The sequence below is a fragment of the Curtobacterium sp. MCPF17_047 genome (genome assembly GCF_003234045.1).
Classification (GTDB): domain Bacteria; phylum Actinomycetota; class Actinomycetes; order Actinomycetales; family Microbacteriaceae; genus Curtobacterium.
The window spans coordinates 173,015-228,148 of the sequence record NZ_QKSF01000004.1 but is presented as its reverse complement, the minus strand read 5'-3'; the positions used below and the strand labels follow the sequence as shown (position 1 = coordinate 228,148).

The window sequence follows — 55,134 nt, the reverse complement described above, 5'->3', positions numbered from 1 at the left end:
CGCGGCCCTCGCGGCGCGGGTGCCCCGGATCGTCTTCGGCGCCTGGGACCCGAAGGCCGGCGCGAGCGGCAGCGTCTACGACATCGCGCGGGACCGTCGGCTGCCGCACCGGGCCGAGGTGGTCGCGGGCGTGCTCGAGGACGAGTGCGCCGCGGTGCTCGACGCGTTCTTCGCCGAGCGACGCTGAGCCCGGCCGTGTCGCGCCGTCAGTCGGCTGCGCGCAGGACGATCGCCTCGGTCGACGGGTGCGGGCCGTCTCGGCGGACGTCCGGCTCGATGTAGATCACCCGGGCGATCGGGACGGCTGCACGGACCCGCTGCTCCACCGTGTCGATGCCGGCGGCGACGTCACCGAGACGGCGGTCCCCGTCGACGGCGACCTTCACGCCGACCATCAGCTCCTCCGGCCCGAGGTAGAGGGTCTTGAGGTGGATGATCGAGTCGACCTCCGGGCCGTCGAGCACGGCCTGCTTGATGCGGGCGACGTCGCCGGGACCGGCACCCTCGCCGACCAGCAGGCTCTTCGTCTCGACGCCGAGCACGAGCGCCACGGCGATGAGCAGCACGGCGATGAGGACCGTGCCGATCGCGTCGAACACCCCGTTGCCGGTGATCGCCGTCAGACCGACGCCGAACAGCGCGAAGACCAGGCCGATCAGGGCCGCGGTGTCCTCGAGCATGACGACCGGCAGTTCCGGGGCCTTGGCGCGGCGGACGAACTGGATCCAGGACTGTCCGCCCTTGTGCGGTGCGGCTTCCTTGAGGGCGGTCCGGAGCGAGAAGCCCTCGAGCCCGATCGCGATGACGAGCACCACCATCGGCAGCCACCAGTTCTCGAGCGGGTGCGGGTGGGCGAACTTCTCGATGCCCTCGTAGAGCGAGAACACCCCGCCCACCGAGAACAGCACGATCGAGACGACGAAGGCGTACACGTAGCGCTCACGGCCGTGGCCGAACGGGTGCTCCTCGTCCGCGGCCTTCTTCGCCTTCCGGCCGCCGAGCAGCAGGAGCAGCTGGTTCGCGGAGTCCGCGAGGGAGTGCACCCCTTCCGCGAGCATCGACGCGGATCCACTGATCGCCGCGGCGATGAACTTCACGATCGCGATCCCGATGTTCGCACCGAGTGCGGCGAAGATCGCCTTCGTCCCTCCGGAAGCGCTCATGTGGCTGTCCGACCCCTTCTCTCACCCGACCTGGACCACGATCCTAGGCTGCCGGTCCTCGCTAGGTTGGGGACCATGACCATCGAACTGCCCCGCGTCGCCATGCTCGGCGTCGGTTCCATGTCCGGCGCGGTCCTGCAGGGCCTCCTGGCCGCCGGCGTGGCGCCCGACACCGTCGTGGTGACCACCCGCTCGGAGTCCTCGGCCGCCGCACACCGTGCCGCCGGGCTCGACGCCACCGCGACCGAGACCGAACCCGACGCCAACCGGGCGGCGGTCCGCGGCGCCGGACTCGTCGTGCTCGGGGTGAAGCCCTTCGGCATCGTGGACCTGCTCGACGAGGTCGCAGCGGACCTGGCGCCCGACGCGGTCGTCGTCAGCGTCGCCGTCGGCGTGACCACCACCACGATGGAGGCCCACGTGCCCGCCGGTGTCCGGGTGGTGCGCGCGCTGCCGAACACCCCGATCGGCGTCGGCCTCGGGGTGACCGGCATCAGCGCCGGAGCGTCGGCGGACGTGGCCGCGACGGCGCTGGCCGCGCACGTGTTCGCCGTCTCGGGCGAGGTCATCGAGGTCCCCGAGGCGCAGCTGGATGCGCTGTCCGCGGTGTCCGGCTCCGGACCCGCCTACGTCTTCCTGCTCGTCGAGCAGTGGCAGCAGGCCGCCGAGGCGCTCGGGTTCACCCACGAGCAGGCGCGCACCATGGTGCAGGGCACCGTCCGGGGAGCCGTCGAGCTCCTCGCCCGCTCCGGCAGCGAGCCGGCGGACCTGCGCCGGGCGGTGACGAGCCCGAAGGGCACCACGGAGCGGGCGATCGCCGTGCTGCAGGACGCAGACCTGGCCGGGACGCTCGAGCACGCTGCCCGCGCGGCCGTCGCCCGGGCAGAGGAACTGTCCCGGCTCTGACGGCGGGGCGGCCAGCCGAGGGGGCTACTCGAGCGCGGCGAACCGTTCGAGGTCGGTCTCGGTGCCGGAGACGATGATGAGGTCGTCCTCGCCGATGACGCTGTCCGGTGTCGCCGGCACGAAGGCCTGCCCGGGCGGCTTGATCCCGAGCACCGTCAGGCCGAAGCGTGTGCGGATCACCGTCGTCGCCAGGTCCCGGCCCCGGACGGCTCGCGGCGGGAACATCTTGACCACGGCGAAGTCGTCGTCGAACTCGATGAAGTCGAGCATCCGGCCGGACACCAGGTGCGCCGTCCGCTCGCCGGCCTCGCGCTCCGGGTAGACCACGTGGTTCGCGCCGATGCGGCTGAGGATCGTGCCGTGCGACCGGCTGATCGCCTTCGCCCAGATCTGCGGCACCCCGAGGTCCACGAGGTTCGCCGTGATGAGCACGCTCGATTCGAGGTCCGATCCGGTCCCGACGACGGCGATCGCGAAGTCCTGCGCGCCGATCTGCCGGAGCGCGTCCATGTCGGTCGCGTCCGCCTGCACCGCGTGGGTGACCCGGTCCGACCACTTCTGCACCAGGGCAGCGTCGGTGTCGACGACCAGGACGTCCCGGCCCTGGCGCTCGAGCTGCCCGGCGGTGGCGGCGCCGAAGCGGCCGAGGCCGATGACCAGCACGGGCGCGTCGTGGCTGACGGGACCCTGCTGGTGGTGCGTGCGGTTTCGGTCAGCCAACGATCGGCCTCTCCTCGGGACGACTGAACAGCTGCCGGCTCTGACTCGCTGCGAGCGCGGCGGCGATGGTCACTGTACCGACCCGCCCGAGGAACATCGTCGCGGCGAGCACGTACTTGCCGGAGTCCGGCAGGTCGCCGGACACCCCGGAGGACAGCCCGCACGTCGCGAACGCGGAGATCACCTCGAACAGGACCCGGTCGAGCGGCTCGTGCGTGATCTGCAGCAGCACGACGGTGGCGACCGCGACGATGGTGGCCCCCCACAGGACGATCGCCACGGCGACGCGGAGGACGTCACTGGGGATCCGGCGGCCGAACGCCTCCATGCTCTGCCGGCCACGGGCCTCCGCGACGGCCGCCAGGAAGAGCACCGCGAGCGTCGTGACCTTGATGCCGCCGGCGGTGGAGGCGGAGCCGCCGCCGATGAACATGAGCATGTCCGTGACCAGGAGGCTCGACCCGTGCAGCTCGTCGAAGTCGACGAGCGAGAACCCACCGGACCGGGTCATCGTCGACAGGAACAGCGCCTGGAAGGCCGTGCGCCCCGCACCCTCACGACCGAAGGTGGCGGGGTTCGAGGCCTCGAGTGCGATGTACGTGACGGCACCGCCGAGCAGCAGGATGCCGCTCGTCACCAGTGTCAGCTTCACGTGGATCGGCCAGCGTCTGGGGGAGCGCAGCTGCTTGGTCAGCGTGCGGATCACCGGGAAGCCGATCGAGCCGGCCACGACGCCGACCATGAGCAGGCTGAGGAACCAGTAGTCGTGCGCGAACGGGTCGAGGCCGTCGGCGTTCGGCGCGAAGCCGGTGTTCGTGAACGCCATCGCTGCGTAGTAGAACGAGTCGCCGACCGCCGACCAGAACGGGATGCCGGTCACCAGGACGCTCGGCAGGAGCAGGAGGCCCAGGACGATCTCGATCGACAGGGTGCTCACCGCGACGGTGAGCAGCAGCGTGCCGACGTCGCCGAGCCGCACCGCCTGTCCTTCCGGGACGGCGCCGTGGTGCGTCCGCAGCGGGTTCGAGTCACCGGCGGCGATGAGCTTCGCGCGGAGGCCCAGCCGACGTGTGACGACCAGGCCGAGGATCGACGCGAAGGTGAGCACCCCGAGCGCACCGATCTGGGTCCCGATGACGACCAGGACCTTGCCGAACACCGACCAGTGCGTCGCCATGTCGACCGTCGCGAGCCCGGTGACGCAGACGACGCTGGCCGCGGTGAACAGGGCGTCGGAGAAGTGCGTCGTCGTGCCGTCCGCCGCGGCCATCGGCGTCATGAAGAGCACCGTGAACAGGAAGATGAGCACGATGAAGACGAGGATCGCCAGGCGGGAGGGCGACGATCGGAGCGCGGTGGTGATCCGGCCGGGGCGTCGCCGGGCCGACGCGGTGCCCAGGGCGGGGACCGGCTCGGAGCGATCGAGCATCGTATGCCTCCGGGGACATGGGCGGGACAGAGCGTCATGGTACATCCGCACCGCGGCGGTTAGCCTCTCCCCATGGCCGACATCTTCAGCGTCGTCGCGGACCCGACCCGGCGTGCACTGCTGGGCGAACTGCTCACCGCGTACGGGGCGGACGCGACCGGCGGCGAGCTCAGTGTCGGACAGCTCGTGCTGCGGCTCGGCGTGACGCAGCCCACCGTGTCCAAGCACCTCCGGGTGCTCCGGGACATCGGGCTCGTCACCAGCCGCGAAGAGGGTCAGCACCGCTACTACCGACTGGACCCGGAACCGCTGCTCGGCATCGAGGAGTGGGTTGTCCCGTTCACGAACGCGGTGGACGCCGACGGCACACCGGCGACGACGTCGTGGACGCTCGACGGCCAGCCGGTGTCCTTCCGACGGAGCGGTCCGGCCGGCAAGGCGACCGTCGAGGTGGGCACCGAACTCGGCCGCGTGATGGCCGAGGCGTCGCACCGCGCCACCGTCGCGTTCACCGGCGCGCAGCAGGGCTGGGAGCGTGTCGTCGACCGCAGCCGGCGCCGGTTCACGAAGCGGCCCGAGGACGACTGAGCAGCTGCTGGACAGCGAGGCTCACGCGCCTCTACAGTGTCCAGAGACCACACAGGTCACAACAAGCAAGCCACCCGAAGGCGGATCATGACCGGCAGTTTCGACGACGTGCGATTCCTCACCGTCGCGGAGGTCGCCGAGATGATGCGGGTCTCCAAGATGACCGTCTACCGCATGGTGCACGCCGGTGAGCTCCCCGCGATCCGGTTCGGTCGGTCCTTCCGGGTCCCCGAGTCGGCGGTCGCGGAACTCCTCCGCGGCGGCATCGCCGACGTCGGCTGACCCCGACCCCTCCGCCCCGGGCGTCCATCGTCCGTCCCGGCGCCGTTCGACATCGCGACAGCCCTCCGGTAGACTCGGGCAGGTTGATTTTCCGCGGCTTCATCGGCCCGGTGTCCGTACATCACCATCAGTCCGAGCGAGGTCCACATGGGTTCTGTCATCAAGAAGCGTCGCAAGCGCATGGCGAAGAAGAAGCACCGCAAGCTCCTTCGCAAGACGCGTCACCAGCGTCGCAACAAGAAGTAAGTCGCAAGACTTGCCGCAGAAGCCCCGGTTCGCCGGGGCTTTCGCATTTCCCGGGCCCGGTCGTCGCCGGCCGGACCGGCCTCGATGCCTGCCGTTCCGCGGATGACGGGCTGCTCGGCAGCCGGAGGTCCCGCCGGACTACCCTGGTGCCATGCCCGCTGTGACGCTCCTGACCAAGCCCGGATGCCACCTCTGTGACGACGCGCGACCCGTCGTGGAACAGGTCGTGTCCGCCCACCCCGGCACGACCCTCCAGGAGCGGTCGATCCTCGATGACGACGCACTCCGGGAGGAGTACGCGGAGGACATCCCCGTCGTGCTCGTCGACGGCCGCGTGCACAGCAACTGGCACGTCGACGCCGAGCGACTCGCCCGGGCGATCGAACTCGCGGGGGCCCACGCATGATCCGTCACGTCGTCTCCTGGACCCTGCGTGAGGACCTGGACCGTGCGGTGGCCGTCGCACGCGTCCGTGAGCTGCTGACCGGTCTGGTCGGCGTCATCGGGTCGGTCCGGTCGCTCGAGGTCGTCGAGAACGTCGCCTACCCGGGGAAGAACCAGGACCTGGCGGTCGTCGCGACCTTCGACGACCTCGCCGGGCTCGACGAGTACCAGTTCCACCCCGAGCACCAGGCCGCCGCTGCCGAGATCCGGGCGATGGTGACGAGCCGCGCGGCCATCGACTGGCAGGACTGACTCCGGCCCTGACGGTTCGGCGCCGACGCCCCCGCGCAGACGCCCCCGCGCGGTGCGCCGTGGCACCGCACAACGGAAACCGGCTCGAACCACGGATGTCCGTGGTTCGAGCCGGTTCCTGTTGTGCGAAGGCGGTTCGCGCCGCCGAAGCGCCTAGGGCGTGAGACGGGTCGGGCCGCGGAACAGGTAGGTGACCTCGCGGATGGACGGCTCGCCGAGCATGAGCATCAGCACACGGGCCAGACCCATGCCGAAGCCACCGTGCGGCGGGACGCCGTAGCGGAAGAAGTCGAGGTACCAGCCGAGCTCGGCGGGGTCCAGGCCCTTCTCCTCCGCCTGGGCGGTGAGGACGTCGACCCGGTGCTCACGCTGGGCGCCTGTCGAGATCTCGGCGCCGTTGAAGAGCAGGTCGTAGCTGTTCGTGAGCGTCGGGTCGTCAGCGTGACGCATGTGGTAGTACGGGCGGATCGAGGCGTCGTAGTCGGTGACGAAGACGAACTCCGAGCCGTGGTGCTCCTTCGCCCAGGCCGACACGCGACGCTCGCCCTCGGGGTCCAGGTCGCCGTCGGCGCGGACGACCTCGTAGCCGCTGTCGGCGACGATCGTCCGGGCCTCGGCCAGGGTGACGCGGGGGAACGGCGTCGACGGGACCTGCAGCTCGAAGCCGAAGACCTCCTGGATGGCGTCGCCGTACTTCTCCTTGACGGCGGTGATGCCGGCCACCAGGACCTCTTCGTGCATCGCCATGACGTCCTCGTGGGACTCGATCCACGAGAACTCGGCGTCGACGCTGGTGAACTCGGTCGCGTGCCGGGAGGTGAAGGACGGGTCCGCGCGGAAGGCGTCCGCGATCTCGAACACGGCACCGAAGCCGGCGGGCTGTGCCATCTGCTTGAAGTTCTGCGGCGACTGCGCCAGGTACGCGGTGGTCTCGAAGTACTCGAGCTGGAAGAGCTCGGCACGGGACTCCGACGCCGACGCCATCAGCTTCGGCGTGTGGATCTCGATGTAGTCGCGCTCGACCCAGTACGTGCGGAACGCGTGCTCCAGCGTGGTCTGGATGCGGAAGATCAGGTTCTGCTTGCGGTTGCGCAGGTCGAGGAAGCGCCAGTCGAGGCGCTTGTCGAGCGAGGAGTCGTCGGCGATCGGCGTCTCCGGGATCGCGGCGCTCACCACGGTCAGGGTGCCGACCTTGACCTCGAGCCCGCCGAGCTTGACGCGCTCGTCGTGCTTGAGGGTGCCGGTCACGTAGATGAACGACCCGTGCGCCAGGCCCGAGACGGACTCGGTGGTGGCGAGGGCCGCGGCGGAGGTGTCGTCCCCCTCGACGGCTTCACGGGTGGCGGGGTTGACCAGCTGGACGGCGCCGCTCTCGTCGCGGAGGACGACGAACTGCACCTTCTTCTGATCGCGGACGGTCTCGACCCATCCGGCCACGGAGACGGGGCCGTCGGGGAGGCTTGCGAGGTCGGCGATGCGGGTGCGTTCGATCACGGTCGTCGAGTCTACCGGCCGGGCGCGCCCGTGGGGTGACGGGGAGTGCTGCGGTTCGTCGGTGCCCTCTCCTGCACGGCAGGACGGGTCGCAGCACTCATCCACAAGGACGGACGGGAGGCCCGTCCCGGCTCTGCCAGCCTCCTACCGTCGTCGTCGTGGCCAGGTCGCGGAACGACACGGGGAGGGACCCATGACGGAGGGTCCCGGGTGCTGCGGCCTGGCCACCTCGCACCGGCAGCGGTCGCCGACGGGACGGATCAGCCCGAGGAGCGCTGGCCAGCCCGAGGAGCGCAGGTCAGACCGAGGAGCGCAGGTCAGACCGAGGAGCGCAGTCGTCCGAGGGTGCCGATGAACTCCTCGGCCATCGCGGCCCGCTCCAGCAACCTGGCGTGCCGGGCTCGGGCGTCGGCCAGGAACTCGTCGAGCCGTGCTGCCAGTGCCGGTGCCTCGGTGGGGTCCGCCGTGGCCAGTCCGTCGACGACCCTGAGCAGTCCGGCCATCTCCTCGAGCGTGAACCCGAGGGGCTTCATGCGGCGGATGACGAGCAGGCGCTCGAGGTCCCCGGCGGTGTACACCCGGAACCCGCCGGACGTCCGACCGCTCGGCACCAGGAGCCCGACCTCGTCGTAGTGCCGGATCGACCGGAGCGACATCCCGGTGCGTTCGGCGAGTTCGCCGATGTGCATGGTGGCGGGGGCGTCGGGGGCGGTCATGTCGACATCGTGGCAGAGCCGGTGGAGTGCGTGCCCGGGTCGCGGCAACCCTCACGTGGCGGTAGAGTCGCCGCCGATGTCGATGACCAGCACCGTCCCCGGCGCGACGAGCGTCCTGTCCGCCCTGCGTTCGCCGCGCCTCCTGACCCGCGAGGTCCTGGCCGGGATCGTCACCGCGCTCGCCCTCATCCCCGAGGCGATCTCGTTCTCGGTCGTCGCGGGTGTCGATCCGGCCGTCGGGCTCTTCTCGAGCGTGGTCTTCGCGATCGTCATCTCGATCGTGGGTGGGCGTCCGGCGATGATCTCCGCCGCCGCGGGGTCCGTCGCGCTGGTCATCGCCCCGCTCGTGCGCGACCACGGCGTCGCCTACCTGGTCCCGACGATCGTGCTCGGCGGCGTCTTCCAGCTCGTGCTCGGGTTCCTCGGGGTCGCCCGGCTGATGCGCTTCATCCCGCGGAGCGTGAACGTCGCCTTCGTGAACGCGCTCGCGATCCTGATCTTCACCGCGCAGCTGCCCAACCTGTTCGGTGACGACGTCCCGTTCGTCGTCTGGCCGCTGACCGCGCTCGGCATCGGGCTCATCATCGGTGTCCCGTTCCTCACCAGGGCGGTCCCGGCACCGCTCATCGCCGTGATCGTGATCACCGGCATCACGATCCTGTTCGGTGTCGCGGTCCCGACCGTCGGTGACGAGGGCGCGCTGCCGACCGCGCTGCCCGGGTTCAACGGTGTGACGGTGCCGTTCACGCTCGACACCCTGCGGCTCATCGCGCCGTACGCGTTCGGCGTCGCGATCGTCGGGCTCATCGAGACCCTGCTCACCGCCCAGCTCGTCGACGCCGTCACCGAGACCCGGTCGAGCGCCTGGCGGGAGTCGTGGGGCCAGGGCATCGCGAACATCGCCTCGGCCTTCTTCGGCGGCACCGGCGGGTGCGCGATGATCGGCCAGACCGTCGTCAACGTGAAGACCGCCGGCGCCCGGACGCGGGTGTCGACCTTCACCGCGGGGGCCGCGATCCTGGTGCTCACGATCGTGCTGCACGACGTGGTCGCCGAGATCCCGATGGCCGCGCTGACCGCCGTCATGCTCATGGTCTGCGTCGCGACCTTCGACTGGCACAGCGTCCGCCCCCGCACGCTCCGCCGGATGCCCCTGGGGGAGACCGCCGTGATGGTCATCACCGTGCTGGTGGTCCTGGCGACGAACAACCTGGCGACCGGGGTCCTGGCCGGTGTGGTCGTCGCGGCGCTCGTCTTCGCACGCCGGGTCGCGTACGTGGTCGAGGTCGTCCGCGAGCCGGTCGACGAGCACACGGTCCGCTACCGGGTCCGCGGTGCCCTGTTCTTCGCGTCGTCGAACGACCTGGTCACGCGGTTCTCGTACGCCGAGGACCCGGAACACGTGGTCATCGACATGACCGACGCGCACGTCTTCGACGCCAGCACCGTGGCCGCCCTCGACGGGGTCGAGCAGCGGTTCGCCAAGCACGGTTCGAGCGTCGAGGTCGTCAACCTGGACACCGCGTCGATCGCCCTGCACGGACGGCTCTCCGGCCACCTCGGGTGACGGCCCGCTGAACGGTCGTGCAGCCGTGGATCTGCTGTGCGGCGGGTGGGTGAGCCGGACCGACCTACACTGGAACCCATGCCCGCGAACACGATCCACCTCGTGCGCCACGGCGAGGTCCACAACCCCGACCGTGTGCTCTACGGGCGGCTCCCGGGCTTCGGTCTGAGCGAGCTCGGCACCCGGATGGCCGGGGCGTCCGCCGCCGCCTGGAAGGACGCCGGGGTCGACGTCCGCGCGATCGTCGCCTCGCCGCTGCAGCGCACGCAGGAGTCCGCCGCTCCCTGGGCAGCCGCGTACGGACTGGACGTCCGTCTCGACGAACGCCTGATCGAGCCGACGAACCGGTACGAGGGTCAGCCCCCCGGGTTCACCAAGCGCTCCGTCCGCCGCCCGGCGGAGTGGCCGTGGATCGCGAACCCCTGGCGACCGAGCTGGGGGGAGGCGTACGAGTCGATCGCGAACCGCATGCTCGCCGCCGTCGCCACCGCGTGGGAGAGCGTCGACGGCGGGGACGTCGTCCTCGTCAGCCACCAACTGCCGATCTGGATGGTGCACCGACGCCTGGCGGGGGAGCCGCTCTGGCACGACCCGCGCAAGCGCCGCTGCGACCTGTCCAGCATCACGAGCCTCCAGCGGGTACCCGACACCGCCGCCGGTCGCTTCACCGAGGTCGGGTACGCGGACCCGGCGGCCGACCTCCGCGGGTCAGCCGTCGACGAAGGAGCAGTGTGACCCGCACAACCCGATCGAGCCGTGTCCGCACCACACGTCTCCGGACCACCGGGGCCGCCGCGATCGCCCTCGCCGCCGCACTCGTGCTGGTCGGGTGCACCTCGGCCGACGGTTCACTCGCCCAGCAGTACGGCAAGGGCAGCACCCAGAACTACATCTCCGGCACCGGAGCGGTGACCGAGGTCGCGGTCGACAAGCGGACCGACCCGATCGACTTCACCGCGAAGTCGATGGACGGTGACGAACTCTCGGCGAAGGCCATGCGCGGCGACGTCGTGGTCATCAACTTCTGGTACGCCGGCTGCCCGCCCTGCCGCGCCGAAGCCGGGCACCTCAACACGGTCCAGGACGAGTTCGCCGACGACGACGTCCACTTCATCGGCGTCAACGTCCGCGACGAGGCCGGCACCGCGAAGGCGTTCGAGCGGAAGTTCGGCGTCCACTACCCGACCGTGCTCGACGCCCGCACCGGCACCATGCAGCTCGCGCTCTCCGGCGAGATCGCCCCGAACGCCGTGCCGACCACGATCGTCCTCGACAAGCGGGGCCGGGTCGCGGCCCGCGTGCTCGGAGCCGTCGACGGGCCGAGCATCCTGAAGACCCTGGTGGACGACGAGCTCACCGGCAAGGCGTCCTGACCCGTGTCCAGCGGGAACCCCTTCGCCGACGCGATCTTCAGCGGGCAGCTCCTCGTCGGCCTGCCGGTGGCGGCGCTCGCCGGGCTGGTGTCCTTCCTGTCGCCGTGCGTCCTTCCCCTCGTGCCGGGCTACCTCGGTTACGTCAGCGGCATCGCGGACGGCAGCCGCCACTCCCGCGGACGGGTGCTGCTCGGTGTGCTCCTCTTCGTGCTCGGCTTCACGGTCATCTTCGTCCTCGGGTCCGCGGCCGCCGGCGCCGTCGGCTTCTGGCTGGTGCGCTGGCGTGACCTCATCGTCCAGCTCATGGGCATCGTCGTGATCGCGATGGGGCTGGTGTTCATCGGCCGGTTCACGTTCCTGCAGCGGACCGTCAAGACGAACTTCACCCCCCGCACCGGTCTGCTCGGCGCACCGCTGCTCGGCATCGTCTTCGCACTCGGGTGGACGCCCTGCATCGGTCCGACCCTGGCGGCCATCAACCTCATCAGCTTCCAGTCCGGCAGCGCGTGGCAGGGCGTCGTGCTCGGCATCGCGTACTGCATCGGACTCGGCGTCCCGTTCCTGCTCGTCGCCCTCGGCGCCGGCTGGGCCTCGGGCGCGATCGGTGTCGTCAAGCGGCACATGCGCACCGTCAACATCATCGGAGGAGCGATCCTGATCGTCATCGGTCTGCTCATGGTCACCGGCATCTGGTCGGCCGTCATGTCGAGCGTCGGGGCGGTGATCCAGAGCTATGTCCCCGCGGTCTGACATCGACGAAGACGGCCGGACGGACGCCGGCACCACCGGCGCCGACAGCTCGTCCGACCCGCAGCGCCCGTCCGACCACGTCGACGGCACGCCCGTCGTGGTCGACGAGTCCGACGGCGTCACGCAGCCGAAGCTCGGTCTGGTCGGCTCCCTCCGGTTCGCCTGGCGGCAGCTGACGAGCATGCGGACGGCGCTCTTCCTGCTCATGCTCCTCGCCCTCGCGGCGATCCCGGGTTCCCTCGTGCCGCAGACCCAGGCGGACCCCAACGGCGTCGTGCAGTACAAGAACAGCCACCCGCAACTGTCCCCGGTGCTCGAGAAACTGCAGGTCTTCGACACCTACACCTCGGTGTGGTTCTCGGCGATCTACCTGCTCCTCTTCATCTCGCTCATCGGCTGCATCGTGCCGCGCACCCGGCACCACTGGCAGGCGCTCCGCACCCGGCCGCCGAGGACCCCGGCGCGACTCGGCCGCCTGGCCGGCTACCGGTCCGTGACGATCAGTCCCGAGACCGTCGACGGCGATGCGGGCGCGACCACGGGCCTCCCGACCGTCGACCACGCGGTCACGACGGCCATGACGCAGCTGCGGAAGTCGGGCTACCGCGTCGAGCGGTTCGGTGACTCGGTCAGCGCCGAACGCGGGTACCTGCGCGAGACCGGCAACCTGGTGTTCCACGCGGCGCTCGTCGGCGTGCTGCTCGCGGTCGGCCTGGGCGGCGGGTTCAGCTACACCGGGCAGCGGCTGCTGGTCGAGGGGCAGACGTTCACCAACGTCCTCGGCTCGTACGACTCGTTCAACCCCGGACGCTGGTTCTCGCAGTCGGACCTCAAGGGCTACAACCTGACCCTCGACCGGTTCACGACGAAGTACGAGGAGACGAACCTCGACGCCCTCGGCCAGGCGACCGACTACTCGGCCACCGTCACGGCACGCACGAAGGACGGCACCGCGAAGACGAGCCGCCTCGGCGTGAACGAGCCGCTGGCGATCGGCGGGACGAACGTCTACCTGCTCGGCAACGGGTACGCGATGCAGGTCACCGTCCGCGACGGCAAGGGCAACGTGGCGTTCCAGGACGTCGTGCCGTTCCTGCCCGAGGACGGGAACTACACCTCCACCGGTGTCATCAAGGTGCCGGACGCGTCGCCCGACCAGCTCGGCATGATCGGGTTCTTCTACCCGACCGCCGTGCAGCAGACCAGCGGCACCAACGCCGGCGCCTTCACCTCGAACTACCCGGACGTCAAGAACCCGATGCTGTCGTTGCAGGTGTACACCGGCGACCTCGGCCTCGACGACGGCGTGCCGCAGAGCGTCTACCAGCTCTCGACCAAGGGCCTGCAGCAGATCGCGGGCCGGCAGTCCGACACGGCGAGCATCGCGATGAAGCCCGGTCAGACGAAGCAGCTGCCGGACGGCGCCGGTTCGATCACGTTCGACGGGGTCAAGCGGTACGTGTCCCTCGACGTGCACCACGACCCGTCACAGCTCTGGGTCGCCTTCTTCGCGATCCTGTCGGTCCTCGGCCTGCTCACCTCGCTGTTCGTCCCGCGCCGTCGCGTGTGGGTCAAGGCGGTGCGCCGGACCGGGGCCGAGGACGGCGGGTTCGACCTCGAGTACGCCGGGCTCGCCCGCGGCGAGGACCCCAACCTCGAACGCGCGGTCGCGGACATCGCCCAGAAGCACATGTCGGACCTCGGCGTTAGGATCAGCAAGTGAACACGACGACCCTTGCGACCTACTCGGTCGTGCTGACGTACTCCGCGATGGCGGTCTACGTCATCGCGTTCATCTCCTTCGCGCTCGACATGGCGAAGCGTGCCGGCGACGTCGGGCTCGAGACCACCCGCGGTGGTTCGTCCTCGGACCGTGACGACGCGACCGCCACCACGGTCGCGACCGTCCAGGGCGGCACCGTCGTCCTCGAACGTGTCCAGCAGAAGCGTGACGGTGACGACGTCGGCGGCGGTGGCCAGCGTGGCTCGAAGTTCGAGCGCGTCGGCATGGCGATGACGATCCTGGCCCTCGTCGTCCACATCGGCGCGATCGTGCTCCGCGGCATCGCGGCCGACCGTGTGCCGTGGGGCAACATGTTCGAGTTCTCGCTGACGGGCACGGGCCTGATCATCGCCGTGTTCCTGCTCGTGCAGTTCTGGCAGGACCTCAAGTTCCTCGGGGTGTTCATCACCGGCCTGGTGATCATCCTGCTCGGCATCGCGACCGTGAACTACTACGTGCCGGTGCGCCCGCTGGTGCCCGCGCTCGAGTCCTACTGGCTCGTCATCCACGTCTTCGTCGCCATCGCCGGCACCGGGTTCTTCGCCCTCGGCGCCGGCCTGGCGGTGTCCCAGCTGGTCCAGACGTATCGCCAGGGCCGTCCGGTCTCGCGCGGTCTCCGTTTCATGGAGACGCTGCCCGACGCCGACCGGCTCGAGGTGCTCAGCTACCGCGTGATCCTCGTCGGCTTCGTGCTCTGGACCTTCACGCTCATCGCCGGTGCCATCTGGGCCGAGCGGGCCTGGGGTCGCTACTGGGGGTGGGACACGAAGGAGGTCTGGACGTTCATCATCTGGGTCCTCTACGCCGGCTACATCCACGCGCGGGCGACCCGCGGCTGGCGTGGCGCCCGGTCGTCGTGGCTCGCGCTCATCGGCTTCGCCGCTGTGATGTTCAACTTCTCGGTCGTCAACGTCTTCTTCAAGGGGCTGCACAGCTACTCCGGTCTGTGACCGGACGGCCCGGCTCCCCAGACGGGTCGCAGGCGGACGGGAGGCCCGACACCAGCTGGTGTCGGGCCTCCCGTCCGTCCGTGCGGCGGGCCTACGGACGAGCCACGAGCAGCGCGTGCACGCGCCGGAGCCGCGCCAGCCACCACCCGGTCCGCTCGGGGGAGGCTGCCCACTGGTCGAGGAGGTCGGGATCCGGCTCGACCCGACGCACGGCGACGCGGCCCCCGACCGGCAGCAGCGGCTCGGCGGTGAGGTCTCCCGTGAACATCGCCGCGGTGCCCAGTCCGGCCGCGTAGCCGGGGGCCATCGCCCGCGACGCCAGGAACGCCCCCATGCCCAGGCCGACCGAGGTGTCGATCGCGCTGGAGACCACGCAGGGCAGTCCGGCCTCGGCCATCACGGCCTGCGCCGCGGTGATCCCGCCGAGGGGCTGCGCCTTGACGATCAGTACGTCCGCGGCGCCGGCACGGGCGACGGCGAGCGGGTCGGACGCCTTCCGGACGCTCTCGTCCGCGGCGATCCGGACTCCGAGACCGGCGACCCGGGTGCGCAGCGCGGCGAGGTCCGCGACGGCGGCGACGGGCTGCTCGGCGTACTGCAGTCGGAACGGTGCCAGCTGCTCGAGGGCGGTGGTCGCCTGGTCGAGGGACCACAGGCCGTTCGCGTCGATCCGCACGTCGGCGTCGTCGCCCATCACGCGGCGGACCGCGGCGACCCGGGCGACGTCGTCCTCGATCGTCGTGCCGGGTTCGGCGACCTTCACCTTCGCGGTGGTGCAGCCGGGGTAGCGACGGAGCAGGTCCGCGACGTCCGCGGCGGCGATCGCGGGCACCGTGGCGTTGACGGGGACGCTGTCGGCGCCGGGCTCGTGCCGGGTCCAACCGAAGTCGACCGCGGCGCGGAGCCAGGCGGCCGACTCGGTGTCGTCGTACTCGACGAAGGGGGAGAACTCGGTCCAGCCCTCGGGACCGCGGAACACGAGCGCCTCGCGGACGGTGATGCCGCGGAACCGGACCCGCATCGGCAGGGCGACGACCCGGGCGGTCGGAAGCAGGTCGCGGAGCTCGGGCACGTCGGCGGGGACGAACGGGTCCTGCGGGGTCACATCGGGCACCCGGCCATCTTCGCAGGGGCGTCCAGGGCGCCTCACGGTTCCTCCGAGGGGACCGCCAGGGCAGCGCACTAGCATCGCTGCGGTCGACCACCGGTCGGCGGTGCCGGTGCCGATCAGGATCGCCGGCCAGGACGGACGAGGAGGCTCGGTGGCGACGGACGAGTTCGCGCGACTGATGCGTCAGGGCACCGTCGACGTCACCCGGCAGCCTGCAGCTCGTCGTCGGAAGAACCCGATCACCGGCAAGATCGCCCTCGGCCTCGCGGTGGTCGCCGCCGCGGTGGACGCCAGCGCCTTCGCGGTGTTCGTGGGCGGTGACACGACCTTCGCGTTCGGCATCTGCTTCGTCGTGGTGTTCCTCACCCTGGTCGCCGCGGTCCTGGGCTTCATCGCCGCGGTCGGGTCGTTCGGCCGCTGGTACGGCGTCATCGGCGTGGTCCTGGCGTTCTTCGCCAACCCGGTGATCCTCATCGTCCTGCTCGTCATCGTCGCTCCCGAGATGCTCTCCGGCATGGGCGGCGACTAGACAGCCGGCACGCGACGGCCCGGGCAGGAGCCCAGCGGTAGGTTCGGAGCATGCCCTCTGCCGTCTCCGACCTGTTCGACCCCGACGTCTGGACCACCGCTCCGATCGCCGAGCGGTTCACCGACATCACGTACCACAAGCACGTCTCCGGCGGCATGGTGCGCGTCGCCTTCGACCGCCCCGAGGTGCGCAACGCCTTCCGCCCGCGGACCGTCGACGAGCTGTACCGCGCCCTCGACGACGCCCGCCAGGACCCGCGCGTCGGGGTCGTGCTGCTGACCGGCAACGGACCGAGCCCGAAGGACGGCGGGTGGGCGTTCTGCTCCGGGGGCGACCAGCGCATCCGGGGACGGAGCGGCTACCAGTACGTCGGCGACGAGGGTGCTCCGCCCGAGGGCGTCGATCCCGCTGCCGCGCAGGCCTCGATGGGCCGCTTGCACATCCTCGAGGTCCAGCGGCTGATCCGGATGATGCCGAAGGTCGTCATCGCGGTCGTGCCCGGGTGGGCCGCCGGCGGTGGACACTCCCTCCACGCGATCTGCGACCTGACGATCGCCAGCGCCGAGCACGGCAGGTTCAAGCAGACGGACGCCGACGTCGGGTCGTTCGACGGCGGCTACGGCAGCGCCTACTACGCGAAGCAGATCGGCCAGAAGCTCGCGCGCGAGGTCTTCTTCCTCGCCGAGGAGTACTCCGCCCAGCGTGCGTACGAGATGGGTGCCGTCAACAGGGTGGTGCCGCACGAGGACCTGGAGCGCGAGGCGATCCGCTGGGGCGACACGATCCTCGGCAAGTCCCCGACGGCGATCCGGATGCTCAAGTACGCCTTCAACGCGGTGGACGACGGCATGGTCGGCCAGCAGGTCTTCGCCGGTGAGGCCACACGCCTCGCCTACGGCACCGACGAGGCCGTCGAGGGCCGCGACTCGTTCCTCGAGAAGCGCTCGCCCGACTGGACCGCGTTCCCCTGGCACTACTGATGGCCCGTCCGCTCGTCGCGCTGGGTGCGTCCGACCCGATGGCGGTGCTGCGCGGACTGGAGGCGGCACTCGCCGGCGGCCCCGCGCTGGCCCCGGTCGCCGAGGGGGCTCCGGCGCTGCCGACACCGCCACCGGCCGCCGTCCCGCAGCGGGTCGCCCTGGTCGTCGAGACGAGCGGCTCCACCGGGACCGGCAAGCGTGTCGCCCTCTCCGCGGACGCGCTGCTCGCCGGGGCCGCTGCCGCGGACGCCGCCCTCGGCGGACCGGGCGTCTGGGTCCTCGCGCTGCCGACGCACTACATCGCCGGGCTCAACGTCCTGACGCGGTCGATCGCCGCGGGGACGACCCCCGTCGTGCTGCCGTCCGGGCACTTCGACGCGGGCGCGTTCACGGACGCGGCCGACCGGCTCGTGGTCGGACCCGCGGCACCTCGGCGGTACACGTCGCTGGTGCCGGTGCAGCTCGCCCGGGTCCTCGACGACCCGCGGGCGACGGCGGCGCTCGGCCGGTTCGACGCGGTCCTGGTGGGCGGTCAGGCGACGCCGACGGCCCTGCGGGAGCGTGCCCGTGCCGCCGGTATCCGCGTGGTGACGACCTACGGCGCGAGCGAGACCAGCGGCGGCTGTGTGTACGACGGTGCGCCGCTGGGCACGGTCCACGCCGAGCTCGTCGACGGGGAACTGCAGCTGACCGGTCCGATGCTCGCCGAGGGGTACCTCGACGACCCGGCGCGGACGGCAGCGACCTTCACCGAACGCGACGGGCACCGCTGGTACCGCACCGGTGACGCCGCGACGATCGTCGACGGTCGGGTCCGGGTCACCGGCCGTCTCGACGACGTCGTCATCTCCGGGGGCGAGAAGGTGCCGCTCGGCGCGGTCGAGCGGATCGTGCGGGAGCTCCCCGGGCAGCACGGTGCCGTCGTCACCAGGCGGACGTCGGGGGAGTGGGGCGAAGTGCCGGTCGTCGTGACCGAGCAGCCCGTCGACCTCCAGCTCGTCCGCTCCCGCGTCGGAGACACCCTCGGACGGGCGGCCCGACCGGTCGAGGTGATCCTCGTGGACCGGATGCCGATGCTGGCGTCCGGCAAACCCGACCGGCGCGCGGTGCGGACGCTGGCCGACCCGCGAGGCTGAACCGGGCCTCCCGGCCCTGACACCCACCCGGCGGCCGGTCCGCACGGGCGGCACGTCACTCGCCGGTACGATTGGCGGTCGTGGCACGAGCGAAGAACACGACACGTCCGAAGGGCCGGTCCGGCAACCCGGCGAAGGCCGCTGCCCCGCAGCGCACCGTCCGGCGGGCGACCGCACGCGACTGGATCGGCGGGGCGCGTCTGCGGACCCTGACCCTCGGCGTCGTGCCCGTGGTGCTCGGCACCGCAGTGGCCTACGTCGACAGCAAGGCGACCGGTGACTTCGGCGCCTTCCTCGGTACGGACGCACACCTGGCGATCGCCCTGCTCGCGCTCGCCGTCGCGCTGTTCCTGCAGATCGGTGTGAACTACAGCAACGACTACTCCGACGGGGTGCGCGGCACGGACGAGTTCCGCGTCGGCCCCGCCCGGCTGACCGGAGCGGGCCTCGCGAAGCCCCGCACCGTGCTCACCGTCGCGCTGACGTTCTTCGGGCTGGCCGCCGTCGCCGGCATCATCATCGTGGCGCTCACCCAGCTCTGGTGGCTCCTGCTCGTGGGCGCGGCCGCGATCGTCGCCGCCTGGTTCTACACCGGCGGCAAGAAGCCCTACGGGTACAACGCCCTGGGCGAGGTCTTCGTCTTCGTGTTCTTCGGACTCGTCGCGGTCCTCGGCACCCAGCACGTGCTGATCGGGCAGGCGACCCTCAGCGGGTGGGCAGCGGCCGTGGCTGCCGGCCTGTTCGCGTGCGCGGTGCTCATGGTGAACAACATCCGCGACATCGACGAGGACACCGCGGCTGGCAAGCGCACGCTCGCCGTCGTGGTCGGCGGGCCGGTGGCGCGGGTGCTCTTCGCGCTCTTCCTGCTGCTGCCCTACGTCGTGCTGGTCTGGTTCGTGCTGCTGTACTTCCGGTCCGGCTTCACGTACTTCTCGCTGCTGCTCGCGCTGCCGGCGCTGCTGATCGGGGTGACGTCGCGGAAGCCGCGCGAGCTCATCACGGCCCTGCAGCTGTCGTCGTTCTCGGCGCTGGCGTACGGCGTGGTGCTCGGCGTCACGCTCGCCGTCCAGCCGTAGCTGCGGGCGGGCGCCGTCCGACGGGAACCGTCGGCCGGGTGCTGTCGGCCGGTCGCTGTCGGTCAGGCCTCGTCGGGGTGCTTCCGGAGCGTGACGTCGGTGTCGGTCGCGTCGGCGGTGTCGACGAAATCGTCCTCGAAGTCGCTGTCCGCATCGCGCTCGGGACGGGCACGGCGCTCGGCGATGGTGGTCGTCACGGCGCCGCGCAACCCCGGGAGTGCGATGTACGAGACGAGCAGGCCGATGAGTGCCGCCCCGATCGCCGCCCAGTACCAGGGCAGCCCGATCACGAGCAGCACGACGAGTGCGACGACGAAGATGCCGAGCCGAGCCAGGGTGTAGACGAGCCACGCTTTCACCCTGCAAGTGTACGGACGCCGGTCTCCACGGCGACCGGACGAAGGCCAGGGCGGTCACAGCCTCCCGACCTAGACTTCGAGGATGGTCAGGTTGTGGCTCGTCATCGTCGTCGCCGCCGTGGCGTTCACGGTGTTCGCCCTGATCGACTGCGCCACCATGCCGCGGACCCGCGTCCGCTCCCTGCGCAAGGGCATCTGGGTCCTGTTGGTCGTCGTCCTGCCCGTCCTCGGCGGCGTGCTGTGGTTCCTGCTCGGCCGGACCCCCGCCGCGGGACAGCGAGGCAACGGTGGCGGTGGTGCCGGGTACCGTGGTCCCGAAGACGACCCTGACTTCCTCGGTGGCACGACGCCTCCCGGGCGGAAGAGCGATGACAAGGACCAGGACGACGCGACCCTCCGATCCCTCGAAGAACAGTTCCACGACGGCGACGACGACGGCCGCCCCGATCGCTGACGGCGCTGCCGCTGATGGCGCTGTCGCTGACGGCGCTGCCGCTGACGGCGCTGCCGCTGACGGGCAGCCGGGCTCGGGCAGTTCCGGCAGCCCCGCGACGGACTTCGCCCTCGCCTTCCTGCAGGAACTCGCCCGCGCCGGTGTGACCGACGTCGTGGTCAGTCCGGGGTCGCGGTCGCAGGCCCTGGCCCTCGCCGCGGTCGCCCTCGAGCGCGCCGGTGGCATCACGGTGCACGTGCGCCTCGACGAGCGGACCGCCGGGTTCTTCGCGCTCGGTCTGGCCGTCGAGTCCGGTCGCCCCGCCGCGGTCGTCACGACCTCGGGGACAGCGGTCGTGAACCTCCACCCCGCCGTGCTCGAGGCGCACCACTCGGGTGTGCCGATGATCGTCGTCTCCGCCGACCGCCCGGCCGAACTGCGCGGCATCGGCAGCAACCAGACCACCGTGCAGCCCGGGGTCTTCGGGCCGGCCGTGTCGTTCGTCCGCGACGTCCAGGCACCGAGCGCGCACGGTGTCGACGACGACGTCCGCGCCACCGTCCGCGGTCTGGTGCGCGAAGCCGTCGCCGCCGCTGCGGGGCACACCGGGCAACCCGGTCCGGTGCAGCTCGACCTCGCCTTCCGCGAGCCCCTCAGCGCCGGTCTCGACCGGGTCGACGGCGTGCCCGACGACCAGGTGGACCGCGCGTACGCGACCCGGCGGACGACCACCCCGCTGCCGGTCGCGGAGCTCGCCCCCGACGACGACCCCGCGACCGTGGTGATCGCCGGACACGACGCCGGCGCAGACGCCGAGCGGATCGCGTGGGAACTCGGTGCGCCGCTCCTGGCCGAGGTGTCGAGCGGTGCCCGGTTCGGCCGGAACCTGGCGGCCGCCTACCGCGAGTTGCTCCGGGACGACGACTTCGGCGGCCGGGTGCGGCGCGCGGTCGTCCTCGGCCACCCGACCCTCAGTCGCGAGGTCCCGGCGCTCCTGCAGCGCGCCGACGTCGAGACGGTCGTGGTCCGCGGTGCCGGAGCCGACGTGTACGACCCGGCACGGGCCTCCCGGCCGGACGCCGCGACGCAGGTCGTCTCGGACGTCCGCGTCACCGGGCGGACCGGGCCGGCGCACCGGGCGTGGGTCGGCCGCTGGGTCGCGGCGAGCCGCTCGCTGCTCGGCGAGGGCGACGCCGGACCGGACCTCGACGCGAAGCGGTCCGAGGACCGCGCCGAGCGGAACCGGTTCCTGAAGGACGAGGTCGCGCTCCGCCGTCGGCCCGTCGACCGTGCGATGCTCGCCGAGGCGGTGTGGGGTGCCACCTGGCCGCACGACCGTCTGGTGTTCGGTGCCTCGCAGATCATCCGGGTCGCGGACACGACCGTCGCGGGCAAGAAGATCCGCGTGCACGCCAACCGCGGGCTGGCGGGCATCGACGGCACGATCTCGACCGCCCTCGGCATCGCGACGGCGCTCGAGGCCGGGTCCGGCGCCGTCGGCACGACCCGGGTGGTGGTGGGGGACCTCACCTTCCTGCACGACCTCGGCGGACTCGTCACCGGGACCGAGGAGGCGCGCCCGCGGCTGCAGGTCGTCGTCGGCAACGACGGTGGCGGTGCGATCTTCCGCGGACTCGAGGTGGCGGCGACGACCGCACCCGAGGACATGCGGCGGATGATGACGACGCCGCAGCACGTCGACGTCGAACGCGTCGTGACCGGCCTCGGCTGGGAGTACCGCCGCGCCGAGACCTGGGGCGACCTGGAACGGGTCCTCACCGACCCCGCCGAGCGCGTGGTCATCGAGGTGCCGCTGGCCGATTGACCGGCGACGGCTCCGGCCGGTGCCGGTACCGGTGCCGCTGTCAGGCCAGGGCGTCGACGATCGGTCGGAACTTCAGCCGCGTCTCCGCGACCTCCCGAGCCGGCTCAGAGCCCGCGACGATCCCGGCGCCGGCCCACGCGCGGACCGTGCCGTCGTCCTCGATCTGTGCGCTGCGGAGTGCGAGCATCCACTCACCGTCCCCGGAGGCGCCGAGCCAGCCGACGGGACCGGCGTAGCGTCCGCGGTCCACACCCTCCAGCTCGGCGACGAGCCGCACCGCGACGTCGGTGGGGGTCCCGGCGACGGCCGCGGTCGGGTGCAGCACGTCGGCGACGTCGAGTGCGGTCACACCGGCGGGCAGGACGGCCTCGACGTCGCTGGCGAGGTGCCAGACGTTCGGCAGCTGCAGGCGGAACGGCTCGGGGTCCACCCGGAGGTCGGCTGCGATCGGCCGCAGCGAGGCGACCAGGCTCGAGATCGCGAACGCGTGCTCCTCGAGGTCCTTCGTGCTCGCGGCGAGGGTCTCGGCGGCGACCCGGTCGCTCTCGGCGTCCGTCCCCCGGGCGGCACTGCCGGCGAGGACCCGGGCGGTGAGGGTGCGTCCCTCGGTGCGGGCGAGTGTCTCCGGGGTCGCCCCGATGAGCCCGTCGACGGCGAAGGTCACGCACGTCGGGTAGGCGGCGGCCAGGTCGAGCAGCAGGGCACGGCGGTCGGCGCCGGGCGGCAGGGTGCCGACCAGGTCGCGGGCCAGGACGACCTTCTGCGCGCGTCCGGCCGTGATCGCGGTGACCGCGGCGGCGACCGACGCGGCGTAGGCGTCCTCGTCGACCGCACCGGGCCGGAGTGCGACGGAGACGTGCGGGCCGACGCGGGGGACCGGGACCGAGGTGCTCGTGAACGGCAGGGGAGCCGGGGCGTCGGTGGTGTCGACCGCGGTGATCCACGCCCGACCACGCCGCCGGCCGACCACGACCCGCGGCACGATGAGGACACTCGTCGCGCTCGAGTCGTCGGCGAACGCGAACGTCCCGAACGCCACCAGTCCGCTGCCACGGAGCCGCACCGGGTCGTCGACCACCGCGGCGGCGACGATCTGCCGCCACCGGGCGGAGGCGTCGCGCATCCGGGTCGGGCCGGAGAACTCGAAGCGCATGGCCTCGCCGATCCCGACGATCCCGTCACCGCCCCGCACGAAGGCCAACGGCGCTCCGGCGAGGGTGTGGCGGAGCACGGCGCCCGGGTCGTCGAGGATGCGGGTCGAGACCGTGAGCGGCCGGACCGCTGTGGTGGGACGGGTCACGGACCGATGTTACGCGTCAGGGCGCGCCCGGGGTGTCGCGCTCCTGCACGCCTACCGGGAAGCGTCGGGCCGCGGCCTCTAGGATGACCGGGTGAGCAGAGCGGACATGCAGAAGCGGCCGGACGAAGTGGCGGCCATGTTCGACGACGTCGCAGCGAAGTACGACCTGACCAACGACATCCTGTCGGCGGGCAACGCACCGCTGTGGCGCGTCGCGACGGTCAAGGCCGTCGACCCCCAGCCGGGCGAGCGTGTGCTCGACCTCGCTGCCGGCACCGGGACCAGTTCCGCGGCCCTGGCGAAGAAGGGCGCGGAGGTCACCGCCCTCGACCTGTCGTCCGGCATGATCGCGGTCGGCCGCGAACGCCACCCCGAGATCACCTTCGTCGAGGGCGACGCCGAGCACCTGCCCTTCTCGGACGAGTCGTTCGACGCGGTCACGATCTCGTTCGGACTGCGCAACGTCAACGACCCGATGCAGGCCCTGACCGAGATGCTGCGGGTCCTCAAGCCCGGCGGTCGTCTGGTCATCTGCGAGTTCTCCACGCCGCCGTTCGCCGCACTGCGCTTCGGCTACAACACGTACCTCAAGCGCGTCCTGCCGGGCATCGCCAGGCTCTCGAGCAGCAACCCGGCCGCCTACCGCTACCTCGCCGAGTCCATCGAGGCCTGGCCGGACCAGCAGGTCCTCAGCCAGTGGCTCCGCGGCGTCGGCTTCACGATGGTCGCGCACCGCAACCTGACCGCCGGCATCGTCGCCCTGCACCGCGGTCGCAAGCCCGTCGAGGGCAGCGTGCGCGAGTCCGCCGCCCGCCGTGCGAAGGCACGCCGCGAGCACCAGCCCACGGGTGAGCAGCCCCGCGTGGAGCCCGAGGCCTAGGCCCGCGGCCCAGGTCCCCACCGCCACCCCGCGAGTACGGAGCAGCAGTTGAACCCGAGTGTCCCGGTCGCCCGACGCGCACCGAGTCTCCGAGCGTCCCTGGGCATCGGCGAGCGTCTGTTCGCCACCCCGGCCGACCGTCGTTTCATCGCCGCCGTCGACGACGGGCTCGAACACGTCGAGCAGGGGCTCGAGGACGCCATGCGCTCCGCCGACACCCTGGCCGACACCACCAGCCGGTACCTGCTCGCCGCGGGTGGCAAGCGCATCCGTCCGACCCTGACGCTGCTCATCGCGCAGCTCGGCGACGGCGTGACCGACCACGTGGTCAAGGCCGCGGTCAGCGTCGAGATGACGCACCTGGCGTCGCTGTACCACGACGACGTGATGGACGAGGCGCCGGTTCGCCGCGGTGTCCCGGCCGCCCACGTCACCTACGGCAACAACATCGCGATCCTCACGGGGGACCTGCTCTTCGCCCGTGCCTCGCTCATCACCGCGGACCTGGGGCCCGAGGGCATCCGGATGCAGGCGGAGACCTTCCAGCGCCTCTGCATGGGCCAGCTCCACGAGACGACCGGCCCGCAGCCGGAGGACGACCCGGTCGAGCACTACATCCAGGTGCTCAGCGACAAGACCGGGTCCCTCATCGCGACCGCCGCCCGCGCCGGCGTCTTGTTCTCCGGCGCCGACCGGTCCCTGCTCGAGGCCGTCGGCACCTTCGGTGAGAAGGTCGGCGTCGCCTTCCAGCTCGTCGACGACGTCATCGACCTGGCACCGGCGAAGGACAAGACCGGCAAGATCGCCGGCAACGACCTCCGTGCCGGCGTGGACACGCTGCCCCTGCTGCAGCTCCGTCGTCGTGCCGCCACCGACGAGGGTGCCGCGGCCCTCCTCGCCCGCATCGAGCGCAACGTCCGGGACGCACCCGACGACGCCGTCCACTCGGACGCGTACCAGAGCGCCGTCGCCGAGCTCCGCGCGCACGATGCGACCCTGGCGACCCGTGCCCTCGCCGCGAGCTGGGCCGACGAAGCGGTCGCCGCCCTGGCGCCCCTGCCGGACGGCACCGTCAAACGAGCCCTCACCCGGTTCGCGGAGACGGTCGTCGACCGCAGCCGCTGACCCGAACGAAACTGGAGACCGATCAGTGCCCACCCTCCGACTCGCCATCGTCGGCGCCGGTCCGGCCGGCATCTACGCCGCGGACATCCTCCTGCGGGAGGCGCGCGGCTTCGACGTCTCGATCGACCTGTTCGAGCAGCTCCCGGCCCCGTACGGTCTGGTGCGCTACGGCGTCGCGCCCGACCACCCCCGCATCAAGGGGATCATCAACGCCCTCCGCGACGTCCTGGACCGCGGCGACATCCGGATCTTCGGCAACGTCCGCTTCGGCGAGGACATCACGCTCGAGGACCTGAAGCGTCACTACAACGCGGTCGTCTTCTCGACCGGCGCGATCAAGGACGCCGACCTGGACATCCCCGGCATCGACCTCGACGGGTCCTACGGCGCCGCCGACTTCGTCAGCTGGTTCGACGGGCACCCCGACGTCCCCCGCACCTGGCCGCTCACGGCCGAGAGCGTCGCGGTCATCGGCAACGGCAACGTCGCGCTCGACGTGTCCCGCATCCTGGCGAAGCACGCCGACGACCTGCTGCCGACCGAGATCCCGGCCAACGTGTACGAGGGCCTCAAGGCTTCGCCGGTCACCGACGTCCACGTCTTCGGACGTCGTGGACCGGCGCAGGTGAAGTTCACGCCGCTGGAGCTGCGTGAACTCGGCGAACTGCGCGACGTCGACATGGTCGTGTACGACGAGGACTTCGACCACGACGAGGCCTCGAAGCTCGCGATCGCGACGAACAAGCAGGTCACCGTCATCGACCGCGTGCTGCAGCAGTGGCGCACGCGCGAGGTCGGCACCGCCAGCCGTCGCCTGCACCTGCACTTCTACGCCAAGCCGCTCGAACTGCTCGGCGACGACGACGGTGCGCTCCGCGCCATCCGGTACGAGCGCACCCGTCCGGACGGCCAGGGCGGCGTCGAGGGAACGGGCGAGATCCGCGAGATCCCGATCCAGGCCCTCTACCGCGCGGTCGGTTACGTCGGGTCACCCCTGCCCGGCGTGCCGTTCGACGAGCGCTACGGGGTCATCCCGAACCACGAGGGTCAGGTCCTCGACACCGACGGCAACCGCCTCCCGGGCGTCTACGCCACCGGGTGGATCAAGCGCGGACCGGTCGGCCTGATCGGGCACACCAAGTCCGACGCGATGGAGACCGTGCAGCACGTGGTCACCGACCAGGGCACCTGGTGGAGCCCGGAGGACCCCTCGGAAGAGGCGATCCCGGCACTGCTCCGCGAACGCGGCGTCGACTTCACCGACCTGGACGGGTGGCATGCCCTCGACCAGCACGAGATCGCACTCGGCGAGCCCGAGGGCCGTGCGCGCGTCAAGGTCGTGCCCCGCGACGAGATGATCGACGTCTCGCTGCGCCGCTCCCGCGCCGACTCGCAAGCCTGAGCGCCTCGCAGGTCCGAGCATGACGACGCTGCGCCCGGTACCCCGACGTGGGGTGCCGGGCGTTGCGTCGTCCGGCCGGCTCGTCGGGGTCGACGTGGCCCGGTCCCTCGCCCTCTTCGGGATGATGGCCGCGCACGTCGGTGACGTCGCCGAGAACGTCGACTGGGCGGACCCGACGAGCTTCGGCGCCGTCGTGAACGGCCGGTCCGCCGCGCTCTTCGCGGTGCTCGCCGGGGTGTCGATCGGACTCGTCAGCGGCCGGGACCGACCGCCCGGGCCGCCCGACATCGGTCGGGTCCGGGCCCGCCTGGCACTCCGCGCGGTCGTGGTGGTCGTCGTCGGGCTGCTGCTGATGGCCCTGCAGACGCCGGTCTACGTGGTGCTGCCCACCTACGGCGCCCTGTTCCTGTTGGCCCTGCCCGTGCTCCGCTGGCGGCCGTGGGCACTGTTCCTGCTCGCCGTGGCCTGCGCGGTCGCAGCGGCACCGGTCGCGCTGGCGATCCTGCCGCTCTACGCCGAGGCGGGCATGTTCGGCGTCCAGCTCGGGCTGGTCTACCCCGTCGTCACCTTCGCCGCGTACGTGCTGGTCGGGCTCGCCGTCGCGCGGTCCCGACCCGGGTCCACACCGCCGGCTCCCGGGCGACACGCCGGCGGCGCCTGGGTTGTGCTGGTGGGGGGAGGCTCGATGCGGCAGGTCCTGCTCCTCGTGTCCGGCATCGTGGTCGCGGCCGCTGCGTACGTCGTCGGGAACGCCGCTGCGCCGATCCCGTTCGACACGACGTACGCCTTCCCCGGCGTGCCGTTCGTGCCGTCCGGCTCCGACGCCGGTCAGACGTTCGCGCAGGTGTTCCTCTCACCGCGTGACCATTCGTCGTCGATCGTGGACGTGGCCGGCACCGCTGCCGTCGCCGTCGCCGTGATCGCCCTGTGCCGGCTGCTCGTCGACGGACACGGGCCGCTCGTCACCCGGATCGCGTTCCCCCTGGCGGCGGTGGGGTCGATGCCGCTGACCGTCTACGCGCTGCACCTGGTCGTCATCGCCCTGTGGCCCGACATGCCGCAGGGACCCTCCACCTGGTGGGGGTTCGTGGTCGGCGCGGTGCTGTTCGCGATGGTGTGGCGACGGTTCCTCGGACGCGGGCCGCTCGAACGACTGACCGCGAGGATCGCCGCGGCGGTGCCCGCGCCCACCACCTGACCCGTGGCGACGGGGCGAGCGTGGGGCGGGCCTCCCGGCCGACCGCTACTGCAACGCTGCCGTCAACCGCGCCACGTTGTCGAACACCCGCGACCGACGCGGTCGGGTGAGCCACTCGTCGAGCGTCAGCTCGCGGCTGGCGGCGCGGTAGTCGTCCTGGACGTCCCGCAGCGCGTCCACGAAGGACTTCCCGCGCACCATCACCGAGATCTCGAGGTTCAGGGTGAACGAGCGCATGTCCATGTTGCTCGACCCGATCACCGCGACGTCGTCGTCGATCGTGAAGTGCTTGGCGTGCAGCACGGTCGGCGCACGGTACAGCCAGATCCGCACGCCCGCCCGGAGCAGCCCCTCGTAGTAGGAGCGCTGGGCGTGCCACGTCATCGCGTGGTCGCCGATCTCGCCGACGAACAGCTCGACCTCGACCCCGCGCTGCGCGGTCGTCGTGATCGCGTAGAGCATCGAGTCGTCGGGAACGAAGTACGGCGACGTGATCGACACCCGCTTCTGCGCCGAGTACAGCAGGGCGTTGAACAGCCGCAGGTTGTTCTCACCGTCGAAGCCCGGCCCGGACGGCACGACCTGGCAGTCCAGGGAGTCCTGCCGGTCCGCCCGGTGCACGGGGTCGCTCTCGCGGAGCAGCAGCTCGTCGGTCTCGCTGTACCAGTCGGTGACGAACAGGGCGTTGATGCCCGCGACGACGGGGCCCTCGAACCGGGCGAACAGGTCGCGCCACCGCAGCCCGCGCTCGATGTTGGCCTTGGTGTCGTACGAACGGTCGATGAGGTTCTGCGACCCCGTGAACGCCACCGACCCGTCGACCACCAGGATCTTCCGGTGGTTCCGGAGGTCCGGACGCTGGAACTTCCCCTCCAGCGGCAGCAGCGGCAGCATCAGGTGCCACTCGATGCCCGCCGCGTCGAGGAACGCCAGGGTGTCCTTGAAGTACGGGTAGCTCTTGCTCGCCCAGTGGTCCATGAGGAACCGGACCGTCACGCCACGTGCCTGCGCACGTGCCAGCGACTCGAAGAACGGCCGTGTGGTGTCGTCGAGGGACGCGATGTAGAACTCCACGTGCACGAACCGGCGCGCGGCGTCGACGGCGTGCGTCATCTCCGCGAAGGCGTCGTCGTAGTGGGGGTACAGCTCGGCCTGGTTGCCGCCGACCAGCGGCATCGACCCGAGCTGCCGGTTCAACTTCGTGATGCTCTCGAGCCACGTCGGCCACGGGTGGTCGCGGCGCACCCGCTCGATGCCCTCGGTCTGCTCGAGGATGTAACGGTTGATCTCGGTCTGCTTCTCGCGGCGGGCCCGGGGGAGCTTCGTGGACCCGAGCAGGAGGAACAGGACGAACCCGATGTAGGGGATGAGGAAGATCGCCAGCAACCAGCCCGTCGCCGTCTGCGGCTTCCGGTTGATCGGGACGATGACGAGTGAGAAGGCGCGGATCGCCAGGTCCAACAGGACCAGGACGATGATCAGCGCAACGACGAGCCAGTGCTCCACGGTGTCGGGCCTGTCTCTGCGCGGGGGAGCGCGGTCAGCGGAAGTTGATGAACTGCAGGGGGACGTCGAACTCCTGGCCCTTGAGCAGCTGGATGGTCTGTTGCAGGTCGTCGCGGCTCTTCGAGGAGACGCGCAGCTCGTCGCCCTGCACCTGGCTCTTCACGGTCTTCGGCGCCTCGGCACGGATCACCGCACCGATCTTCTTCGCGATGTCCTGCTCGATGCCGTTCTTGAACTTCACCTCGATGCGGAACTCCTTGCCCGAGGGGAACGGCTCGCCGGCGTCCAGGCTCTTCAGGCTGATGCCGCGCTTGATTGCCTTCGTCTGCAGCACGTCGAGGACGGCCAGGGCACGCTCCTCGGTCGAGGCCTTGATGAGGACGTCCTCGCCACTGAACGCGACGGACGCACCGACACCCTTGAAGTCGTACCGCTGCTCGATCTCCTTCGCCGCCTGGTTGAGGGCGTTCTCCGCCTCCATCTTGTCGACCTTGCTGACCACGTCGAAGGAGCTGTCTGCCATACCGGCCAGCCTATCGGGCGCCACGCCGCCCCGTACCGGAGGCCCGACCCGGCCCGGTGCGAGGACCTCCCGTCCGGCCGTGGTCGCGACCACCTCCGAACATCGGCTATGCTCTTCACCGCGCCTTCGGTCGGTGACGACACGGGCCGGGTGCGCACATGGCGAGTTACCCAAGCGGCCAAAGGGATCTGACTGTAAATCAGCCGGCGTATGCCTCCGGGGGTTCGAATCCCTCACTCGCCACGTGTCAGCCGCAGTCCTCTGTCGGCTCGTCGGAATGGCCCCGTCTCCGGACGGGGCCATTCGCGTTGCTGCCGGTGCTCCCGCGGAGCCGGGGCTGCGGCAGAGCTGCGGTGGGGCAGGATCGGGGTATGTCGAACCCCTCGGTCGTGTCCGCTGCTCCTGATGCCCTCGCCGACCTGGCGGAGGCGATCGCCCGCGAAGCCGCCACGCTCGCCGCGCAGCGCCGCGCCGAAGGGGTCGAGGTCGCGGACCGCAAGTCGAGCATCGCGGACGTCGTGACCGCTGCCGACCGCGAGGTCGAGGCGCTGATCCGCCGACGCATCGTCGAAGCACGCCCCGACGACGCCTTCTTCGGCGAGGAGTCCGGCGCCGCCTCCGGCACCTCCGGCCTCACCTGGGTGGTCGACCCCATCGACGGCACCGTCAACTACCTCTACGGCAGCCCCGTCTACGCGGTGAGCATCGGCGTCGTCCGCGGCGTGCCCGACCCGGCGATGTGGGAGCCCGTCGCCGGTGTCGTCATCGCCCCGGCCACCGGGCAGGTGTACCGCGCGGTCGCCGGGGGAGCGGCGAGCCTGGACGGGCGGCCGATCGCGGTCGCCACGCCGGAGTCCCTGGCCGAGACGCTCGTCGCCACGGGCTTCGGCTACACGGCCGAGCGTCGGTGGGAGCAGGCGGCCGTCCTCGCCGGACTCATCACCGAGGTGCGGGACGTGCGCCGCGCCGGAGCAGCCGCGCTGGACTGCTGCGCCGTGGCGTCCGGCACGGTCGACGCCTACTACGAGCGGGGCATCAACCCGTGGGACATGGCAGCCGGTTCGATCGTGGCGGCCGCTGCCGGGGCGGACGTCCGAACGTGGGAGGTCGGCGACACGCGGTCCTTCCTCTTCGCCGCGCCGAGCATCGTCGAGGACCTCGCCACCCTCGTCCGCACGCTCGAGGACGACGTCCTGGGGTCCTGAGTCCGGCCACGCGCTGACGCTCCCGCGGACGTCCCCGTGCTCGACACCCGCTCTGGGGGGCGTGCACAGGCGTGCAGGCGACTGGCGAGGACCGGGGTCCTTTGCTAGCGTTCATGAGTCCCGTTACCTGCTCGTTACCGACGAGCGCCCGTGCCTCGAACTCAGGATCATCACCGAACGCATGCTCGACTCCTCGCAGACGCCCACGACCATCGACCGCACCGCCCCCGGGGCGGTGCCGTCCGTGCACCTGACGAGACGAGCTCGGATCGAAGCCGAACGTGCCGCCGCGAAGACGTCCCGCCGTCGGTCCGCCGTGGACCGCTCGGCTGCCGGGACCTCCCGTGACGCGGCTCGTCCGGCGCCCGTCGGCTCCGGCCCCGCGACGCCGCCGGCCCCCTCGTCGCCGGTCCTCCCCGCCTCGAGCGCCGCACCGCTGACGCCGCCGGCACCGTCGTCGCCGGTCGTCGCGCCGCTCGCCGAGACCACTCCGGCGCCGGCTGCCACTCGTCCCGCCGCTGCACGACGGGCCCCTTCGACGAAGCGGGCCACACGCACCGCGACCCCGAAGGCCGCCCGCGCCGCCGCCCCGACCGTTCCGATGATCGCCGACGGCCCTCGGGTGGACCGTGCCACGCGGCACATCGCGCGCACCGTTCCCGCTCCCGGTCGTGCGACCCGGGCCTCCGGGGCGTCCTTCCGTCGGACGGCGTCCCGCGTCACGGTCGTCGGCGCGCTGCTCTTCACCGCTGGTCTCGTGGTCTCGACCTCGCTGCCGGCACAGGCCCTCTACGTCCCACAGCCGGGCGCCGCGACCGTCCGTGCCTCGGTGCAGGACGCGCAGTCGCTGTCCGTCGGTGACGCCGTCGAGGGTCCCGTGGACCGCGACGCGTACACCGTGTCCGAAGCACAGCGGAGCGTCACCCCGGCCGCCGGTACGGCGACCGATTCCTCGACGTTCACGAATGACGCGAACGGCACGATCCAGTGGCCGTTCCCGGTCGGCGTGCCGATCTCCTCGGGCTTCGGTGGACGGCAGGTCGCCGGGTGCTCGTTCTGCTCGACGTTCCACCAGGGCGTCGACTTCGCCCCCGGCGCCGGCACCGCGATCGGAGCCGTGGCCGACGGGACCGTCATCAAGGTGCAGGCGAACGACGGCGGCTTCGGCAACGACGTCTGGATCGAGCACGACGTCGACGGCAAGCAGTTCGTCAGCGTCTACGGGCACATGCTCGACAACTCGTTCCAGGTCGTGCAGGGCGAGCAGGTGAAGGTCGGCCAGACCCTCGGCCTGGTCGGCAGCACTGGCAACTCGACCGGCCCGCACCTGCACCTCGAGATCCGCATCGACGGCGTCCCGGTGGACCCGCTGGCGTGGCTCCAGGCCAACGCGAACTAGCCCGCACGGACGGCACGCCCGGGCGTCACGGTCGGTTCCGGACCACCGTCGCGGGTCTGCTATCCTCGTGTGGTGCCGCTCGCGGTACTCGCCCCGATAGCTCAGTGGTAGAGCACTTCCATGGTAAGGAAGGGGTCGTCAGTTCAATCCTGACTCGGGGCTCTGACTCGCAGTGTCGTCACTTCGCGGTGATCACTGCGGATCCATGGCGGGGTAGCTCAGTTGGTTAGAGCACACGGCTCATAATCGTGGTGTCGCGGGTTCAAGTCCCGCCCTCGCTACCGTGCTGGTCGAACAGTTTCGCCAGCGGGAACGACGTGAAGACGGCAAGGCCCGGCGCATCAGCGCCGGGCCTTCGTCGTTCCCGGCCGGTCCTGCGGGGTCGGTCGCTCCCCGAACACCCGTCCCGCGCCTCCCGTCCGGCCGCTGTCTGCTGAGCCGACGCCGAACCCGGGCCGGCGCCGGGGGCGACCGGGACCGGCGCCGGGGAACGACCGTAACCGGGACGCGAAACCGACAGGTACGCGCCGTCCGGCCCCGCACATCTGTCGCTCTTGCGCCCGCGTCCGCGTGCGCGTCTGGGCGGCGCCGCCACCGGCCATCGGCGGGGAGCCCGGCCACGGTCGGGTGGGATCGGGGCGCCAAACCGACAGATCTGCCCCGGACGACCGCGCACATCTGTCGCTTTCGCGTCTGCGCACAGCGCCGAGCGGCTCCGTACGGCTCGGCGCGGCTCGAGGCGCGGCTCGCCTCAGCGCAGCGAGGTGCCCGGCACGTCGACGCGGTCCGTCCGGTGCAGCAGGACCCCTCCGCCGTGCAGGGTCGTCTCGACGAGGGCCGTGACGTGGTGCCAGGCCTCCCGACGCCGCTTCGCGCCGATCATGCCGCCCGCGACGGCGGCTCCGTGGCCCGCGTGGCGCAGCGTGAGCACCGCGTGGCCCGGCGTCGCGGACAGGGCGACCTCGTACCGCCGGTACTGCCGTGCGGGACGGACGAACGCGCCGAACAACGCCGTCGCGATCCGGTCGCCGGCGACGACGACGAGGCGTCCGCTCTCGGTGACGACGTGGTGCCCGTGCGCGCGCAGGGCGGCGTCGACCAGTTCCACCGCGGTGCACCGGTGGTGTTCGAGCACCGTGTACTCGGTCGTCGTCTCCATCGCCACTCCCCGCGGGCCCGCTCGGTCGTCCCCCGACCAACGCCTCGTCAGCCTAACCGATGCAAACTCATGTATGTCCGGGCGTCCGAGGGCCTCGGTAGACTGCTGCGGTGTCAGTGAACCCCGAGCTCGTCGGCAGGACGTTCCCGCCGGCCCCGCCGTACCTGGTCGGTCGCGAGAAGGTGCGCGAGTTCTCCCGCGCCGTGTTCGCGACGAACCCGATCCACTCCGACCCCGCGGCCGCCCGAGCCGCCGGGCACGCCGACGTCGTCGCACCGGCGACCTTCGCGGTCGTCGTGCAGGAAGCCACGCTCGCGCAGCTCCTCGCCGAGCCGGACGCCGGCATCGACTTCTCCCGCGTCGTGCACGGCGAGCAGCGGTTCGCCTACGCGCGCCCGATCGTCGCCGGTGACGAGCTGATCGCCACCCTGGCCGTGACGAGCGTCAAGACCCTCGGCGGCAACGCGATGGTCACCGCCGAGTCGACGGTCGTCGACGCCGACGGTGAGCACGTCGTCACCGCCACGTCCACCCTCGTCGTCCGAGGAGATGACGCATGACCGACACCGCCTCCGACCTGCAGGTCGGCACCGTCGTCGCGGAGCGACAGGTGCACCTCACGCGCGACTCGCTCGTCCGGTACGCCGGCGCCTCCGGCGACTTCAACCCGATCCACTACCGAGACGACGTCGCCGCGTCGGTCGGCCTGCCCGGTGTCCTGGCGCACGGCATGCTCACGATGGGTCTGGCTGTCCAGCCGGTCGCCGAGTGGCTCGGCGACCGCGGCTGGGTCGCATCGTACGGCGTCCGCTTCACCCGTCCCGTCGTCGTCGACCCGATCGACGGGGCCGACGTCGGTGTCGTCGCCAAGGTCGGCACACTCGACGAGCAGGGCCGACCGCTGCGCATCGACCTCACCGTGACCGCCGCCGGGCAGACCGTGCTCGGCAAGGCACAGGTCACGGTGGCGTTCCACTGACCGTGACGGACACGACGCTCGCCGAGCTCACCACCCTCCGCGTCGGCGGCCCGGCCGGCCGCCTCCTGGTCGCGGACACGACCGACGACCTCGTCGCCCACGTCGTCGAGGCGTGGTCGGACGAGGACGACTGGCTGGTCCTCGGCGGCGGCAGCAACCTGCTGGTCGCCGACCAGGGCTTCCCCGGCACCGTCGTCGTGGTCCGCACCCGCGGGGTCAGCGCCGAGTCCGACGACGACGGGGTCACCGTCCGCGTCGCGGCGGGAGAGCCGTGGGACGCGTTCATCGCGACGACCGTCGAGCGCGGGTGGACCGGCCTGGAGGCCCTCAGCGGCATCCCGGGCACGGTCGGCGCCGCCCCCGTGCAGAACATCGGCGCCTACGGGGTCGAGCTGTCCGACGTGCTCACCGCGGTCGACTTCCTGGACGCCGAGACCGGGGAGCGTTCCTGGGTCCCTGCGTCCGAGCTGGCGCTCGGCTACCGCACGAGCACGTTGAAGCACGGGCGCCGCGGCGTCGTCCTGACGGTCGAGTTCCGGCTCGGCACGGCGACCGACGACGGCGTGCCCGTGCGGTACGCCCAGCTCGCCGGGTCCCTGGGCGTCGAGCTCGGCACCCGCGTCGCCCCCGCCGAGGTCCGCGCCGAGGTGTTGCGGCTCCGCGGGTCGAAGGGCATGGTGCTCGACGACGCCGACCCGGACACCTGGAGCGCCGGGTCCTTCTTCACCAACCCGATCGTGTCGGCCGGGTTCGCCGAGACGATGCCCGCCGACGCACCGCGCTGGCCGGCCGGCGACGACGTGAAGCTCAGCGCAGCGTGGCTCATCGAGCACGCCGGGATCCACCGTGGGTACGGCGTGCCGGGGTCACGAGCGGCGATCTCCTCGAAGCACACCCTGGCGCTGACGAACCGTGGGGGAGCGACGGCCGCCCAGGTCGCCGAGCTCGCGCGGTACGTGCAGCTGACCGTGGCGAACCGCTTCGGGGTGACGCTCGTCCCGGAGCCGGTCGTGGTCGGCGACCTGTCCGGCTGACGTCCGGCGCGCCGAGGTCGCACCGCGTCCGGTGATCGCGCCCCGTCGTACCCGACGACCGCGCACCACGCTCGGTGGTCTCGTTCCGTGGACGACACCGCGCCCCGCTCCGTGCATCGCGCCCCGTCTCGACGGGGAGCGATGCGCGGAGCGGGGCGCGGTGTGCGGGGTGTGATCGCGCCGAGGTCAGCCGAAGAAGCGACCCAGCCGCGCGACGCCCTCGGCGATGTCGTCGTCGCCCAGTGCGTAGGACAGCCGCAGGTAGCCGGAGGGTCCGAACGCCTCACCGGGGACGACCGCGACCTCGGCGTGCTCGAGGATCAGGTCGGCGAGTTCGAGGGTCGTGGTCGGCGTGCTGCCGGCCCACTCGCGACCGAGGAGCGCGGTGACGTCGGGGTAGACGTAGAAGGCGCCCTGCGGTTCCGGCGTCACGAAGCCCGGGATCGCGTTGAGACCCGCGACGATCGCCTTCCGCCGTCGGTCGAAGGCGTCGCGCATCGCGATGACGGGCTCCTGCGGGCCGTTCAACGCCGCGATCGCGGCCCGCTGCGAGACGTTCGAGACGTTCGACGACAGGTGGGACTGGAGGTTCGACGCGGCCTTGATCGCGTCAGCCGGGCCGATCATCCACCCGACCCGCCAGCCGGTCATGGCGTACGTCTTGGCGACGCCGTTGACCAGGATGGTCGTGTCCGCGAGGGCCGGGACCTCCTCGAGCACCCCGGAGAACGTGATGCCGTCGTAGACGAGGTCCTGGTAGATCTCGTCGCTGATCACCCAGATGCCGTGCTCCAGCGCCCACTCGCCGATGGCGCGGGTCTGCTCGGCCGAGTAGACGGCGCCGGTCGGGTTCGAGGGGGAGCAGAAGAGCAGCGCCTTGGTGCGCGGGGTCCGCGCCGCCTCGAGCTGCTCGACGGTCACCAGGTAGCCCTGCTCGCTGCCGGCGAAGACGTCGACCGGGACACCGCCGGCGAGCCGCACGGCCTCGGGGTAGGTGGTCCAGTACGGCGCCGGCAGCAGGACCTCGTCGCCGGCGTCGACCACGGTCTGGAACGCCTGGTAGACGGCCTGCTTGCCGCCGTTCGTCACGATGACCTGCGACGGTTCGACGGCGATGCCGGACTCCCGCGCGGTCTTGTCGGCGACGGCGCGCTTGAGGTCCGGGAGGCCCGTGGCCGGCGTGTACCGGTGGTTCGCCGGGTCCTGCGCCGCCACGACGGCCGCGTCGACGACGTGTGCCGGGGTGGCGAAGTCGGGCTCGCCGGCGGCGAAGGAGATCACCGGACGACCGGAGGCCTTCAGTGCCTTGGCCTTGGCATCGACCTTGAGGGTGGCGGACTCGGCGATGGCGGCGATCCGGGAGGCGATGCGGGGCCGTGTACTGGTGTCGGGGCTGTCGGTGGGCTGAGGGCTGGCGGCGTCGGTGCTCACGGGGTCAGCCTACCGACGCGCCGCGCCGGAGCATCCGTCAAGTGGACACCGCCGTCGGGACTCCCGTACACTGTTCTGCGGCGGTTGAAGTCTGTCGGAATCAGACTTCTTCTCCCTGGAACGACCGGATCCCGTACGGGTGGACGTTCCGAAGGGCGGTGGCTCAATTGGTAGAGCAGCGGTCTCCAAAACCGCAGGTTGCAGGTTCAAGTCCTGTCCGCCCTGCACATCGGGAAGGGTTGAAGTGGCGAGCAAAGACGTGGAGACGACTGACGACGTCGTCGCCCAGGCAAAGGTCGACCGCGCACAGCGCCGCGGCCCGTTCGCCGCGATCGCACTGTTCATCCGCCAGGTCTTCGGCGAACTGCGCAAGGTCGTCACACCGACCCGCAAGGAACTCTTCAGCTACACGGGCGTCGTGCTCGTGTTCGTCGTCGTGATGATGATCCTCGTGTCGGTCCTCGACTTCGTGTTCGGTCTCGGCGTCGGCTACGTGTTCGGCAACGGCCCCACGGCCTGACCCAGCCGGCATGAACCCCGGCGCGCTGCACTCCTGGCGCGCCCGGCCTGACCGCAGGTCCGACCGCTCCGGTCCTCCTCGGGGTACGGTCTCCCGGAGACGGCGACCCGTTCCCCGCCCGGGACGCGAGCGCCAACCCGATCCGCACCATCGAACGGAAAGAACCGACTGTGTCTGACTACTCCCGCGACGACATCGACCTCGCGACCGCTGCCGAGCAGTCTTCCGAGGTCGAGGAGAACCAGGAAGGCGACGTCGAGACGAGCGAACTCCGTTCGACCGACTCCGCCGAGGAGCGCGCGATCTCCGTCGAGGACGAGGACGACGAGTCCCTCGGTCTGAGTGACGAGCCGGACGACGGCACGGTAGCCGCCGAGCTCGACGAGACGCTCGCCGCCCTCGCCGAGTCGCGTGACCCCGAGGCCGACGCGGTCGTCGACGACGCGCTCGAGATCGACACCGCCGACGAGGCCGAAGCCGCCGTCGAGGCCGTCGAGGACGAAGAAGAGTCCGAGCTCGAGGACGAGACCGCCGCCGAGGCGAACGAGACCATCGCTGCCGAGGAGTCCGCGGACGCCCTCGGAGCGATCGCCCCGGAGTCCGAGGTCGACCTCGCCCCCGACACCGAGGTCACGATCACGGCCGAGGACGACGAAGAAGAGTCCGAGGTCGACCCGTACGAGGCGTTCAAGGCCGAACTGCGGATGAAGCCGGGCAAGTGGTACGTCATCCACTCCTACGCGGGCTTCGAGCGCCGCGTGAAGGCGAACATCGAGAACCGCATGGTCTCGATGTCCATGGAGGACTACATCTACCAGGCCGAGGTCCCGATGGAGGACGTCGTCGAGATCAAGAACGGGCAGCGCAAGCTGGTCACCCGCGTCCGGATCCCCGGCTACGTGCTGGTCCGCATGGACCTCGACGAGGACTCGTGGTCGGTCGTCCGTCACACCCCCGGTGTGACCGGCTTCGTGGGCAACGCGCACAACCCGACCCCGCTCCGCTTCGACGAGGCCTTCGGCATGCTGAAGTCCCTCGTCCAGGTCGCGGAGACCGCCCCGACCAAGGGTGGCGCGAAGGGTGGCGGCGCCGCACAGGCGCAGCCCCAGGCCGAGGTCGACTTCGAGGTCGGCGAGACGATCACCATCAAGGAGGGCTCGTTCGCGGGTCTGCCGGGGTCGATCTCCGAGATCAAGCCGGAGAGCGGCAAGCTCACCGTGCTCGTCTCGCTCTTCGAGCGCGAGACGCCGGTCGAGCTCAGCTTCGACCAGGTGACCAAGCTCTAGAGCTGGACGCCATCCACTAGACTGTTCGAGTTTGGGTCCGCGCGCCTCGTGCGCTGCGGGTCCGTCACCGCGATCCGGAACCGCCGGAGACGCGGGAGAGTGCACGGATCCCCGTGCGTTCGATCCCAGGAGGAAAGCGAAACATGGCACCGAAGAAGAAGGTCACGGGCCTGATCAAGCTGCAGATCAACGCGGGCGCCGCCAACCCGGCACCGCCGATCGGTCCGGCGCTCGGTCAGCACGGCGTGAACATCATGGAGTTCTGCAAGGCGTACAACGCCCAGACCGAGTCGCAGCGCGGCAACGTCATCCCGGTGGAGATCACCGTCTACGAGGACCGTTCGTTCACGTTCATCCTCAAGACCCCGCCGGCCGCCGAGCTCATCAAGAAGGCTGCGGGTGTGAACAAGGGTTCCGCGACGCCGCACACGGTGAAGGCCGGACGCATCACGGCGGACCAGATCCGTCAGATCGCCGAGACCAAGCAGGCCGACCTGAACGCCAACGACATCGAGCAGGCGACGAAGATCATCGCCGGTACCGCTCGTTCGATGGGCATCACGGTCGAGGCCTGAGCCTCACCCTCCACACCCCAGTACTCACCGTGGGAGAGCCGCGCCGGCTCGCCAACCACGTATCTCGCAAGGAGACCACCATGGCGAAGAAGTCCAAGGCGTACCGCGCCGCGGCCGCGAAGATCGAGGCCGACAAGTTCTACACCCCGACCGAGGCAGTCGCCCTGGCGAAGGAGACCGGCTCTGCGAAGACCGACTCCACCGTCGAGGTCGCACTGAAGCTCGGCGTGGACCCCCGCAAGGCGGACCAGATGGTGCGTGGCACCGTCATCCTCCCGCACGGCACCGGCAAGACCGCCCGCGTCATCGTCTTCGCGACGGGTGCAGCCGCTGAGGCTGCCATCGCCGCCGGCGCCGACGAGGTCGGTGGCGACGAGCTCATCGCGAAGGTCGCCGAGGGCTACACCTCGTTCGACTCCGCGGTCTCCACCCCGGAGCTCATGGGCAAGGTCGGTCGTCTCGGCAAGGTGCTCGGCCCGCGTGGTCTCATGCCGAACCCGAAGACCGGTACCGTGACGCCGAACGTGGCCCAGGCCGTGAACGACATCAAGGGCGGCAAGATCGAGTTCCGCGTCGACAAGCACTCCAACGTGCACTTCGTCGTCGGCAAGGCCTCGTTCACGCCGGAGCAGCTCGACGAGAACATCAGCACCGCGCTCGACGAGATCGTCCGTCTCAAGCCGAGCGCCGCGAAGGGCCGTTACATCATGAAGGGCGCCGTCTCGACGACCTTCGGCCCGGGCATCCCGCTGGACGTCAACGTCTTCTGATCCTGATCAGCGGCGGATCGTCCTGATCCGCAGCAGAACAGCAGAACAGCACCACACGAACGGCCCGCACTCCGGTGCGGGCCGTTCCTCGTTCCCGGACGAGTCGGCGGACCAGTACCGTGGGCCCGTGCGGATCCTCGTGAACACCCTGCGGCTCGCTGCGGCGATCGCCATCGTCGCCGCCGTCGTGGACGACCTGCAGCGGGCGCTCCAGAACGGGTTCGTGTTCTGGAACTTCTTCGGGTACTTCACGAACCAGTCGAACATCCTGGTCGCCGTCGTCCTGGTCCTCACCGTCGTCGCAGCGTTGCGCCGCCGCGAGTCAGGCCGCCGCCTGGACCTCTTCCGGGGTGCGGCCACGGTGTACATCGCGACGACGGGCCTGGTCTACAACACCCTGCTGGTGCAGGTCGGACAGGCCGTGGGGGAGTCCTGGTCGAACGACGTCCTGCACCGGTGGATCCCGCTGTACGTCGTGCTGGACTGGCTGCTGTTCTCCGACCGCAGCCGCCTGGCCTTCCGCGACGTCTGGTGGTTCCTGGTCTACCCGGCGGTCTGGCTGGTCGTGGTCGTCGTCCGCGGTGCGACCGACGGCTGGGTGCCGTACCCGTTCCTCGACCCGGAGTCCGGCTACGGCGTGGTCGCGCTGTACTGCCTGGGTGTCGCGGTGTTCATCGGCCTGATGGGACTGATCGTCGTCGCGCTGTCCCGACTGCGGCTGATCCCGGTCAGCGAGCGTCCCGCAGTCGGTCGAGCACCAGGTCCGCGAGGGCGATGAGACCCCGGATCGCGTCGTCGTCGCGGTCGATCCACCGGCACTCGGGCTCGTCGGCGACGGGCACGAAGTCGTCGTGCTTCTCCCACACGAACAGCGTCCGGTCCGCGCCGAGCACGTACTGCTGCCACCAGACCTGCCGCATGTAGTGCCGGGGGACCCGGGTGAACCCGTTCGCGGTCGTCTTGATCTCGGCGAGGAGCAGGCGTCCGTCGCGGTCCAGACCGACGCCGTCCGGCGTCGCCAGGTGTGCTCGGTTCGTCGCCGCGTGGAACAGGTGTGCGGAGGGCTGGATGCCGTGCGTCGCGGCCACCCACGAGGCGATCACGGGTTCGCGTTCCTTGCCGTGCTCGGTGTAGACGTTGCCGGCGAACCGGGAGCCGTACCGCTTGTCGGCGACGACCGCGTCGACGGCACGGAGCGAGGCGAGGCGGGCGACGTCGGTCGCCGTGATGCCCATCGCGCGGGCGCGGAGCCAGGCGACCCGGTCCGAGGAGTGCGCGACGATCCGCTCGGTGTGTCCGCGGAGGGCCGTGAAGGTGTCGTGCGCGCGGGCGGCTCGAACAGCGCCGGTGGACCGCCCGCCGGTCGACGTGCCGGGGCCGGACGACGTGCCGGACGCTGCCGACGTGCCGGACGCTGCCGACGTGCCGGAGCCGGGCTGGGCCTCCCACCCGTCATCCAGGTCGCCCCAGAGAGTGGGCTGCACGATCGTCACCCCACGATTGTCCACCCGACCACCGGCAGGGACGAAACCGGCACGCGGCCGGACGGTGCCGGTCAGGAGACCAGCTGCCGCCCCTCGGTGAGGTGCCGACCTTCGGTCAGTTGCTGTCGCCCCTCGGCCAGGGTGACCAACTCGTCGACGCCCGCGGGGGAGAGCGCGTACGCGATGGCGAGGGCGGCGGCGCCCTGCAGCGCGGCGATCGACCCGGCGCGGGACTGTGCGATCACGAGGTGTTCGGTGGCGAGCGGCATCGAGCGGGAGTAGACGACCTCCCGGACGCCGGCGAGCAGGTGCTCCCCGGCCTGGGTGATCGAGCCGCCGAGGGCGATGACGGACGGGTTGATCAGCGAGACGCAGGTGGCGAGGACCTCGCCGATGTCACGGCCGGCCTGGCGGACCGCCCCGATCGCGTCGAGGTCGGACCGCGCGACGAGGTCGACGACGTCCGCGCTGGTGTGGACGTCGTGCCCCTTCGCGCGGAGTGACCGGGCGATCGCCGGGCCGGAGGCGACGGCCTCCAGGCAACCGGTGTTGCCGCAGTGGCACGGGACGTCACCCGCACGGGAGACACGGACGTGCCCGATGTCACCTGCGGTGCCCTGTGCGCCACGCTGGAGCCGACCCTCCGACACGATGCCGGAGCCGATGCCGGTGGCGACCTTGACGAAGAGCAGGTGGTCGAGGTCCGGCCAGCCGTGCGCGCGTTCCCCGAGCGCGGCGATGTTCACGTCGTTGTCGACGAGCACGTGGGCACGGACGTGCTGACGGAGCCATCCGGGGACGTCGAACCCGTCCCAGCCGGGCATGATCGGCGGGTTCGCGGGACGTCCGGTGGAGAACTCGACGGGGCCGGGCAGGCCGATGCCGAACGCGATGACGTCGTCGCGGACGCGGCCGACCGAGTCGAGGAGCTCGTCCACGACGCCGACCAGCCACTCGAGGGTGGGGACGGGACCGGCGGCGATGTCGATCCGAGCGTCACGGCTGGCGAGCTGCGTGCCGACGAGGTCGGTCACGGCGACGCGACCGTGCGAGGCGCCGAGGTCCGCGGCCACGACGAGCCGGGCGGCGGGGCGCAGGGCGATCTGTGCGGGGGGACGTCCGCCGGTGGAGGCGGCGGTGTCGACGGCGCCGACGAGTCCGACGTCGACGAGGGCGTCGATGCGCACGCCGATGGTCGAGCGCGCCATCCCGGTGAGGGCAGCGAGTTCACCGCGGGTCCGCGGGACGCCGTCTCGCAGGATCTGGAAGAGCTCACTGGCCCCGACCGGCGGCGTCGTTGCCGTCCGAGTCAAGTCGACCATGCTCGGAGTGAACCACACATCCTCCGAGCCACGCAACGAAGGTCGTCGAACTTCTCCGAACTTTTGCTTGACCGCCGACAAAAGCGCCCATAGTGTGACGAGCGGTCAGCGAAGACCACATCTCGATGAGGAGAACACCTGGTGCCCCAACCGCTCTCGGTCCAGCTCTACACGGTGCGCGACGCACTGACGACGGACCTCCCCGGAACCCTGGCGACGATCGCCGACATCGGTTTCACGAACGTCGAACTCTTCGGCTTCGTCGACCGTGCCGACGAGTACGCGGCCGCTCTGCAGCAGGCCGGTCTGACCGCGCCCAGCGGGCACGCACGTCTGGTGGACGCAGACGAGCAGGAACTCGAGCGCATCCTCGGCGCGAGTGTCACCGTCGGGCTCGGCACCCTGATCGACCCGCACGTCGACGAAGCCCGCTGGACCACCCGCGAGGACGTCGAAGCCATCGCTCGACAGTTCAACGACCTCGCCCCGCGCGCCGCCGACCACGGCCTGGCGCTCGGGTACCACAACCACGCGTTCGAGTTCTCGAACCGCATCGACGGCACGAGCGCCTTCGAGGTATTCGCCGGGGCACTCTCCGACGCCGTCGTCCTCGAGCTCGACACCTACTGGGCGAAGGTCGGCGGTGACGACCCCGTGGCCGTCCTCGGCCGGCTCGGCGACCAGGTCCGCTTCCTGCACGTCAAGGACGGCGACGGCTCGCACGACGACAAGCAGCAGGTGGCGGTCGGCAAGGGGATCATGCCGGTGCGCGACATCGTCGCCGCCGCACCCGACGCCCAGCAGGTCATCGAGCTCGACGACCACGACGGCGACGTCGTGCAGGCCGTCCGCGACTCGTACGCCTTCCTCGCCGGAGCACACGCATGAGCGCCGCGGGACGCGTCGGCGTCGGCGTGATCGGTGCCGGCGTCATCTCGGACCAGTACCTGTCCAACCTGACGGTCTTCCCCGACGTCGAGGTCCTCTTCATCGCCGACATCGACCTGCCCCGCGCAGCGTCGCAGGCCGAGAAGTGGGGCGTGGCGGGCTCCGGCACGGTCGACGAGTTGCTGGCGATCGACGACATCGAGATCGTCGTGAACCTCACGATCCCGGCCGCGCACGTCGAGGTCGCCCTGCAGGCCCTGGCAGCCGGCAAGCACGTGTGGGGCGAGAAGCCCTACGCGCTCGACCGACAGAGCGCGGCGCAGCTCCGCGACGCCGCGGTCGCCGCCGGCAAGACGGTGAGCGTCGCCCCCGACACGTTCCTCGGTGCCGGACTGCAGACCGCGCTCCGGACCATCCGGGACGGTCGCATCGGGAAGCCGCTGAACGGGCTCACCCTCTTCCAGAGCCCCGGCCCGGAGTCCTGGCACCCGAGCCCCGAGTTCCTCTTCGCCTACGGCGCCGGCCCGCTGTTCGACATCGGCCCGTACTACATCACGACCCTCGTGCAGGCGTTCGGACCCGTCGCGAAGGTCACCGCCACCGCGTCGAAATCCCGCGCGACCCGCACGATCGGCTCGGGCCCGAAGGCCGGCACCGAGTTCCCGGTCGACGTCCCGACGAACCACTCGGCACTGATCCAGTTCGAGAACGGCGGCAGCGCCCAGAGCGTCTTCTCGTTCGAGTCCGACCGCGGCCGCACCGGCTTCGTCGAGATCGCGGGCGAGACCGGCACGGTCGTGTTCCCCGACCCGAACAACTTCGACGGCGACACCGAGCTGTACGCGCTCGGCGCCGACGAGCCCGAGACGATCCCCGCCGTCGGGTCCACCTACTCGCGGGGGACGGGCGTGGTCGACCTGGCCCGCTCCCTCCGCGCGGGTGAGGAGAACCGGGTCCCCGGTGCCCTCGCCTTCCACGTCCTCGACGTGATGGTCTCCATCGCCGAGGCCGCCGAACGTGGTGAGACCGTGCTCGTCGAGAGCACGGTCGCACCCTCCCCGACCCTCCCCGAGGGTTGGGACCCCGCGGAGCAGACCCTGGCCTGACCAGGTCCAGCCGACCGGACCCTGGTCCGACCCGGCCCTGCCCCGTCCCACACAGCAGCACCCAGCACCACCACCGAGCACCACCCTCCTGCACCATCTCAACGACGAGAAAGTAGAGAGTCATGCGCACTGCCATCCGCGCACTGGCCATCACCGCGGCCGCGGCACTCACCGTGTCCGGCCTCGCAGCCTGCTCCTCCGGGTCGTCCGGTTCCGCCGGCGACTCGAAGACGCTCACCTACTGGGCGTCGAACCAGGGCACCTCCCTGCAGAACGACAAGGAGGTGCTGACCCCCGTCCTGAAGAAGTTCACCAAGGAGACCGGGATCAAGGTCGACCTCCAGGTCATCGGCTGGAACGACCTCCAGACGAAGATCCAGACCGCCGTCACCTCGGGCCAGGGCCCGGACGTGGTGAACATCGGCAACACCTGGGCGACCTCGCTCCAGGCCACCGGCGCCTTCCAGGAGTTCGGTGACTCGGAGATGAAGTCGATCGGCGGTGCCGACAAGTTCGGCAAGGTCGCGCTCTCCACGGGTGGTGCCCCCGGCAAGACCGTCACGAGCGTCCCGCTCTACGGCCTCGCCTACGGCCTGTTCTACAACAAGCAGATGCTCGCCGACGCCGGCGTCGAAGCCCCCACCACCTGGGAGGAGCTGACCGCCGCGGCGAAGAAGCTCACCACCGGTGGCAAGTACGGCTTCAGCCTCGCCGGTGGCTCCTACACCGAGAACGCGCACTTCGCGTTCATCAACTCGGCGCAGAACGGCGGCGAGTGGTTCGACAAGGACGGCAAGCCGACCTTCGCGTCGGCCGAGAACGTCGACGGCATCAAGCGCTACATCGACCTGATGCAGGAGACCAAGGCGGCGAACCCGTCGAACGCGCAGTACGACAACGCGAACCAGTCGGTCGCGGACTTCGCGAACAAGAAGGCCGCGATGATCCTCAACCAGAACAACGCGAACACCACGATCGAATCGCTCGGCATGAAGTCCGACGAGTTCGGTGTGGTGCCGCTGCCGGCACCGAGCGGCGGCGAGCAGATCGCCAGCTTCCCGGCCGGCATCAACCTCTCGATCTTCAAGAACACGAAGAACAAGGAGGGCGCGCTGAAGTTTGTCAAGTACATGACGAGCCCCGACACGCAGACCACGCTCGACAAGCCGTACGCGGCGCTGCCGGTGCTCGCTGCCGCGGCCGACTCCGTCACGGACGAGCAGACGAAGACGTTCCTCGACATCTACAACAACAAGGCGAAGCCGCTCCCGCTGGTGCCCGCCGAGGACCAGTTCGAGTCCACGGTCGGCAAGGCGATGAACGACATGTTCGCCAAGATCGCAACGGGTTCGAAGGTGTCCGACAAGGACATCAAGGAAGCGCTGCAGACGGCCCAGGACCAGGTCTCCCAGGCCGCAGGTTGATCTGACGGGAGGCCCGGATCGCGTCCGCAAGGTCGCCTTCCGGGCCTCCCGCCCCACCTCTCGAACCACCTCCACCCCAGCCGGAAGGCCTGCCCATGTCCACGACGGTCCTGCCAGACTCCGAGGCCATCGACCTGACGCACACGAAGGCGCCGACCCTGTCGGGTCCGCCCCGTGGGAAGCGCCGCGTCCCGTGGCTCCCGTACGCGCTCGTCGGTCCCGCGATCCTCTTCGAACTGCTCATCCACATCGTGCCGATGCTCGTCGGCATCTGGATCAGCTTCGTCCAGCTCACCAAGTACTTCATCGCGAACTGGGGCGCCGCCCCGTTCGCCGGGCTGCGCAACTACTCCGTCGCGGTTGACTTCGACCAGGCCATCGGTCGTGGGTTGCTCAACTCGTTCCTCATCACCTGCGCGTTCACGATCCTCGTGGTCGGGCTCTCCTGGGGCTTCGGCATGGCCGCCGCCGTCGCGCTGCAGAAGCCGTTCCTCGGCCGAGGCCTGTTCCGCACGCTCTTCCTGATCCCCTACGCGCTGCCGATGTACGCCGGTGTCATCACCTGGAAGTTCATGTTCCAGCGTGACTCCGGAGCCCTGAACCACATCCTCGTGGACCAGTTGCACCTGTTCGGTGCCAACCCGCCGTTCTGGCTGATCGGCAACAACGCCTTCGTGGCCGTCGTGGTCGTCGCCATCTGGAAGACCTGGCCGTTCGCGTTCCTCATGCTCATGGCGGGTCTGCAGTCCGTGCCGGCCGACGTGTACGAGGCGGCGTCGGTCGACGGCGCCAAGCCCTTCCGCCAGTGGCGCTCCATCACCCTGCCGATGGTCCGCCCGGTGAACGTCACCCTGGTGCTCGTGATGTTCCTCTGGACGTTCAACGACTTCAACACACCGTTCGTGTTGTTCGGTTCGACCGCACAGCCCCCGGCCGCCGACCTGTTGAGCTTCCACATCTACAACGCGTCGTTCATCACCTGGAACTTCGGCTCCGGGGCCGCGATGAGCGTGCTGCTCCTCCTCTTCCTGCTCGTCGTCACCGGCATCTACCTGGCCGTCACCAACCGGAGGTCCGTCCGTGCGTGAAACAGTGGGCGCAAAGTCCTTCAAGGTCATCGTCCTCGTCCTGCTCACCGTCTTCACAGTGGTACCGCTCTACGTGATGGTCACCACGGCGATCAAGCCGCTCGGTGACGTGCAGAACGACTTCACGTGGATCCCGTCGAACATCACCTTCCAGCCGTTCATCGACATGTGGTCGACGGTCCCGCTGGCGCGGTACTTCGTCAACTCGCTCGTGGTCTGCACGGTCGCGACGGTGTTCTCGCTGATCATCGCCACGTTCGCCGCCTACGCGGTGTCGCGGTGGAACTTCAAGGGCAAGAGCGCCTTCACCACGACGGTGCTCTCGACCCAGATGTTCCCCGGCGTGCTGTTCCTGCTGCCGCTCTTCCTGATCTTCACGAACCTCGGCAACTCGCTCGGCATCCAGCTCGTCGGCAGCTGGCTCGGTCTGATCATCACGTACCTGACGTTCACGCTGCCGTTCTCGATCTGGATGCTCGCGGGCTACTTCGAGACGATCCCGCGGGAGCTCGACGAGGCCGCGATGGTCGACGGGTCCGGCCCGATGGGCGCGCTGTTCCGCATCATCCTGCCGTCGGCCCGCCCGGGTCTCGTGGCGGTCGGCATCTACTCGTTCATGACGGCCTGGGGTGAGGTGCTCTTCGCCTCCGTCATGACGAACGGTCTCGGCTCCACGCTCGCGGTCGGTCTGCAGCAGTACTCGACGCAGACGAACGTGTACTGGAACCAGATCATGGCCGCGTCGCTGGTCGTGTCGATCCCGGTCGTCATCGCGTTCCTCGTGGTGCAGCGCCAGTTCGTCGCCGGTCTGACCGCCGGTGCGGTGAAGTAGCCGTACCCCACTGACGGGAGGCGCGGTGCGGGTCCGTCCCACACCGCGCCTCCCGTCCGTCATGCGGCCCCAGCCGCCGCTCGACCGACGACGCACGACAGGATGGACCCATGACCGAGACCCGTGGGCGGCAGCTGCTGCCCGGCCAGACCAGCCGCGTGCACGTGTACGACGTCGAGACGCGGACCGCGCGGCTGGTGTTCGCCTCGGACACGGTGCTCGTCGAGGCGCCGAACGTCCTGGACGCCGACACGCTCGTCCTGAACGGCGACGGGGACCTCTGGCTGCTGCCGCTGCCGGAGGCCGGGATCGTCCTCGACGAGACCGCCCTCGTGCCGGTGCCGATGGACGGCGTGCCCGAGATCAACAACGACCACGTGCTCGACCCGTCGGGGGAGTCCGTCGTCGTGAGCGCCCGCGACGGCGAGCTGTACCGTGTGCCGATGCCCGCCGGGGGAGCGGGCGTCCGGATCACGGACACCGCGCGCGCCCTGCCCGTGGTGCGGAAGTACTACCTGCACGGCATCGCCCCGGACGGATCGGCGCTGGCCGCCATCGTCGGCGACCTGTCCGAGGACGGCGTCTGGACGACCGACGTCGCGCTCGTCGACCCCGTCACCGGGGAGCCGACGTTCCTCACCCGGGACGAGCACCCGACGGACGGATGCTCGTACGCCGGGAACGTGCTGCTGTTCAACACCGAGCGGTTCACCCCCGGCACCGCACAGCTCGCCGCGCTGCGGGACGGGTCGACCGAGCCCGTGCAGATCACCGGCGACGAGCGGGTGAACTGGTTCCCGCACGTCTCCCCGGACGGCACACACCTGCTGTACCTGTCGTACGAGCCGGGCGTGCAGGGGCACCCGGCCGACCAGCGCGTGGAGCTCCGGCTGCTGCCCGGGGTCCTGGCACGCGGTGCGCGGATCGCGGTGGTGCCCGAGACCCTGGTCACCCTCGACGGCGGGCAGGGGACCGTGAACGTCCCGCCGTGGGCGCCGGACTCGTCGTGGTTCGCGTACTGCGACTACCCGGTCGCGACGGCGGGCTGACTCGGGAGCGCCGGCGTTCGTGCGCCGCGCCGCGGCATTCCGCGGTGTGACGCACGAACGCCGGTGTCCCGCCGCTGATCGGTCCTCCCCGGCCGATCAGCCGTGATCACACGTCGCGCACCTGCCCCTGCTTGATGTGCAGCCGGCGCTCCGCCCGCCGCGCAACCCACGAGTCGTGCGTCACGATGACGACCGTCAGCCCGCGGTCCTGCCACTGCCGTTCGATGAGGCCCATGATCTCGTCACGGGTGCCCTCGTCCAGCGCACCGGTCGGCTCGTCCGCCAGCAGGACGGTCGGGTCCTTCACCAGTGCGCGGGCGATCGCGACGCGCTGCTGCTGGCCGCCGGAGAGCTCGGCGGGCAGGTGGTCGAGGCGTTCCTCGAGGCCGACCTCACGCAGCGCGGTCGTGGCACGTCCCCGGACCTCGGCACGGGACCGGTTGGCCAGGCTGCCCGCGAACGCCGTCTCGACGTTCTCCAGCGCGGTCAGGGTCGGGATGAGGTTGAAGCTCTGGAACACGAAGCCGATCTCGGTGGCCCGGACGTCGGTGAGGGCACGGTCGCCGAGGGAGGCGACGTCCCGGTCGCCCAGGTGCACCGAGCCACTGCTCGGCCGGTCGAGCGCACCGAGCATCTGCAGCAGCGTCGACTTGCCGCCGCCGGTCGGCCCCTGGACGGCGACGAGCTGCCCCTGCGGGATCTCGAGGTCCACCCCGGCCAGCGCGGTGACGGTGCGGTTCTTCTGCCGGTACGTCTTCGTCACGCCCGACAGTCGGTACGCGGGCCGGGAGGCGGTGGGCACGCCACCGGTTACGGCTGCGGTCTCGGTGGTGGTCACGATGGCTCCTGGATCGGTCGTCTGGGTGGTGGGTACTGTCGGGTGTTCGCGGTTCGTCGCCCGCATCACGCCACGCTCCGCAGCGCTTCCGCGGGGCGGAGACGGGAGGCCCGCCACCCGCCGAGCGCACCGGCGAGCAGTCCGCCGAGGACCGCGAGCCCGATCGCGAGCAGGATCACCTCGACCGTGACCGGGGCGTGCAGGACGACGTCCGTGGTCGCCGCCGTCTGCCCGCCGCCGCCGAAGCCGCCAGCGGGGGCGCCGCCGGTCGTGCCGCTGCCGGCCGCTGCCGTCGCGGCCGCTCCGGGCACGGCACCGCCCGCGCCGGGCCCGGTCCGGGTGCTGGTGGCGGCGCTCGCCGAGACCGTGGGGGCGATCACGTTCACGACGAGGATGCCGACGAGTCCGGCCGCGGCGCCGATCACGCCGCCGATCAGGCCCTGCACGAGTGACTCGCCCGCGACCTGCCGGGTGATGCGGCCGTTCGACCAGCCGATGGCCTTCAGCGTGCCGAACTCACGGGTCCGTCGGGTGACGCCCGAGATGGTGAACAGGATCGCGATGAGGAACGCCGCCGCCAGGACGACGATCGACAGCCACCGGCCGAGGTTCGACACGAGCGTCGAGGCCGTCGCGAGGGAGCCGGACACGCTCGAGGCGAGGTCGGACTCGGTGGAGACGGTCGCGCTCGACAACGCCTTCTGCAGCGCGGTCTTGATCGTCGCGACGTCCGAGGACGACTCCGCGGACACGTAGATCGAGGTCACCTTCCCGGACAGGTCGGCGAGCGTCTGCGCGGTGTCGAGCGGGATGTACGTGTTCGATCCGGTGGTGGACGCGGACCCGGTCGAGGCGACGATCCCGATCACGTCGAACGTCTTCCCGCCGACCGAGACGGTGTCGCCGACGGCCTTCGACTCGCTCTTCGCGTACGCGGAGTCGAGCACGACGACGTCCTTGCCGGCGTCCGCCGTGGTGAAGGTCCGGCCCTTCGTGGTCTCGGTGCTGGTGAGCGGGCCGACCGTGTCGCCGGACACCGGGATGCCGGTCACGGTGAACGAGTCGACGCTGAACGAGCCGCCGCCGAAGCCGCCGCCGCCCTGGTCGGTGCCGCTCGGCGGCCCGCCCTGTGCTGCGCTGTCGCTGCTGCTGCTGCTGCTGCCGTCGCTCTGCTCGACCTGCCCCGAGAACGTGCTGTTCTCGAGCGTCAGGACCCCGGTCGCGGCCTTGACCCCGTCCGTGCCGGTGACCGTCGCCACGTCCGCCGCGCTCAGGGTGCTCGACCCGCGGGACACCGCGAGGCGGGACTGGGACAGGTCCGTCGACCCGCTGCTGCTGTCCGACGAGCCCTGGTCGCCGAAGTCGAACGACGGACGACCGGTGCTGCTCGACGACGGGGTCTCGGTCTTCGTGACCGTGATGTCGGTGCCGACGCCGTACACGGACTGCAGGACGCTGGACTGGGCGGACTGCACGCCGCTCGCGATCGACGACACGATGACGACGAGCGCGATGGCCAGTGCCATCCCGACGGCGATGATCACCGTCTGCTTCTTGCGGTTCGTCAGTTCGCGCCTGAGGTAGGTCAGGAACATGGTTCTCCTCGGTGGGGGCCGGCTCGGGGAGCACCGGTCGCGCGGATCGCGCGGCGGGGGCCGACGAGGAGAACCTAGGAAGCGCCGCCAAGGGCACCCCTTCGGTCCGCTATGAGGACGCCATGGAGGTCAGGACGCGTCGCCGTAGGTCCGCCGGAGGTGCTCCGCGTACCCGCCGGGCGTCCGGCCGTCGAACCGACCGCTCGTGCTCGCGCCGTGCGCTGGCTGATCACGACCCCTCTCACTGCGAGTTCGATGCACAGGGCGCACTGGGGCCGGCCACAGACCGCTCATAGGAATCTTTCGATACTCGAAGACGTGACCATCTCCCAGCCCTCCGCACCCCCGCGTCTCACGCGTGCCGACGGTTCCCCGTTGCGCATCCTGGTCGTCGACGACGAAGCCAGCCTGACCGACCTGCTCTCGATGGCGCTCCGCTACGAGGGCTGGGACGTCCGCAGTGCGAACGGTGGTCAGGACGCCCTCGCCAAGGCCCGGGAGTTCCACCCCGACGCGATGGTGCTCGACGTGATGATGCCGGACCTCGACGGGCTGCAGGTCCTCAGCCGACTCCGGCAGAACAACGACGACACCCCGGTGCTGTTCCTCACCGCCAAGGACTCCGTCGAGGACCGCGTCACCGGGCTCACCGCCGGCGGCGACGACTACGTCACCAAGCCCTTCTCCCTCGAAGAGGTCGTCGCGCGCCTCCGAGGGCTCATCCGTCGCTCGCAGATCTCCGTCAGCGAGGCCGGGGACTCGCGTATCGTCGTCGGCGACCTGGTGCTCGACGAGGAGTCGTACGAGGTGACCCGCGCCGGCCGCGCCGTCGAGCTGACCGCCACCGAGTTCGAGCTGCTCCGCTTCCTCATGCGGAACCCTCGCCGCGTCCTGTCGAAGGCGCAGATCCTCGACCGGGTGTGGTCGTACGACTTCGGTGGCAAGTCCTCCGTCGTCGAGATCTACATCTCGTACCTGCGCAAGAAGATCGACGTCGGCGAGGAGCCGATGATCCACACCGTGCGTGGCGTCGGCTACGTCATCAAGCCCACCGCCTGACGCCGGGCGCCCTCATGACCCTCCGTCGCCGGCTCGTCCTGAGCATCGTCGCCCTGGTCGTCGCCGTCAGTGCGGTGATCGGGGGCGGCAGCATCGTCGCGCTGTTCTCCATCCAACGCTCGGCGATCGACGAGCAGCTGCAGTACGCGACGAACCGAGCGCAGCGGTCGGTCGAGCAGCAGGGGCCGAACGGGCCGGAGTTCGGCCGTCCGTCCGCGCAGTCGGCCGGCACCCTGACCGTGTACGTCCTCGACGGGAACGCCGTCGTCGGCAGCCTGCTCGACAACTCGGGGCAGGCCGAACGCCTGTCGTCCGCCGTGGTGCGGCCCCTCAGCGGACTGGCCGTGGACGGTGCGCCGCACACCGTCGACCTCGGTTCCGACCTCGGGCGCTACCGGGTCACGGCCGCGAACGTCGGACCCGCGGTGCTCGTCGTCGGGTTGCCGCTCGCCCCGGTCTACGAGAGCGTGTGGAAGCTGCTCGGAGTCGTGCTCGTGGTCACCGTCCTCGCACTCCTCGTCGCCTCGGCAGTCGCCACCGCCGCCGTCCGACGCGCCCTGCGGCCACTCGACCGCGTCGCCGAGACCGCCTCGACCGTCGCTCGGATGCCGCTCGACCGCAGCGACGCCCTGGACGGCGTCCGTGTCCCCGACGCCGACCCCGCGACCGAGGTCGGCCGGGTCGGCACCGCGTTCAACCGGATGCTCGGGCACATCGGCAACGCCATGCAGGCCCGGGAGCGCTCCGAGCAGAAGGTCCGGCAGTTCGTCGCGGATGCCTCCCACGAGCTCCGGACGCCCCTGGCATCGATCCGCGGGTACGCCGAACTCACCCGACGGATGGGTGCCGACCTGCCGCCGGACGTCGTCTACGCGATGAGCCGGGTCGAGTCGGAGTCCGTGCGGATGACCTCGATGGTCGAGGACCTGCTGCTGCTCGCCCGCCTCGACGAGGGTCGCGAGATCCAGTTCGCGGACGTCGACCTGACCGGTCTCGTGCTCGACGCCGTGAACGACGCGCACGCTGCCTCACCGGACCACCCGATCGAGGTCGACCTGCCGTCCGAGCCCGTCGAGGTCGTCGGCGACGCCGCACGCCTGCACCAGGTGATCGTCAACCTCGTCACCAACGCCCGGACCCACACGCCCGACGGCACGCGCATCACGGTGGGCATCGCGGCGGCGCCGGACGGCGGTGTCGACCTCACCGTCCGCGACGACGGGCAGGGGATCGACCCCGGGTTCCTGCCGAAGCTCTTCGAGCGGTTCGCCCGCGCCGACAGTTCGCGCTCGCGGACCGCGGGGTCGACGGGACTCGGACTCGCGATCGTCGACGCCGTCGTGCAGGCGCACGGCGGGCGGGTCAGTGTGGCGAGCGAGCCGGGGGAGACGGTGTTCACGGTGCACCTGCCGGAGCGCGGCGGGGAGACGGCTGGTGCTGGTGCTGGTGCTGGCGCGGGTGTGGCCGATGCGGGTACGGCCGGTGCAGCGGTCGACTCCGCGACGTCGGACGGATCGGACTCCGCGGCGTCGGGGGCGCCGGGCGCGTCGGACGCGTCGGGCGCGTCGGACGCGTGGGCCGAGGTGCCGGGGCGTTCCTGACCGGACCGGCGGGGCGGAGGGGGGTCGGGCCTCCAGGCCGGATCCGAGGTTCCGGAACGCGCCCGGGCTGTGGTACCGTTCTGTTCAGCCAAAGACCGCTGGTCGTCGCTGCCGTGTTCACGCATGGACAGTGACCGAAGGTCCTCGTCACGAGGCAACCCGCGCAGGTGTTCAGAACCACTCCCACACATCGTGTTGGAGCAGCTCCGAGCCTCTGCGCCGGAGCTTTTTTCGTGTGCGGGTTGTGTTCACCACAGCCATGGGACCCGGGGCTGCCAGCAAGAACCCCAAGGAGAACCATGGCGAACAAGGAAGCTGCGGTCGCCGAGCTCACGGAGTCCTTCCGTAGCTCGAACGCCGTTCTGCTCACCGAGTACCGCGGTCTCACGGTCGCGCAGCTCAAGGAGCTCCGCAACTCGATCCGTGAGCACGCCACGTACGCCG

58 protein-coding genes and 4 tRNA genes (2 of these 62 only partly in view) are annotated in these 55,134 nt (G+C 70.8%); 46 read left to right on the top strand and 16 right to left on the bottom strand.

Annotation, left to right across the window (positions count from 1 at the left end):
- Window positions 1-187, top strand: the end of a protein-coding gene (locus tag DEJ33_RS06335; RefSeq protein WP_110902758.1) for a nucleoside deaminase. It extends 245 nt beyond the left edge of the window; only the last 187 of its 432 coding nucleotides appear in the window; its start codon lies off the left edge, out of view; it ends in the stop codon at window positions 185-187.
- Between the two features lie 19 nt (window positions 188-206).
- Here DEJ33_RS06335 and DEJ33_RS06330 read toward each other — a convergent pair whose 3' ends face one another.
- Window positions 207-1,163 carry a cation diffusion facilitator family transporter gene (locus tag DEJ33_RS06330; protein WP_111079604.1) on the bottom strand — a complete coding sequence of 319 codons (957 nt, stop codon included), beginning with the start codon at window positions 1,161-1,163 and terminating at the stop codon, window positions 207-209.
- 75 nt (window positions 1,164-1,238) lie between these two features.
- On the opposite strand from DEJ33_RS06330, the gene proC reads away from it, so the two are divergent.
- A complete protein-coding gene (gene proC, locus DEJ33_RS06325; protein WP_111079605.1) occupies window positions 1,239-2,069 on the top strand; it encodes a pyrroline-5-carboxylate reductase in 831 nt (276 codons plus the stop codon).
- Window positions 2,070-2,093: 24 nt separating this feature from the next.
- Here proC and DEJ33_RS06320 read toward each other — a convergent pair whose 3' ends face one another.
- Together DEJ33_RS06320 and DEJ33_RS06315 are read right to left on the bottom strand one after the other, a co-directional pair.
- Complete coding sequence (locus tag DEJ33_RS06320) at window positions 2,094-2,789, bottom strand: TrkA family potassium uptake protein (RefSeq protein WP_181432901.1); 696 nt, start codon at window positions 2,787-2,789, stop codon at window positions 2,094-2,096.
- Window positions 2,782-4,218: a TrkH family potassium uptake protein gene (locus DEJ33_RS06315; protein ID WP_111079607.1), complete on the bottom strand. Its 1,437-nt coding sequence runs from the start codon at window positions 4,216-4,218 to the stop codon at window positions 2,782-2,784. Before DEJ33_RS06315 ends, DEJ33_RS06320 begins: the two co-directional genes overlap by 8 nt.
- 72 nt (window positions 4,219-4,290) lie before the next feature.
- Here DEJ33_RS06315 and DEJ33_RS06310 point away from each other — a divergent pair, with 72 nt between their 5' ends.
- The 5 genes from DEJ33_RS06310 (at window position 4,291) to DEJ33_RS06290 (ending at window position 6,030) form a co-directional block, all read left to right on the top strand.
- On the top strand, window positions 4,291-4,806 hold the full coding sequence (locus tag DEJ33_RS06310; protein WP_110902605.1) for a helix-turn-helix transcriptional regulator: 516 nt from the start codon (window positions 4,291-4,293) through the stop codon (window positions 4,804-4,806).
- Between the two features lie 87 nt (window positions 4,807-4,893).
- A complete protein-coding gene (locus DEJ33_RS06305) occupies window positions 4,894-5,088 on the top strand; it encodes a helix-turn-helix domain-containing protein (protein ID WP_058729786.1) in 195 nt (64 codons plus the stop codon).
- 147 nt (window positions 5,089-5,235) lie between these two features.
- Complete coding sequence (locus tag DEJ33_RS06300) at window positions 5,236-5,334, top strand: 30S ribosomal protein bS22 (protein ID WP_003792170.1); 99 nt, start codon at window positions 5,236-5,238, stop codon at window positions 5,332-5,334.
- A 151-nt stretch (window positions 5,335-5,485) separates the two neighbouring features.
- Window positions 5,486-5,740, top strand: a complete 255-nt coding sequence (locus tag DEJ33_RS06295) for a glutaredoxin family protein (protein WP_110902606.1) — start codon at window positions 5,486-5,488, stop codon at window positions 5,738-5,740.
- The gene (locus tag DEJ33_RS06290; protein WP_111079608.1) at window positions 5,737-6,030 is read left to right on the top strand and encodes a Dabb family protein; all 294 of its coding nucleotides are present in this window, start codon (window positions 5,737-5,739) and stop codon (window positions 6,028-6,030) included. Before DEJ33_RS06295 ends, DEJ33_RS06290 begins: the two co-directional genes overlap by 4 nt.
- Window positions 6,031-6,183: 153 nt before the next feature.
- Here DEJ33_RS06290 and aspS read toward each other — a convergent pair whose 3' ends face one another.
- Both aspS and DEJ33_RS06280 read right to left on the bottom strand, forming a co-directional pair.
- Window positions 6,184-7,524 (bottom strand): aspartate--tRNA(Asn) ligase, encoded by a 1,341-nt coding sequence (gene aspS, locus DEJ33_RS06285; protein WP_111194476.1) that lies wholly within the window; start codon window positions 7,522-7,524, stop codon window positions 6,184-6,186.
- A gap of 317 nt (window positions 7,525-7,841) precedes the next feature.
- A complete protein-coding gene (locus tag DEJ33_RS06280) occupies window positions 7,842-8,240 on the bottom strand; it encodes a MerR family transcriptional regulator (RefSeq protein ID WP_111078315.1) in 399 nt (132 codons plus the stop codon).
- Window positions 8,241-8,322: 82 nt separating this feature from the next.
- Here DEJ33_RS06280 and DEJ33_RS06275 point away from each other — a divergent pair, with 82 nt between their 5' ends.
- The 6 genes from DEJ33_RS06275 to ccsB all read left to right on the top strand — a co-directional run bounded on the left by DEJ33_RS06275 (window position 8,323) and on the right by ccsB (window position 14,663).
- Window positions 8,323-9,807 (top strand): SulP family inorganic anion transporter, encoded by a 1,485-nt coding sequence (locus tag DEJ33_RS06275; protein ID WP_375342143.1) that lies wholly within the window; start codon window positions 8,323-8,325, stop codon window positions 9,805-9,807.
- 78 nt (window positions 9,808-9,885) lie between these two features.
- Window positions 9,886-10,542 (top strand): histidine phosphatase family protein, encoded by a 657-nt coding sequence (locus DEJ33_RS06270; RefSeq protein ID WP_111078313.1) that lies wholly within the window; start codon window positions 9,886-9,888, stop codon window positions 10,540-10,542.
- Window positions 10,539-11,180 carry a TlpA disulfide reductase family protein gene (locus DEJ33_RS06265; RefSeq protein WP_111078312.1) on the top strand — a complete coding sequence of 214 codons (642 nt, stop codon included), beginning with the start codon at window positions 10,539-10,541 and terminating at the stop codon, window positions 11,178-11,180. Before DEJ33_RS06270 ends, DEJ33_RS06265 begins: the two co-directional genes overlap by 4 nt.
- Window positions 11,181-11,183: 3 nt before the next feature.
- Window positions 11,184-11,930 (top strand): cytochrome c biogenesis CcdA family protein, encoded by a 747-nt coding sequence (locus tag DEJ33_RS06260; RefSeq protein WP_111078311.1) that lies wholly within the window; start codon window positions 11,184-11,186, stop codon window positions 11,928-11,930.
- Window positions 11,914-13,653, top strand: a complete 1,740-nt coding sequence (locus tag DEJ33_RS06255; RefSeq protein ID WP_111078310.1) for a cytochrome c biogenesis protein ResB — start codon at window positions 11,914-11,916, stop codon at window positions 13,651-13,653. Before DEJ33_RS06260 ends, DEJ33_RS06255 begins: the two co-directional genes overlap by 17 nt.
- Window positions 13,650-14,663, top strand: a complete 1,014-nt coding sequence (gene ccsB, locus DEJ33_RS06250) for a c-type cytochrome biogenesis protein CcsB (protein ID WP_375334701.1) — start codon at window positions 13,650-13,652, stop codon at window positions 14,661-14,663. The genes DEJ33_RS06255 and ccsB overlap by 4 nt, the downstream gene beginning before the upstream one ends.
- A 91-nt stretch (window positions 14,664-14,754) precedes the next feature.
- Here ccsB and DEJ33_RS06245 read toward each other — a convergent pair whose 3' ends face one another.
- Window positions 14,755-15,777 carry an o-succinylbenzoate synthase gene (locus DEJ33_RS06245; protein WP_258374624.1) on the bottom strand — a complete coding sequence of 341 codons (1,023 nt, stop codon included), beginning with the start codon at window positions 15,775-15,777 and terminating at the stop codon, window positions 14,755-14,757.
- Window positions 15,778-15,925: 148 nt separating this feature from the next.
- Between DEJ33_RS06245 and DEJ33_RS06240 the strand changes: the two genes are divergently transcribed.
- The 4 genes from DEJ33_RS06240 to DEJ33_RS06225 all read left to right on the top strand — a co-directional run bounded on the left by DEJ33_RS06240 (window position 15,926) and on the right by DEJ33_RS06225 (window position 19,495).
- Window positions 15,926-16,303: a hypothetical protein gene (locus tag DEJ33_RS06240; protein ID WP_111237751.1), complete on the top strand. Its 378-nt coding sequence runs from the start codon at window positions 15,926-15,928 to the stop codon at window positions 16,301-16,303.
- A gap of 50 nt (window positions 16,304-16,353) precedes the next feature.
- Entirely contained in the window at window positions 16,354-17,283 is a 930-nt protein-coding gene (locus tag DEJ33_RS06235; protein WP_111078307.1) for a 1,4-dihydroxy-2-naphthoyl-CoA synthase, read from the top strand.
- On the top strand, window positions 17,283-18,419 hold the full coding sequence (locus DEJ33_RS06230) for an AMP-binding protein (RefSeq protein WP_111078306.1): 1,137 nt from the start codon (window positions 17,283-17,285) through the stop codon (window positions 18,417-18,419). Before DEJ33_RS06235 ends, DEJ33_RS06230 begins: the two co-directional genes overlap by 1 nt.
- 71 nt (window positions 18,420-18,490) lie before the next feature.
- Complete coding sequence (locus DEJ33_RS06225; RefSeq protein ID WP_111078305.1) at window positions 18,491-19,495, top strand: 1,4-dihydroxy-2-naphthoate polyprenyltransferase; 1,005 nt, start codon at window positions 18,491-18,493, stop codon at window positions 19,493-19,495.
- Window positions 19,496-19,557: 62 nt separating this feature from the next.
- On the opposite strand, the gene DEJ33_RS06220 is transcribed toward DEJ33_RS06225, so the two are convergent.
- Window positions 19,558-19,854, bottom strand: coding sequence for a DUF4229 domain-containing protein (locus DEJ33_RS06220; protein ID WP_111078304.1), 297 nt, complete (start codon window positions 19,852-19,854; stop codon window positions 19,558-19,560).
- Between the two features lie 82 nt (window positions 19,855-19,936).
- Between DEJ33_RS06220 and DEJ33_RS06215 the strand changes: the two genes are divergently transcribed.
- Complete coding sequence (locus DEJ33_RS06215; protein WP_111078303.1) at window positions 19,937-20,308, top strand: PLDc N-terminal domain-containing protein; 372 nt, start codon at window positions 19,937-19,939, stop codon at window positions 20,306-20,308.
- The gene (gene menD, locus DEJ33_RS06210; protein ID WP_111078302.1) at window positions 20,223-22,112 is read left to right on the top strand and encodes a 2-succinyl-5-enolpyruvyl-6-hydroxy-3-cyclohexene-1-carboxylic-acid synthase; all 1,890 of its coding nucleotides are present in this window, start codon (window positions 20,223-20,225) and stop codon (window positions 22,110-22,112) included. The genes DEJ33_RS06215 and menD overlap by 86 nt, the downstream gene beginning before the upstream one ends.
- A 40-nt stretch (window positions 22,113-22,152) precedes the next feature.
- Here menD and DEJ33_RS06205 read toward each other — a convergent pair whose 3' ends face one another.
- The gene (locus DEJ33_RS06205) at window positions 22,153-23,412 is read right to left on the bottom strand and encodes an isochorismate synthase MenF (RefSeq protein ID WP_111078301.1); all 1,260 of its coding nucleotides are present in this window, start codon (window positions 23,410-23,412) and stop codon (window positions 22,153-22,155) included.
- Window positions 23,413-23,503: 91 nt separating this feature from the next.
- Between DEJ33_RS06205 and DEJ33_RS06200 the strand changes: the two genes are divergently transcribed.
- From DEJ33_RS06200 to DEJ33_RS06185, 4 genes are read left to right on the top strand one after another with little or no spacing between them, the layout of a single operon-like run.
- Complete coding sequence (locus DEJ33_RS06200) at window positions 23,504-24,292, top strand: demethylmenaquinone methyltransferase (RefSeq protein ID WP_111078300.1); 789 nt, start codon at window positions 23,504-23,506, stop codon at window positions 24,290-24,292.
- Between the two features lie 48 nt (window positions 24,293-24,340).
- A complete protein-coding gene (locus DEJ33_RS06195; protein WP_111194474.1) occupies window positions 24,341-25,417 on the top strand; it encodes a polyprenyl synthetase family protein in 1,077 nt (358 codons plus the stop codon).
- Window positions 25,418-25,442: 25 nt separating this feature from the next.
- The gene (locus tag DEJ33_RS06190) at window positions 25,443-26,819 is read left to right on the top strand and encodes an FAD-dependent oxidoreductase (protein WP_111078298.1); all 1,377 of its coding nucleotides are present in this window, start codon (window positions 25,443-25,445) and stop codon (window positions 26,817-26,819) included.
- A gap of 19 nt (window positions 26,820-26,838) precedes the next feature.
- Window positions 26,839-28,017 (top strand): heparan-alpha-glucosaminide N-acetyltransferase domain-containing protein, encoded by a 1,179-nt coding sequence (locus DEJ33_RS06185; protein ID WP_111078297.1) that lies wholly within the window; start codon window positions 26,839-26,841, stop codon window positions 28,015-28,017.
- 45 nt (window positions 28,018-28,062) lie between these two features.
- Here the strand turns inward: DEJ33_RS06185 and cls are convergent, their stop codons facing one another.
- Together cls and DEJ33_RS06175 are read right to left on the bottom strand one after the other, a co-directional pair.
- Window positions 28,063-29,523: a cardiolipin synthase gene (gene cls / locus DEJ33_RS06180; protein WP_111078296.1), complete on the bottom strand. Its 1,461-nt coding sequence runs from the start codon at window positions 29,521-29,523 to the stop codon at window positions 28,063-28,065.
- Between the two features lie 34 nt (window positions 29,524-29,557).
- Window positions 29,558-30,046 carry a YajQ family cyclic di-GMP-binding protein gene (locus DEJ33_RS06175; RefSeq protein WP_110902629.1) on the bottom strand — a complete coding sequence of 163 codons (489 nt, stop codon included), beginning with the start codon at window positions 30,044-30,046 and terminating at the stop codon, window positions 29,558-29,560.
- A gap of 160 nt (window positions 30,047-30,206) precedes the next feature.
- On the opposite strand from DEJ33_RS06175, the gene DEJ33_RS06170 reads away from it, so the two are divergent.
- The 5 genes from DEJ33_RS06170 (at window position 30,207) to DEJ33_RS06150 (ending at window position 32,931) form a co-directional block, all read left to right on the top strand.
- Window positions 30,207-30,289 (top strand) — tRNA-Tyr (locus DEJ33_RS06170).
- A gap of 128 nt (window positions 30,290-30,417) precedes the next feature.
- Window positions 30,418-31,251, top strand: coding sequence for an inositol monophosphatase family protein (locus tag DEJ33_RS06165; protein WP_111078295.1), 834 nt, complete (start codon window positions 30,418-30,420; stop codon window positions 31,249-31,251).
- Window positions 31,252-31,432: 181 nt separating this feature from the next.
- Window positions 31,433-32,650: a M23 family metallopeptidase gene (locus DEJ33_RS06160; RefSeq protein WP_111078294.1), complete on the top strand. Its 1,218-nt coding sequence runs from the start codon at window positions 31,433-31,435 to the stop codon at window positions 32,648-32,650.
- Window positions 32,651-32,740: 90 nt separating this feature from the next.
- A tRNA-Thr gene (locus DEJ33_RS06155) sits at window positions 32,741-32,812 on the top strand.
- A gap of 45 nt (window positions 32,813-32,857) precedes the next feature.
- A tRNA-Met gene (locus DEJ33_RS06150) sits at window positions 32,858-32,931 on the top strand.
- Window positions 32,932-33,401: 470 nt separating this feature from the next.
- Here DEJ33_RS06150 and DEJ33_RS06145 read toward each other — a convergent pair.
- Window positions 33,402-33,809, bottom strand: coding sequence for a hypothetical protein (locus tag DEJ33_RS06145; protein WP_111078293.1), 408 nt, complete (start codon window positions 33,807-33,809; stop codon window positions 33,402-33,404).
- 110 nt (window positions 33,810-33,919) lie between these two features.
- Between DEJ33_RS06145 and DEJ33_RS06140 the strand changes: the two genes are divergently transcribed.
- From DEJ33_RS06140 to DEJ33_RS06130, 3 genes are read left to right on the top strand one after another with little or no spacing between them, the layout of a single operon-like run.
- Window positions 33,920-34,369 carry a MaoC family dehydratase N-terminal domain-containing protein gene (locus DEJ33_RS06140; protein ID WP_111078292.1) on the top strand — a complete coding sequence of 150 codons (450 nt, stop codon included), beginning with the start codon at window positions 33,920-33,922 and terminating at the stop codon, window positions 34,367-34,369.
- Window positions 34,366-34,788, top strand: a complete 423-nt coding sequence (locus DEJ33_RS06135; protein ID WP_111078291.1) for a MaoC/PaaZ C-terminal domain-containing protein — start codon at window positions 34,366-34,368, stop codon at window positions 34,786-34,788. The genes DEJ33_RS06140 and DEJ33_RS06135 overlap by 4 nt, the downstream gene beginning before the upstream one ends.
- A 2-nt stretch (window positions 34,789-34,790) precedes the next feature.
- Complete coding sequence (locus tag DEJ33_RS06130) at window positions 34,791-35,822, top strand: UDP-N-acetylmuramate dehydrogenase (protein ID WP_111078290.1); 1,032 nt, start codon at window positions 34,791-34,793, stop codon at window positions 35,820-35,822.
- A 186-nt stretch (window positions 35,823-36,008) separates the two neighbouring features.
- Here DEJ33_RS06130 and DEJ33_RS06125 read toward each other — a convergent pair whose 3' ends face one another.
- The gene (locus DEJ33_RS06125) at window positions 36,009-37,253 is read right to left on the bottom strand and encodes a pyridoxal phosphate-dependent aminotransferase (protein ID WP_111078289.1); all 1,245 of its coding nucleotides are present in this window, start codon (window positions 37,251-37,253) and stop codon (window positions 36,009-36,011) included.
- Between the two features lie 152 nt (window positions 37,254-37,405).
- On the opposite strand from DEJ33_RS06125, the gene DEJ33_RS06120 reads away from it, so the two are divergent.
- From DEJ33_RS06120 to DEJ33_RS06095, 6 genes are all read left to right on the top strand, one after another.
- Window positions 37,406-37,478, top strand: a tRNA-Trp gene (locus DEJ33_RS06120).
- A gap of 34 nt (window positions 37,479-37,512) precedes the next feature.
- Window positions 37,513-37,773, top strand: coding sequence for a preprotein translocase subunit SecE (secE, locus tag DEJ33_RS06115; RefSeq protein WP_375334700.1), 261 nt, complete (start codon window positions 37,513-37,515; stop codon window positions 37,771-37,773).
- A gap of 170 nt (window positions 37,774-37,943) precedes the next feature.
- A complete protein-coding gene (nusG, locus tag DEJ33_RS06110) occupies window positions 37,944-39,059 on the top strand; it encodes a transcription termination/antitermination protein NusG (RefSeq protein WP_111078288.1) in 1,116 nt (371 codons plus the stop codon).
- A 143-nt stretch (window positions 39,060-39,202) separates the two neighbouring features.
- The gene (gene rplK / locus DEJ33_RS06105; protein WP_110824626.1) at window positions 39,203-39,634 is read left to right on the top strand and encodes a 50S ribosomal protein L11; all 432 of its coding nucleotides are present in this window, start codon (window positions 39,203-39,205) and stop codon (window positions 39,632-39,634) included.
- Window positions 39,635-39,714: 80 nt separating this feature from the next.
- Window positions 39,715-40,404, top strand: a complete 690-nt coding sequence (rplA, locus tag DEJ33_RS06100) for a 50S ribosomal protein L1 (RefSeq protein ID WP_111078287.1) — start codon at window positions 39,715-39,717, stop codon at window positions 40,402-40,404.
- Window positions 40,405-40,531: 127 nt separating this feature from the next.
- Window positions 40,532-41,182 (top strand): Pr6Pr family membrane protein, encoded by a 651-nt coding sequence (locus DEJ33_RS06095; RefSeq protein ID WP_111078286.1) that lies wholly within the window; start codon window positions 40,532-40,534, stop codon window positions 41,180-41,182.
- Here DEJ33_RS06095 and DEJ33_RS06090 read toward each other — a convergent pair.
- Complete coding sequence (locus tag DEJ33_RS06090; protein ID WP_110902760.1) at window positions 41,133-41,687, bottom strand: YqaJ viral recombinase family protein; 555 nt, start codon at window positions 41,685-41,687, stop codon at window positions 41,133-41,135. The two genes, DEJ33_RS06095 and DEJ33_RS06090, sit on opposite strands and share 50 nt — an antisense overlap.
- Window positions 41,688-41,959: 272 nt before the next feature.
- Window positions 41,960-43,210: an ROK family transcriptional regulator gene (locus tag DEJ33_RS06085; RefSeq protein WP_111078330.1), complete on the bottom strand. Its 1,251-nt coding sequence runs from the start codon at window positions 43,208-43,210 to the stop codon at window positions 41,960-41,962.
- A 141-nt stretch (window positions 43,211-43,351) separates the two neighbouring features.
- On the opposite strand from DEJ33_RS06085, the gene DEJ33_RS06080 reads away from it, so the two are divergent.
- The 6 genes from DEJ33_RS06080 to DEJ33_RS06055 all read left to right on the top strand — a co-directional run bounded on the left by DEJ33_RS06080 (window position 43,352) and on the right by DEJ33_RS06055 (window position 49,597).
- Window positions 43,352-44,098 (top strand): sugar phosphate isomerase/epimerase, encoded by a 747-nt coding sequence (locus tag DEJ33_RS06080; protein ID WP_111078285.1) that lies wholly within the window; start codon window positions 43,352-43,354, stop codon window positions 44,096-44,098.
- Complete coding sequence (locus DEJ33_RS06075) at window positions 44,095-45,204, top strand: Gfo/Idh/MocA family protein (protein ID WP_110902643.1); 1,110 nt, start codon at window positions 44,095-44,097, stop codon at window positions 45,202-45,204. Before DEJ33_RS06080 ends, DEJ33_RS06075 begins: the two co-directional genes overlap by 4 nt.
- Window positions 45,205-45,326: 122 nt before the next feature.
- On the top strand, window positions 45,327-46,628 hold the full coding sequence (locus DEJ33_RS06070) for an ABC transporter substrate-binding protein (protein WP_111078284.1): 1,302 nt from the start codon (window positions 45,327-45,329) through the stop codon (window positions 46,626-46,628).
- Between the two features lie 95 nt (window positions 46,629-46,723).
- Window positions 46,724-47,716 (top strand): carbohydrate ABC transporter permease, encoded by a 993-nt coding sequence (locus DEJ33_RS06065; RefSeq protein ID WP_181421471.1) that lies wholly within the window; start codon window positions 46,724-46,726, stop codon window positions 47,714-47,716.
- Window positions 47,709-48,548, top strand: coding sequence for a carbohydrate ABC transporter permease (locus DEJ33_RS06060; protein ID WP_110902645.1), 840 nt, complete (start codon window positions 47,709-47,711; stop codon window positions 48,546-48,548). The genes DEJ33_RS06065 and DEJ33_RS06060 overlap by 8 nt, the downstream gene beginning before the upstream one ends.
- 110 nt (window positions 48,549-48,658) lie before the next feature.
- Window positions 48,659-49,597: a hypothetical protein gene (locus DEJ33_RS06055; RefSeq protein ID WP_111078283.1), complete on the top strand. Its 939-nt coding sequence runs from the start codon at window positions 48,659-48,661 to the stop codon at window positions 49,595-49,597.
- A 106-nt stretch (window positions 49,598-49,703) separates the two neighbouring features.
- Here DEJ33_RS06055 and DEJ33_RS06050 read toward each other — a convergent pair whose 3' ends face one another.
- Entirely contained in the window at window positions 49,704-50,435 is a 732-nt protein-coding gene (locus tag DEJ33_RS06050) for an ABC transporter ATP-binding protein (protein ID WP_258374768.1), read from the bottom strand.
- Between the two features lie 65 nt (window positions 50,436-50,500).
- Complete coding sequence (locus tag DEJ33_RS06045; protein WP_111078281.1) at window positions 50,501-52,030, bottom strand: ABC transporter permease; 1,530 nt, start codon at window positions 52,028-52,030, stop codon at window positions 50,501-50,503.
- Window positions 52,031-52,348: 318 nt separating this feature from the next.
- Here DEJ33_RS06045 and DEJ33_RS06040 point away from each other — a divergent pair, with 318 nt between their 5' ends.
- From DEJ33_RS06040 to rplJ, 3 genes are all read left to right on the top strand, one after another.
- Complete coding sequence (locus tag DEJ33_RS06040; RefSeq protein WP_181432900.1) at window positions 52,349-53,089, top strand: response regulator transcription factor; 741 nt, start codon at window positions 52,349-52,351, stop codon at window positions 53,087-53,089.
- Window positions 53,090-53,103: 14 nt separating this feature from the next.
- A complete protein-coding gene (locus DEJ33_RS06035) occupies window positions 53,104-54,690 on the top strand; it encodes a cell wall metabolism sensor histidine kinase WalK (RefSeq protein ID WP_111237746.1) in 1,587 nt (528 codons plus the stop codon).
- Window positions 54,691-54,989: 299 nt separating this feature from the next.
- On the top strand, window positions 54,990-55,134 hold the start of the coding sequence (gene rplJ / locus DEJ33_RS06030) for a 50S ribosomal protein L10 (RefSeq protein WP_110902650.1). 371 nt of this gene lie beyond the right edge of the window; the window shows 145 of its 516 coding nt (coding positions 1-145); its start codon is at window positions 54,990-54,992; the stop codon falls past the right edge of the window.

What these genes read in the sequence shown, in the direction of transcription:
- DEJ33_RS06280 (WP_111078315.1), bottom strand. Translation starts at nt 8,240, where the DNA reads ATGACCGCCCCCGACGCCCCCGCCACCATGCACATCGGCGAACTCGCC.
- DEJ33_RS06310 (WP_110902605.1), top strand. Translation starts at nt 4,291, where the DNA reads ATGGCCGACATCTTCAGCGTCGTCGCGGACCCGACCCGGCGTGCACTG.
- DEJ33_RS06165 (WP_111078295.1), top strand. Translation starts at nt 30,418, where the DNA reads ATGTCGAACCCCTCGGTCGTGTCCGCTGCTCCTGATGCCCTCGCCGAC.
- DEJ33_RS06295 (WP_110902606.1), top strand. Translation starts at nt 5,486, where the DNA reads ATGCCCGCTGTGACGCTCCTGACCAAGCCCGGATGCCACCTCTGTGAC.
- DEJ33_RS06145 (WP_111078293.1), bottom strand. Translation starts at nt 33,809, where the DNA reads ATGGAGACGACGACCGAGTACACGGTGCTCGAACACCACCGGTGCACC.
- DEJ33_RS06045 (WP_111078281.1), bottom strand. Translation starts at nt 52,030, where the DNA reads ATGTTCCTGACCTACCTCAGGCGCGAACTGACGAACCGCAAGAAGCAG.
- menD (WP_111078302.1), top strand. Translation starts at nt 20,223, where the DNA reads ATGACAAGGACCAGGACGACGCGACCCTCCGATCCCTCGAAGAACAGT.
- DEJ33_RS06135 (WP_111078291.1), top strand. Translation starts at nt 34,366, where the DNA reads ATGACCGACACCGCCTCCGACCTGCAGGTCGGCACCGTCGTCGCGGAG.
- DEJ33_RS06305 (WP_058729786.1), top strand. Translation starts at nt 4,894, where the DNA reads ATGACCGGCAGTTTCGACGACGTGCGATTCCTCACCGTCGCGGAGGTC.
- DEJ33_RS06035 (WP_111237746.1), top strand. Translation starts at nt 53,104, where the DNA reads ATGACCCTCCGTCGCCGGCTCGTCCTGAGCATCGTCGCCCTGGTCGTC.
- DEJ33_RS06290 (WP_111079608.1), top strand. Translation starts at nt 5,737, where the DNA reads ATGATCCGTCACGTCGTCTCCTGGACCCTGCGTGAGGACCTGGACCGT.
- DEJ33_RS06275 (WP_375342143.1), top strand. Translation starts at nt 8,323, where the DNA reads ATGACCAGCACCGTCCCCGGCGCGACGAGCGTCCTGTCCGCCCTGCGT.
- DEJ33_RS06300 (WP_003792170.1), top strand. Translation starts at nt 5,236, where the DNA reads ATGGGTTCTGTCATCAAGAAGCGTCGCAAGCGCATGGCGAAGAAGAAG.
- DEJ33_RS06270 (WP_111078313.1), top strand. Translation starts at nt 9,886, where the DNA reads ATGCCCGCGAACACGATCCACCTCGTGCGCCACGGCGAGGTCCACAAC.
- DEJ33_RS06070 (WP_111078284.1), top strand. Translation starts at nt 45,327, where the DNA reads ATGCGCACTGCCATCCGCGCACTGGCCATCACCGCGGCCGCGGCACTC.
- DEJ33_RS06175 (WP_110902629.1), bottom strand. Translation starts at nt 30,046, where the DNA reads ATGGCAGACAGCTCCTTCGACGTGGTCAGCAAGGTCGACAAGATGGAG.
- DEJ33_RS06055 (WP_111078283.1), top strand. Translation starts at nt 48,659, where the DNA reads ATGACCGAGACCCGTGGGCGGCAGCTGCTGCCCGGCCAGACCAGCCGC.
- DEJ33_RS06185 (WP_111078297.1), top strand. Translation starts at nt 26,839, where the DNA reads ATGACGACGCTGCGCCCGGTACCCCGACGTGGGGTGCCGGGCGTTGCG.
- DEJ33_RS06330 (WP_111079604.1), bottom strand. Translation starts at nt 1,163, where the DNA reads ATGAGCGCTTCCGGAGGGACGAAGGCGATCTTCGCCGCACTCGGTGCG.
- DEJ33_RS06235 (WP_111078307.1), top strand. Translation starts at nt 16,354, where the DNA reads ATGCCCTCTGCCGTCTCCGACCTGTTCGACCCCGACGTCTGGACCACC.
- DEJ33_RS06315 (WP_111079607.1), bottom strand. Translation starts at nt 4,218, where the DNA reads ATGCTCGATCGCTCCGAGCCGGTCCCCGCCCTGGGCACCGCGTCGGCC.
- DEJ33_RS06065 (WP_181421471.1), top strand. Translation starts at nt 46,724, where the DNA reads ATGTCCACGACGGTCCTGCCAGACTCCGAGGCCATCGACCTGACGCAC.
- rplA (WP_111078287.1), top strand. Translation starts at nt 39,715, where the DNA reads ATGGCGAAGAAGTCCAAGGCGTACCGCGCCGCGGCCGCGAAGATCGAG.
- rplK (WP_110824626.1), top strand. Translation starts at nt 39,203, where the DNA reads ATGGCACCGAAGAAGAAGGTCACGGGCCTGATCAAGCTGCAGATCAAC.
- DEJ33_RS06255 (WP_111078310.1), top strand. Translation starts at nt 11,914, where the DNA reads ATGTCCCCGCGGTCTGACATCGACGAAGACGGCCGGACGGACGCCGGC.
- proC (WP_111079605.1), top strand. Translation starts at nt 1,239, where the DNA reads ATGACCATCGAACTGCCCCGCGTCGCCATGCTCGGCGTCGGTTCCATG.
- DEJ33_RS06230 (WP_111078306.1), top strand. Translation starts at nt 17,283, where the DNA reads ATGGCCCGTCCGCTCGTCGCGCTGGGTGCGTCCGACCCGATGGCGGTG.
- DEJ33_RS06215 (WP_111078303.1), top strand. Translation starts at nt 19,937, where the DNA reads ATGGTCAGGTTGTGGCTCGTCATCGTCGTCGCCGCCGTGGCGTTCACG.
- DEJ33_RS06085 (WP_111078330.1), bottom strand. Translation starts at nt 43,210, where the DNA reads ATGGTCGACTTGACTCGGACGGCAACGACGCCGCCGGTCGGGGCCAGT.
- DEJ33_RS06160 (WP_111078294.1), top strand. Translation starts at nt 31,433, where the DNA reads ATGCTCGACTCCTCGCAGACGCCCACGACCATCGACCGCACCGCCCCC.
- DEJ33_RS06075 (WP_110902643.1), top strand. Translation starts at nt 44,095, where the DNA reads ATGAGCGCCGCGGGACGCGTCGGCGTCGGCGTGATCGGTGCCGGCGTC.